Annotated in this window: 49 protein-coding genes and 2 pseudogenes (2 of these 51 running past the window's edge); 29 read left to right on the top strand and 22 right to left on the bottom strand. The window is 60.2% G+C overall.

The annotated features are described in order from the left end of the window. Together FJ986_RS27420 and FJ986_RS27425 are read left to right on the top strand one after the other, a co-directional pair. On the top strand, nucleotides 1-1007 hold the 3' portion of the coding sequence (locus FJ986_RS27420) for a tartrate dehydrogenase (protein ID WP_140523325.1). It extends 37 nt beyond the left edge of the window; only the last 1007 of its 1044 coding nucleotides appear in the window; the start codon falls outside the window, past its left edge; its stop codon occupies nucleotides 1005-1007. Between the two features lie 20 nt (nucleotides 1008-1027). Further along, a complete protein-coding gene (locus tag FJ986_RS27425; RefSeq protein ID WP_140523327.1) occupies nucleotides 1028-2503 on the top strand; it encodes an NAD-dependent succinate-semialdehyde dehydrogenase in 1476 nt (491 codons plus the stop codon). Between the two features lie 147 nt (nucleotides 2504-2650). On the opposite strand, the gene FJ986_RS27430 is transcribed toward FJ986_RS27425, so the two are convergent. Continuing rightward, a complete protein-coding gene (locus tag FJ986_RS27430; RefSeq protein WP_140523330.1) occupies nucleotides 2651-3340 on the bottom strand; it encodes a haloacid dehalogenase type II in 690 nt (229 codons plus the stop codon). A gap of 321 nt (nucleotides 3341-3661) precedes the next feature. Between FJ986_RS27430 and FJ986_RS27435 the strand changes: the two genes are divergently transcribed. Further along, complete coding sequence (locus FJ986_RS27435) at nucleotides 3662-4501, top strand: GNAT family N-acetyltransferase (RefSeq protein ID WP_140523333.1); 840 nt, start codon at nucleotides 3662-3664, stop codon at nucleotides 4499-4501. 13 nt (nucleotides 4502-4514) lie between these two features. Continuing rightward, nucleotides 4515-5891, top strand: coding sequence for an aspartate aminotransferase family protein (locus FJ986_RS27440; RefSeq protein WP_140523335.1), 1377 nt, complete (start codon nucleotides 4515-4517; stop codon nucleotides 5889-5891). 173 nt (nucleotides 5892-6064) lie between these two features. Here FJ986_RS27440 and FJ986_RS27445 read toward each other — a convergent pair whose 3' ends face one another. From FJ986_RS27445 to FJ986_RS27475, 6 genes are all read right to left on the bottom strand, one after another. After that, nucleotides 6065-6541, bottom strand: coding sequence for an Lrp/AsnC family transcriptional regulator (locus FJ986_RS27445; RefSeq protein ID WP_140499549.1), 477 nt, complete (start codon nucleotides 6539-6541; stop codon nucleotides 6065-6067). Nucleotides 6542-6551: 10 nt separating this feature from the next. Then, complete coding sequence (locus FJ986_RS27450; RefSeq protein ID WP_140523338.1) at nucleotides 6552-7625, bottom strand: tartrate dehydrogenase; 1074 nt, start codon at nucleotides 7623-7625, stop codon at nucleotides 6552-6554. An 80-nt stretch (nucleotides 7626-7705) separates the two neighbouring features. Next, the gene (locus FJ986_RS27455; RefSeq protein WP_140555434.1) at nucleotides 7706-9031 is read right to left on the bottom strand and encodes an FAD-binding oxidoreductase; all 1326 of its coding nucleotides are present in this window, start codon (nucleotides 9029-9031) and stop codon (nucleotides 7706-7708) included. Nucleotides 9032-9826: 795 nt separating this feature from the next. Continuing rightward, nucleotides 9827-10891: a cupin domain-containing protein gene (locus FJ986_RS27465; RefSeq protein ID WP_140499543.1), complete on the bottom strand. Its 1065-nt coding sequence runs from the start codon at nucleotides 10889-10891 to the stop codon at nucleotides 9827-9829. 21 nt (nucleotides 10892-10912) lie between these two features. Continuing rightward, nucleotides 10913-11905 (bottom strand): 4-hydroxythreonine-4-phosphate dehydrogenase PdxA, encoded by a 993-nt coding sequence (gene pdxA, locus FJ986_RS27470; RefSeq protein WP_140523343.1) that lies wholly within the window; start codon nucleotides 11903-11905, stop codon nucleotides 10913-10915. Next, complete coding sequence (locus tag FJ986_RS27475) at nucleotides 11902-12948, bottom strand: four-carbon acid sugar kinase family protein (RefSeq protein WP_140499539.1); 1047 nt, start codon at nucleotides 12946-12948, stop codon at nucleotides 11902-11904. Before FJ986_RS27475 ends, pdxA begins: the two co-directional genes overlap by 4 nt. A 73-nt stretch (nucleotides 12949-13021) precedes the next feature. Here FJ986_RS27475 and FJ986_RS27480 point away from each other — a divergent pair, with 73 nt between their 5' ends. The 8 genes and pseudogenes from FJ986_RS27480 to FJ986_RS27515 all read left to right on the top strand — a co-directional run bounded on the left by FJ986_RS27480 (nucleotide 13022) and on the right by FJ986_RS27515 (nucleotide 23634). Further along, entirely contained in the window at nucleotides 13022-13909 is an 888-nt protein-coding gene (locus tag FJ986_RS27480) for a LysR family transcriptional regulator (protein ID WP_140499537.1), read from the top strand. 791 nt (nucleotides 13910-14700) lie between these two features. Beyond that, nucleotides 14701-16365, top strand: a complete 1665-nt coding sequence (locus tag FJ986_RS27485) for an ABC transporter ATP-binding protein (RefSeq protein WP_140499535.1) — start codon at nucleotides 14701-14703, stop codon at nucleotides 16363-16365. Between the two features lie 23 nt (nucleotides 16366-16388). After that, nucleotides 16389-18059, top strand: a complete 1671-nt coding sequence (locus tag FJ986_RS27490; RefSeq protein ID WP_140499533.1) for a peptide ABC transporter substrate-binding protein — start codon at nucleotides 16389-16391, stop codon at nucleotides 18057-18059. Nucleotides 18060-18139: 80 nt separating this feature from the next. Then, complete coding sequence (locus FJ986_RS27495) at nucleotides 18140-19090, top strand: ABC transporter permease (RefSeq protein ID WP_140499531.1); 951 nt, start codon at nucleotides 18140-18142, stop codon at nucleotides 19088-19090. Nucleotides 19091-19122: 32 nt separating this feature from the next. Then, nucleotides 19123-20001, top strand: a complete 879-nt coding sequence (locus FJ986_RS27500) for an ABC transporter permease (RefSeq protein ID WP_140499530.1) — start codon at nucleotides 19123-19125, stop codon at nucleotides 19999-20001. A gap of 55 nt (nucleotides 20002-20056) precedes the next feature. Then, nucleotides 20057-21367, top strand: coding sequence for an FAD-binding oxidoreductase (locus FJ986_RS27505; RefSeq protein WP_140499527.1), 1311 nt, complete (start codon nucleotides 20057-20059; stop codon nucleotides 21365-21367). A 62-nt stretch (nucleotides 21368-21429) separates the two neighbouring features. Further along, nucleotides 21430-22040 (top strand): annotated as a pseudogene (locus FJ986_RS31030) (IS481 family transposase); the annotation flags it as partial. A gap of 271 nt (nucleotides 22041-22311) precedes the next feature. Continuing rightward, nucleotides 22312-23634, top strand: coding sequence for an FAD-binding oxidoreductase (locus FJ986_RS27515; protein ID WP_140499813.1), 1323 nt, complete (start codon nucleotides 22312-22314; stop codon nucleotides 23632-23634). Between the two features lie 438 nt (nucleotides 23635-24072). Here FJ986_RS27515 and FJ986_RS27520 read toward each other — a convergent pair whose 3' ends face one another. Beyond that, the gene (locus FJ986_RS27520) at nucleotides 24073-25011 is read right to left on the bottom strand and encodes an ornithine cyclodeaminase family protein (RefSeq protein ID WP_140499525.1); all 939 of its coding nucleotides are present in this window, start codon (nucleotides 25009-25011) and stop codon (nucleotides 24073-24075) included. A gap of 132 nt (nucleotides 25012-25143) precedes the next feature. On the opposite strand from FJ986_RS27520, the gene FJ986_RS27525 reads away from it, so the two are divergent. From FJ986_RS27525 to FJ986_RS27545, 5 genes are all read left to right on the top strand, one after another. After that, entirely contained in the window at nucleotides 25144-26172 is a 1029-nt protein-coding gene (locus FJ986_RS27525; protein ID WP_224646636.1) for a GNAT family N-acetyltransferase, read from the top strand. A gap of 11 nt (nucleotides 26173-26183) precedes the next feature. Then, complete coding sequence (locus tag FJ986_RS27530; protein WP_140499523.1) at nucleotides 26184-27362, top strand: alanine racemase; 1179 nt, start codon at nucleotides 26184-26186, stop codon at nucleotides 27360-27362. A gap of 57 nt (nucleotides 27363-27419) precedes the next feature. Further along, nucleotides 27420-27611, top strand: coding sequence for a hypothetical protein (locus FJ986_RS27535; protein ID WP_224646634.1), 192 nt, complete (start codon nucleotides 27420-27422; stop codon nucleotides 27609-27611). Continuing rightward, nucleotides 27608-29062, top strand: a complete 1455-nt coding sequence (locus tag FJ986_RS27540; protein WP_140523349.1) for an aldehyde dehydrogenase family protein — start codon at nucleotides 27608-27610, stop codon at nucleotides 29060-29062. The genes FJ986_RS27535 and FJ986_RS27540 overlap by 4 nt, the downstream gene beginning before the upstream one ends. A 143-nt stretch (nucleotides 29063-29205) precedes the next feature. Then, complete coding sequence (locus FJ986_RS27545; RefSeq protein ID WP_140499519.1) at nucleotides 29206-29451, top strand: DUF982 domain-containing protein; 246 nt, start codon at nucleotides 29206-29208, stop codon at nucleotides 29449-29451. A 252-nt stretch (nucleotides 29452-29703) separates the two neighbouring features. Here FJ986_RS27545 and FJ986_RS27555 read toward each other — a convergent pair whose 3' ends face one another. Together FJ986_RS27555 and FJ986_RS27560 are read right to left on the bottom strand one after the other, a co-directional pair. After that, entirely contained in the window at nucleotides 29704-30024 is a 321-nt protein-coding gene (locus tag FJ986_RS27555; RefSeq protein WP_140499517.1) for a hypothetical protein, read from the bottom strand. A gap of 15 nt (nucleotides 30025-30039) precedes the next feature. Next, a complete protein-coding gene (locus tag FJ986_RS27560) occupies nucleotides 30040-30249 on the bottom strand; it encodes a hypothetical protein (RefSeq protein ID WP_140523352.1) in 210 nt (69 codons plus the stop codon). A gap of 957 nt (nucleotides 30250-31206) precedes the next feature. Between FJ986_RS27560 and FJ986_RS27570 the strand changes: the two genes are divergently transcribed. From FJ986_RS27570 to FJ986_RS27585, 4 genes are all read left to right on the top strand, one after another. Beyond that, nucleotides 31207-31416 carry a hypothetical protein gene (locus FJ986_RS27570; protein ID WP_140523478.1) on the top strand — a complete coding sequence of 70 codons (210 nt, stop codon included), beginning with the start codon at nucleotides 31207-31209 and terminating at the stop codon, nucleotides 31414-31416. Nucleotides 31417-32119: 703 nt separating this feature from the next. Beyond that, nucleotides 32120-32653: a sigma-70 family RNA polymerase sigma factor gene (locus tag FJ986_RS27575; RefSeq protein WP_140499513.1), complete on the top strand. Its 534-nt coding sequence runs from the start codon at nucleotides 32120-32122 to the stop codon at nucleotides 32651-32653. A 28-nt stretch (nucleotides 32654-32681) separates the two neighbouring features. Further along, nucleotides 32682-33425: a hypothetical protein gene (locus tag FJ986_RS27580; protein ID WP_224646632.1), complete on the top strand. Its 744-nt coding sequence runs from the start codon at nucleotides 32682-32684 to the stop codon at nucleotides 33423-33425. A gap of 850 nt (nucleotides 33426-34275) precedes the next feature. Beyond that, nucleotides 34276-34497: a hypothetical protein gene (locus FJ986_RS27585; protein ID WP_140499509.1), complete on the top strand. Its 222-nt coding sequence runs from the start codon at nucleotides 34276-34278 to the stop codon at nucleotides 34495-34497. 465 nt (nucleotides 34498-34962) lie between these two features. Here FJ986_RS27585 and FJ986_RS27590 read toward each other — a convergent pair whose 3' ends face one another. The 6 genes from FJ986_RS27590 to FJ986_RS27615 form a co-directional block, all read right to left on the bottom strand. Then, the gene (locus FJ986_RS27590; RefSeq protein WP_140523354.1) at nucleotides 34963-35388 is read right to left on the bottom strand and encodes a hypothetical protein; all 426 of its coding nucleotides are present in this window, start codon (nucleotides 35386-35388) and stop codon (nucleotides 34963-34965) included. A gap of 809 nt (nucleotides 35389-36197) precedes the next feature. Beyond that, nucleotides 36198-36914, bottom strand: a complete 717-nt coding sequence (locus FJ986_RS27595; RefSeq protein ID WP_140523358.1) for an ABC transporter ATP-binding protein — start codon at nucleotides 36912-36914, stop codon at nucleotides 36198-36200. Continuing rightward, nucleotides 36911-37651: an ABC transporter ATP-binding protein gene (locus tag FJ986_RS27600; RefSeq protein WP_224656199.1), complete on the bottom strand. Its 741-nt coding sequence runs from the start codon at nucleotides 37649-37651 to the stop codon at nucleotides 36911-36913. The genes FJ986_RS27595 and FJ986_RS27600 overlap by 4 nt, the downstream gene beginning before the upstream one ends. A 2-nt stretch (nucleotides 37652-37653) precedes the next feature. After that, nucleotides 37654-38640 carry a branched-chain amino acid ABC transporter permease gene (locus FJ986_RS27605; RefSeq protein ID WP_140523360.1) on the bottom strand — a complete coding sequence of 329 codons (987 nt, stop codon included), beginning with the start codon at nucleotides 38638-38640 and terminating at the stop codon, nucleotides 37654-37656. 8 nt (nucleotides 38641-38648) lie between these two features. After that, a complete protein-coding gene (locus tag FJ986_RS27610; RefSeq protein ID WP_140499499.1) occupies nucleotides 38649-39521 on the bottom strand; it encodes a branched-chain amino acid ABC transporter permease in 873 nt (290 codons plus the stop codon). Between the two features lie 160 nt (nucleotides 39522-39681). Then, nucleotides 39682-40950, bottom strand: coding sequence for an ABC transporter substrate-binding protein (locus FJ986_RS27615; RefSeq protein WP_210239474.1), 1269 nt, complete (start codon nucleotides 40948-40950; stop codon nucleotides 39682-39684). 675 nt (nucleotides 40951-41625) lie between these two features. On the opposite strand from FJ986_RS27615, the gene FJ986_RS27620 reads away from it, so the two are divergent. From FJ986_RS27620 to FJ986_RS27635, 4 genes are all read left to right on the top strand, one after another. Next, nucleotides 41626-42435, top strand: a complete 810-nt coding sequence (locus tag FJ986_RS27620; protein ID WP_140523363.1) for an SDR family oxidoreductase — start codon at nucleotides 41626-41628, stop codon at nucleotides 42433-42435. A gap of 111 nt (nucleotides 42436-42546) precedes the next feature. Next, complete coding sequence (locus tag FJ986_RS27625; protein ID WP_140499496.1) at nucleotides 42547-43983, top strand: glycosyl hydrolase; 1437 nt, start codon at nucleotides 42547-42549, stop codon at nucleotides 43981-43983. A 790-nt stretch (nucleotides 43984-44773) separates the two neighbouring features. Then, nucleotides 44774-45166 carry a hypothetical protein gene (locus FJ986_RS27630; RefSeq protein WP_140555438.1) on the top strand — a complete coding sequence of 131 codons (393 nt, stop codon included), beginning with the start codon at nucleotides 44774-44776 and terminating at the stop codon, nucleotides 45164-45166. A 138-nt stretch (nucleotides 45167-45304) separates the two neighbouring features. After that, on the top strand, nucleotides 45305-45727 hold the full coding sequence (locus FJ986_RS27635) for a hypothetical protein (RefSeq protein WP_140499492.1): 423 nt from the start codon (nucleotides 45305-45307) through the stop codon (nucleotides 45725-45727). A 687-nt stretch (nucleotides 45728-46414) separates the two neighbouring features. Here the strand turns inward: FJ986_RS27635 and FJ986_RS27640 are convergent. Continuing rightward, on the bottom strand, nucleotides 46415-46642 hold the full coding sequence (locus FJ986_RS27640; RefSeq protein ID WP_140499490.1) for a hypothetical protein: 228 nt from the start codon (nucleotides 46640-46642) through the stop codon (nucleotides 46415-46417). A gap of 1296 nt (nucleotides 46643-47938) precedes the next feature. Here FJ986_RS27640 and FJ986_RS27645 point away from each other — a divergent pair. Next, complete coding sequence (locus FJ986_RS27645; RefSeq protein ID WP_224656190.1) at nucleotides 47939-48838, top strand: class I SAM-dependent methyltransferase; 900 nt, start codon at nucleotides 47939-47941, stop codon at nucleotides 48836-48838. Nucleotides 48839-49380: 542 nt separating this feature from the next. Further along, nucleotides 49381-52002 carry an EAL domain-containing protein gene (locus FJ986_RS27650; protein ID WP_224656188.1) on the top strand — a complete coding sequence of 874 codons (2622 nt, stop codon included), beginning with the start codon at nucleotides 49381-49383 and terminating at the stop codon, nucleotides 52000-52002. Nucleotides 52003-52710: 708 nt separating this feature from the next. Here the strand turns inward: FJ986_RS27650 and FJ986_RS27655 are convergent. Continuing rightward, nucleotides 52711-52923 carry a hypothetical protein gene (locus tag FJ986_RS27655; RefSeq protein WP_224646616.1) on the bottom strand — a complete coding sequence of 71 codons (213 nt, stop codon included), beginning with the start codon at nucleotides 52921-52923 and terminating at the stop codon, nucleotides 52711-52713. A gap of 145 nt (nucleotides 52924-53068) precedes the next feature. Between FJ986_RS27655 and FJ986_RS30600 the strand changes: the two genes are divergently transcribed. Together FJ986_RS30600 and FJ986_RS27660 are read left to right on the top strand one after the other, a co-directional pair. After that, entirely contained in the window at nucleotides 53069-53239 is a 171-nt protein-coding gene (locus FJ986_RS30600; protein ID WP_181165432.1) for a hypothetical protein, read from the top strand. 383 nt (nucleotides 53240-53622) lie between these two features. After that, a complete protein-coding gene (locus FJ986_RS27660; protein WP_140523490.1) occupies nucleotides 53623-53844 on the top strand; it encodes a DUF768 domain-containing protein in 222 nt (73 codons plus the stop codon). Between the two features lie 242 nt (nucleotides 53845-54086). Here FJ986_RS27660 and FJ986_RS27665 read toward each other — a convergent pair. The 4 genes and pseudogenes from FJ986_RS27665 to FJ986_RS27680 form a co-directional block, all read right to left on the bottom strand. After that, nucleotides 54087-54285, bottom strand: a pseudogene (locus FJ986_RS27665) (transposase); the annotation flags it as partial. A 16-nt stretch (nucleotides 54286-54301) separates the two neighbouring features. Further along, a complete protein-coding gene (locus FJ986_RS27670) occupies nucleotides 54302-54763 on the bottom strand; it encodes an EF-hand domain-containing protein (protein ID WP_140523369.1) in 462 nt (153 codons plus the stop codon). Between the two features lie 933 nt (nucleotides 54764-55696). After that, nucleotides 55697-56194, bottom strand: a complete 498-nt coding sequence (locus FJ986_RS27675) for a response regulator (protein ID WP_224702955.1) — start codon at nucleotides 56192-56194, stop codon at nucleotides 55697-55699. Further along, a protein-coding gene (locus FJ986_RS27680) for a PAS domain S-box protein (RefSeq protein ID WP_140523372.1) crosses the window boundary here: on the bottom strand, nucleotides 56169-57671 show its 3' portion. The gene runs 1179 nt beyond the window's last position; 1503 of the gene's 2682 nt are visible here — the last part of the coding sequence; its start codon lies beyond the right edge, outside the window; it ends in the stop codon at nucleotides 56169-56171. The genes FJ986_RS27675 and FJ986_RS27680 overlap by 26 nt, the downstream gene beginning before the upstream one ends.

The raw sequence follows: 57671 nt of genomic DNA on the forward strand, positions 1-57671 counted from the left end.
GCATCGGCAAGGAGGTGACCGAGGCGGGATGGGACGTGCTGCAGGCTGCGGCAAAGCGAGGCGGTTTCGCCCTTGAGAATACAAGGTTCCCATGGTCGTGCGCCTACTACCTGGAAACCGGTGCGATGATGCCCCCAGACGGCGTCGAGATCCTACAGAAATTCGATGCGATCTACCTCGGCGCCGTGGGGTGGCCAGCGAAGGTGGCCGACTCCGTATCGCTTCACGGACTGCTCCTGCCGATCCGCAAAGGATTCACGCAGTATGCCAACATACGGCCGCACAGGCTGTTGCCAGGCGTTCGGGGACCCCTTCGCCGTGATGGTTTCGATATCCTGTGCATCCGCGAGAACACGGAAGGCGAATATTGCGGCGCCGGTGGGCGCATTCATACCGGCACGGCCAATGAGGTCGCGATCGAGACGGCAATCTTCACGCGTGCGGGTGTCGAACGGATCCTTCGCTTCGGATTCGAACAGGCGCGGACGCGCCGCAAACAGCTTGCATCCGTCACCAAATCCAACGCGCAGAGACATTCCATGGTTTTCTGGGATGAGGTCACGCGCGAGGTGGCGAAGGACTACGCCGATGTGGAGGTCTCGCAATACCACGTCGACGCCATTGCCGCCCGCATGGTGCTGGCGCCTGAAAGCCTCGACGTGATCGTCGCCTCCAACCTTTTTGGCGACATCCTCACGGATATTGGAGCGGCCATTCAGGGCGGGCTGGGTTACGCCGCCTCCGCCAATATCAATCCCGATCGCAGCGCGCCTTCGATGTTCGAGCCGGTCCATGGTTCGGCACCCGATATCGCAAATCTCGGTATCGCCAATCCGATCGCCGCGATCTGGTCCGGCGCCATGATGCTCGGGCATCTGGGCGAGCGGCAGGCGGCAGCCGAAGTGATGTCGGCAATCGAGTCCGCAACCGCACGCGGGATAGGCACGATTGCAGGCAAGGACAGGACTGAAGCAATCACGCAGGCCGTGCTGGCCGGATTAAGCTGAAAGAGCAGAGGAAAAGAACCATGAACGCAATAACGAAGATTGGTTTCCTGAAGGATGCGGACCTGTTTCGCCAGCGGGGACTCATTGGCGATGTCTGGCAGCATGCGCACAGCAACGCGACTGTCGATGTGATCGATCCGGCCAGTTTGGAAGTGCTTGGAACCGTACCCGACATGGGCCGGGATGAGACAAGGGCTGCAATAGATGCAGCGCAGGCAGCGTTCAAGGACTGGAAAGCCAGGACCCATGCCGAACGCGGAGCGCTTCTGGAACGCTGGCACAGCCTGATACGGGAAAATGAAGAGGACCTGGCGTTGCTGCTGACGCTGGAACAGGGCAAGCCTCTGGCGGAGGCACGCGGTGAAATCCGCTATGGCGCCTCCTTCGTGAAATGGTTCGCCGAAGAAGCACGCCGGATCGGTGGCTCGACCATTCCGTCGCCAACGCCCGACCGCCGCATTCTGGTGCTGAAGGAGGCCGTCGGCGTCTGTGCCATCGTCACGCCATGGAATTTCCCCAACGCGATGATCACGCGCAAGGTGGCGCCGGCGCTGGCCGCGGGTTGTACGGTTGTCATTAAGCCGTCGGAATTCACGCCATTCTCGGCGCTGGCGCTCGGCGTTCTGGCGGAACGGGCAGGTATTCCGGCCGGGGTGATCAACATTGTCACCGGCATGCCCACCGAAATCGGCAACGAACTGATGGCCAACGAGACGGTGCGCAAGATCTCGTTCACCGGCTCGACCCGCGTAGGAGCGCTGCTCATGCGTGGCGCGGCCGATAGCATCAAGCGGCTCAGCCTCGAGCTCGGCGGCAACGCGCCCTTTATCGTGTTTGACGACGCCGATCTGGGCAACGCAGTCGAGGGGGTGATCGCATCCAAGTTCCGCAATGGGGGTCAAACCTGCGTTTGCGCGAACCGGATTCTCGTGCAGGCGGGCGTTTACGAGGCTTTCGCAGAAAAGCTGAGCCAGCGCGTATCGCGAATGAAGGTTGGCGCAGGGACCGATGACGGCACTGAGATCGGCCCGATGATCAATTCGGCCGCGATCGACAAGATCGAGCGTCACATCGCGGATGCACAGGCGAAAGGCGCACGGATCATCGCCCAGAGCGAGACGGTGCCGGACGGCAAGCAATATGCACGGCCCGTCGTGCTGGGACAGGCTACGACCGATATGCTGCTGGCATCGGAAGAGACGTTCGGCCCGGTGGCGCCGCTTTTTCGCTTCGAGACGGAGGAAGAGGCTATCGCGATCGCGAACGGTACGCCATTTGGCCTTGCTGCCTATTTCTATACGGAGAACCTCAAGCGCTCGTGGCGTGTGGCCGAGGCGCTGGAGTTCGGCATGGTCGGGCTCAACACCGGCCTCATCTCGACCGAGGTTGCGCCTTTCGGCGGTGTCAAGCAGTCAGGAGTGGGCCGCGAAGGATCGCAGCTTGGCATCGAGGAATATCTCGAGGTCAAGACCCTTCATGTTGGCGGGCTTAACTAGGAAGTAGGTGGAAACACCTGCAGCTTCCAAAGTGTTGGAACAACAAGAAAGGGGCGGTGAAAACCGCCCCTTTCTCCGTATTGCGACCGGTGATCATTAACGAGGTGGGGAGCGCCGCAGCTTGGCGACTGCACTGGCAACAGACGTTCAGGCGAATTCACGAACGGGCTCCAGCCCGACGGCGCCGGCCAGACCGCCGATGTCCTTGATCTCGGTGTATTCGTAGAAGGGGTTCGCGGGCTCGTGGCCGCGATTCACCCAGACCTTGCTCTTGATGCCAAGATCATAGGCGGTCATGAGATCGTAGCGGAACGAGGACGACACATGCGTAATGTCTTCCGGGCCGCAGCCGAGCTTGTCGAACATGTGCTCGAAGCCCTTCATATGCGGCTTGTAGGCGCCGGTCTCCTCGGCCGTGATGACCATGTGGAAAGGTGCGCCGAGTTTCTCCACGTTCGACATGATCAGGCTCTTCATGGAGTTCGACAGGATCACCAGCGGAATCTCCTTGGCGACCTTGGCCAGCCCCGCCGGTACATCCGGGTGCGGACCCCATGTCGGTATTTCCGCATAGATGCGCTGGGCGTCCTCAGGCCGGAACGTCACATTGTTGCGCTTGCAGGCGCGCTCCACGGAATTGTGCACGACCTCGCTATAAGGCTTCCAGGCGCCAAGAACCTCATCGAGACGATAGGCCGAGAAGTCCTTGATGAACTGCGCCGTCACGGTTGCGGATAGTCGCGCGCCATAAACGCGTCGCGCCGCGCCGGCCATGTCGAAGTTGGTCAGCGTGCCATAGCAGTCGAAAGTGATGTATTTCGGTCTGAACTGGGTCATGGGCGTCGATCCTTCCAATCTTTCGGCACTGCGTGCCTTTAACAGCGAGGATCATAATGAGAGCCGAACAAGACGAGTCGCCGCATTCGATGCGCCCCGAAGCAGATTGTTTCGTATCGCGGTAGAGCCTTGGCAGAGAGTTGCGCCCGAGACCGTTTCGGTCTGCGAGGGGAGCGCGATCGGCCCGCTGTCCGTCCGCATAACATGCGGCGCCGGCGGCAAAGGAAAGTCAAAACACCTATCGCTCAGCTCCTGGTCGGAAGGAACTGCTGTCTGCGGCAGCCTACCTTGAGCTCAGAGAATTCAGGCCCGGACTGAACCATGACCACGCAGCAAATTACGCTGGAAACGATGACATTCGCGCATCTGAGGGATGCTCTCGAATTGTCACGTCATGTTGAATGGCCGCACCGTCGTGAAGACTGGGAACTGATGCAATCGCTCAGCCAAGGCGTCGTTGTCCAGGAGGAAGGACGCGTGGTGGGGACGATCTTGATGACGCCCTATGGCGACGATGCCGCCACCGTCAACATGGTCATTGTCGATGCCGCAATGCGTGGTCGCGGGCTCGGTCGCAAGCTGATGGAGGAGGCGCTTGCCAAGGCAGGCGGGCGCACCTGCTATTTGGTGGCGACGCAGGAAGGGCTCGCGCTCTACGAGAAGCTGGGATTCGTCGCGACCGGCAAGATCGTGCAACACCAGGGCCTGGCGCCGTCTGTAGACGCACCGGCACATGTGTCATGGGGCAAGGACGGCGACCACGCGCGCCTTGTTGCTCTGGATCGCGCGGCGTTTGGTCATGACCGGTCGGCGCTCATGCGCTCGTTGCGCGAGCGCGCGAAGTTCGCCGTCGTTCGCGATGAAGGCAATGTTCAGGCGTTTGCCGCAGTTCGTCGGTTTGGCCGAGGGCTGGTGATTGGGCCGGTGGTGGGGAGGAAGCTTCACGAAGCGAGATGCCTGATCGACTTCCTGCTGGCCGACAGTGCGGGCGAGTTTGTCCGTATCGACACCGACGAATCCACGGCTCTCGGCGAGTGGCTCACCCGTCGCGGGCTGGCCCACGTCGGCGGTGGCATCACGATGCGACGAACCGCAGACGAGCCGAAGGTCGAAATCAGGTCACACCAAACTTATGCGCTCGTTAGTCAGGCGCTAGGCTGAATCGGAGGAAGAAATGCTGGCCAACTCATTGATCGAACTCGATCGTGCACATCTGGTTCACCCATTTTCAAGCTATCGGAGCCATGAAGAGACGGGCGTGCGGGTGCTCAAATCCGCCAAGGGCGCAACGGTGACCGAGGCAAGCGGGAAAACCTTGCTGGACGGGTTCGCGGGTCTCTGGTGTGTCAACATCGGATACGGGCAAGAAAGCGTCGTCGAAGCAGCGGCGAAGCAGCTAAGAGAGCTTCCTTATGCGACAGGATATTTCGGGCTAGGATCTGAGCCCGCCATTCGTCTCGCAGCGCGCCTTGCCGAACTGGCGCCTGGCGATCTGAACTATGTCTATTTCACGCTGGGCGGTTCCGACGCGATTGACAGCACGATCCGTTTCGTTCGCTATTACTACCATGCCAAGGGGACGCCGCGAAAAGACCAGTTTATCTCGGTCGAGTATGGCTACCATGGATCCTCTACGGTTGGCGCAGGTCTGACCGCGCTTCCGGCTTTCCATGCTGGCTTCGGCGTGCCTTACGACTGGCAGCACAAGATACCTTCGCACTACGCCTATCGCAATCCGGTCGGTTCCGACCCGCAGGCGATCATCAACGCATCGGTCGCGGCACTGCGGGACAAGATCGCCGAACTGGGTGCTGATCGCGTCGCGGCCTTCTACGCCGAACCCATCCAGGGTTCGGGCGGTGTCCTGGTTCCACCGGCAGGCTGGCTGAAGGCACTGCACGCCGTGTGCAAAGAACACGACGTCTTGTTCGTTGCCGACGAAGTCATCACCGCCTTCGGCCGCACCGGGCCCCTGTTCGCATGTGAGGAAGACGAGGTCGTGCCGGATTTGATGACCACGGCAAAAGGACTGACGTCGGGCTACGTGCCGATGGGCGCCGTCTTCATGACCGACCATGTTTACAATACGATCGCGGACGGGGCCGGCAAAACGGCTGTCGGCCACGGCTATACCTACTCAGCCCATCCGGTGAGCGCGGCGGTCGGGCTGGAATGCCTGCGTCTCTATGAAGATGGCTTGCTCGAGAACGGCCGGAAGGCCGGGAGGCGCCTGATGAAGGGCCTCCGCTCGCTCGCCGATCACCCGCTGGTTGGCGATATTCGCGGTCGCGGCATGCTGGCCGCGGTCGAACTGGTGACCGACAAGGCGCGCAAAACGCCGCTGCCGGCGGCGGCAGATCCGGGACGCCGCATCTTCGACCGCGCTTGGGAGAATGGCCTTGTCATTCGCGCCTTCAACAGCGGCATTCTCGGCTTTGCACCACCGCTCTGCTGCACGGACGACGAAATCGATGGTATCCTGGAACGCACCCGGATGACGCTGGATCAAACCCTCGAAGACAAGGATGTGCGGGCGGCGATGAAGGGCTGATCCTCGCCATCGCCGGAGCTCCCCCGTCCAGGCGGCAGACGCCGAGCGGGGACGAAGCAAACCCTCAGGGTGGTGCCGCATTCCGCCAGGTGCCAAGCAAGTTGCAGCTATGGGACCTCAGCAGAAGAAAACACCGGCGCGCGCTCCAGGTGTTCAGACCGCGGAGCGGCTTTTCATTTGTCGAAAATGACATCGAGAGGCAAATGGGATTTTACGATCGGTGACTTCAGCACGACGAAGCTGAAATATTTGTCGATCCCGATATCCAGTTCGAGCATGCGCTCCATGATCGTCTGATACTCGCTTATGCCCGCTGTGACGAACTTCACAAGATAATCATACCCGCCCGAAATCAGATGGCATTCGATGACGGAATCCACTTTCTGAACGGCTGTGAGAAACCTCGCGAAGTCGTTTTGTTGATGGTGCTTGAGCGTGACCTCGGTGAAGATCGTTAGAGTCTGTCCGAGCTTGGACACATCGATCTGGGCGGAATAGCCGGTAATGAAGCCTTCCGCCTGAAGCTTTTTCACCCGCATCAGGCAAGGGCTCGGCGAGAGGTTGACCAGGTCGGCAAGCTCGACGTTGGTGACCCGCCCGTTCTTTTGCAGTTGGGATAAGATCTTGATGTCGATCTTGTCGAGCTTCATCGCAAACCTGTCACACGTTCGAACTGCGGATCGTCCGGCAGACGGCGTCCGTCACGTCCTGCGTGGTCGCTGTGCCACCCACGTCCGGCGTCAGCACGCCCTCACTGGTCACTGTTTCCACTGCGCTCATCAACCGGACGGAGGCTGCGCTTTCGCCCAGATGTTCGAGCATCTGGGCAGCGGTCCAGAAGGTGGCGACCGGGTTGGCAATACCTTTGCCGGCGATGTCGAAGGCCGATCCGTGAATTGGCTCGAACATCGAGGGGTAGCGCCGCTCGGGATCAATGTTGGCGGTCGGTGCAACGCCGAGACTGCCCGCCAGCGCGCCCGCAAGGTCCGACAAAATGTCGGCGTGAAGATTGGTGGCGACGATCGTATCGAGGCTGCGAGGTTTGAGTGTCATACGCACCGTCATAGCATCAACCAGCATCTTGTCCCACGAGACGTCTGGGAACTCTTGCGCCACCTCGGCTGCGATTTCATCCCACATTACCATGCCGTGACGCTGCGCGTTGGATTTCGTAACCACAGTCAGGAGCTTTCGCGGCCGTGACCGCGCCAGCCGGAATGCATAGCGCATGATGCGCGTGACCCCGACGCGCGTGAAGATCGCGACTTCGGTTCCGACCTCCTCTGGGAGGCCGCGGTGGGCACGGCCGCCATGGCCGGAATACTCACCCTCCGAATTCTCCCGCACGATCACCCAATCCAGATCGCCGGGGCCAACGCCCGCCAGCGGCGAAACGATGCCCGGCAATATCCTGGTCGGCCGCACATTCGCGTATTGATCAAAGCCTTGGCAGATCGGCAGCCGGAGACCCCAAAGCGTGATGTCGTCGGGCACATCGGGAGCGCCGACCGCACCAAAGAAGATGGCATCGAAGCGCTTCAGTTGCGCCACTCCATCTTCGGGCATCATCCGGCCATTGGCCTTGTAGTAGTCCGAGCCCCAGTCGAAGTGCTGGACGCGCAGCTTGAAGTCGCCGCAGCGCTGCTGCAGCGCCTCAAGCGCCTGGAGACCGGCGGCGATCACCTCCGGGCCGATCCCGTCGGCAGGAATGGCGGCAATCTCGTATTCGCGCATCGTCACTTCCCTGTTTTCAGCACGGCTGCTCGCAGCCTTAATCTCGTGTGCGACCGATTGTTACCTGTAAGTTGATCTTCTCAGAATTCAGCGACCTTGCCCCACGCAGCGGTCTTCAGGCGTTCGGGCCTATAAGGACGCGGGTCGACAATAGGCTCGCTGCCTGTAATGATGTCGGCGATCATATGCCCCGCGCCGGGGCCAATGCCGAAGCCGTGACCACTGAATCCCGCCGCCAGGATGAAGCCCGGAATCCCCTCCACTTCACCGATCGCGGGAATGCCGTCGGGTGTACTGTCGATATAGCCCGCCCAGGCATCGGAGATTGCGACGCGCTGGAGTTCGGGGATCAATTCACAGGCTCTTCGATATGTCAGTCGAATCTGTCCCATGTCGGGCTTCGGGTCGAGAATCCGGTTCCGTTCCATTGGCGTAATATCGTCAAGGCCCCATTTGCGCAGGCTTTCATGGCCTTGGCGCCAGCCCTCGAAGGCGCCCGGGGCGAGATTGCGCCAGCGGCGGGCGAACATCGGGATAAACTCGCGGCTGAACCTGAACTGCTGCGGCGTTGGATCGACGCGAGCCCGCCCGCTGATAGCCAGCGTGTATCCACCGTTGCTGCGCCGCGTCAGCGAGACGCTCGCTGTATGCAGGGCATCGGGCAGGCCGCTTGCGCCTGGCGCCACGGCTAGAATGGATTGACGCACGGCAGCTTGCGGGAAGCGCATACCAAGCTGGTTGCAGAAGGAGGAAGCCCACGCGCCTCCGGACATGACCGCGGTCTTCGTACGGATGGTTCCCGCTTCCGTAACGACGCCACTGACCCTGCCAGCGCTCAACTCCAGCCCGCGCGCCGCGCAATGCTGATGGACGGTACCGCCGGCCGCCATGATACCGCGGGCGGCAACCGGCACTGCCTTGGACGGATCCGCCGTTCCGTCAGTCGGTGAGAAAACGCCGCCCTTCCACTTGCGTCCGGTCACCTTGCCCTTCTCGGTGGCTTCCTCCGCGCTCAGCACATGCGTCGTAACGCCCACTGTCCCGGCGAAGTCACGCCACTTCGCCCAGCCCGCCAGCTCATTTTCGTCTTGTGAGAGATAGAGGAGCCCGCACCGGCGAAATCCAGTGTTCTCGCCAGTCTCCTGTGCCACCTTCTCCCAGAGATCGAGGCTCTTGGTCGCCATCGGCAGCTCGCGCGCATCACGGTTCTGCTGGCGGCACCAGCCCCAGTTTCGACTGGACTGCTCGGCGGCCACCCGCCCTTTCTCGACCAGGGCGACGCTGAAGCCGCGGCGTGCGAGATAATACGCCGTGAACACGCCCACGACGCCGCCGCCGATCACGACGACGTCCGCCTCGCGGGGCAGGGAAGGGCTGCACTCGATGTGCATTAGCGGCGCGGGCATCTACGGGACTCCGGTTACTCTGAAGCATTCTAACCCGCGCCGAGAATAGACAGGCTGCGGAGTTGTGTGCCTGGACGGAATATCCTGCGGTTAGTGAGCCTTAGGACATGCAAATTATTGCGTGAAAAGCTCGCTGGCGTCCCACCTCACAGAGGGGAGGTAGGCTGAAGCCTCAAAGCCATCTCGTGTGAAGGGGCGTCGATTGCGTAAGCGGCCTATGGGGTCGAATCCCACGTGCCCGCATGGCAATCCGCGCCGTCGCTGGAGAAGACGTTGTCGCTGCGGCATTGCGGGGCCGGGCCAAGCAAGGCCTCGGCCGGTAGCGAAGCAGACGGCTTGATGTCGGCGTCGGCGAACAGTTGGACAAGGCCGGGCTTCGTCGGTTTGTCGCAAGCGGCTGCGCAGAACGAAAACCGCACGCCTGATCCGCTCTGGATCCGAAGCGCGGTGCCACATCCGATGACAACGCCCGCTTGCGGCCCGAGCACCAGCGGGCCGTCCCGGTCGCCGTGGGGATCAGCTCTCCTTCCACCACGACGATGGTTTCGATGTGGGGGAAGCTTGCGACTTCGAGCTCACCAATAAAGCTGGTTCGGCCCACGATCATCGAGTCCGGTCCTTCCCAGGCGATTTCGCGATGCCCCACCAAGGGGTCGTCCTTGCCGAACGCTGCCCTGCGGAAAGAGCTTGCAACGGGTGCGCCGTCGGCGCGATGCAGCACTATAGCCACGGTCATGATTGCTCTTGCGCCTTGCGTCATGATTTCACTGAAACCTAGCAGTCGGTTCCGTCGTGCTAAGCAGTCAACTGGGATCGCTCAGAGTGTGCGAGATCAGTTCCCGCGGGTGGGTAGCAGGGTAGAGCGGTTGACGTTGCCAGCAACACTTCACATCCTTCCTCGCCCAAGGCCACCGCACTGTGCTCAACGCCATATGGAACGACGATGAACTCTCCGGGTTCGATGATCTCTTCACGGTCACGAAATTTCATGAGCAGGCGTCCCCGGTGAACGAAGAACAGCTGATCGTCGTGCTGCCGAAATGACCAGTTAGAGCTTCCCTTGAACAGGGCGACCTGGATTTGCATGTTGTTGACATGCACCTCGACTTTAGGCTCCCAAGGCGCGTGCAGCCCGGCAAACTCAATTGACAAATTCTTCTTGTGAATTGGCGAAAGGTGCTTGTTCAGGGCAGCGACGTCGCGAATGATCGCGGTGAGTTGGCTTGGTAGGTCATTCCCATTGGCCGGGTACTTGCCATCCAAAGCCGCAGTCCCAATCGTAAAACCAGCTGCGCCTGCGCTTTGGACGACTGCGATTCGTTCAGGGGTGTCGATCGAACCTGCAATGTAGACAGGCTTGGTGACCGCAGCGCAGACAGCCTTCATCAACTCGGGCACGTTCTGCGCCGAACGGTATGCCAGCAGGTCCAGGCCATGCACTCCATCGCGCCCTGCAATCGTCTTGGCACTTTCGACAATTTCGTCGATGGCGCCTTCAAGCACGCTCGGATGACCGGCAATCCGACCCGGAAACGGGAAGTACTGGATGCCGGTGTCCCTGAGGATCGGCAGCACATCGTCGACCCGCGTGCCACCAAGAAGAACGTCAACGCCGATTGCGGCAGCTGCCTTTGCCGAAGCAATTTCGCTTTCGCGGTCCAGTGACACGACTTCCAGATAGGAAGTTGCACCGCCCGTCCTGATGGCTGCATTGAGGCCTTTCAGCTGCTCGATCGGCACGCCGATGTCTTTGAACCCGATGTGCCGCACGCCAAAGCTGAGCGCGGTTTGAAGTTGCTGCGACGCGTCCGGAACCGTGCGGTCATTGCGCGTAAGCATGAAGATAAAGCGTAACCCCATCGGTGGTGGTTCCTTTCGAATCTAGTTCGTTTTGGTTCGCGCCGCTACCAGCCGCTTGGCGTAGGCAAGCGCCGTTTCCAAGCTGGCCTGGTCTGCAATCCCCCGGCCCGCGATGTCGAAGGCCGTGCCATGATCTGGGCTGGTGCGGACGAACGGCAGGCCAAGCGTGATGTTCACGCCCTTTTCCAGCCCGAGATACTTCACAGGGATCAGCCCTTGATCGTGGTATTGTGCCACCACAACATCGAATCGGCCTTGACGTGCTTGCATGAAGACGGTGTCGCCCGGATAAGGGCCAGTGGCGTCGATGCCCTCGGCTCGGGCCGCGTCGATTGCAGGTTGTATGATCCGGATTTCCTCGTCCCCGAAGAGGCCGCCTTCACCTGCGTGCGGATTGAGACCTGCTACGGCGACACGCGGGATCGCGAAGCCGAGAGCTTTTCCACCGTCGTGGGCGAGCCGAATGGCGGATAGCTGAGCGTCGAAATCGCCCTGTTCGATCGCCTTGCTCAGCGACGTGTGGATCGTGACGAGCACCGTGCGGATGTCATCGTTCGCAAGCATCATCGCCACGCGCTTGGCGCAGCCGTAGTCGGCCAGAATTTCGGTATGGCCGGGGTAGCGGATTCCCGCGCTGGCCATCGCCTCTTTATTGATCGGGGCCGTGACGATGCCGCTCACTTGTCCGGACTTCGCTGCTGCGATCGCTGCAACGATGGCGTCGAAGGCCGCCTGCCCGGAGATCGCGCTGATACGCCCGATTGGTGGGGACCCGGTAATGCGGGTGGTTTCGATAACTTCAATTCGCCGCGGCTCGAATTGAGCTGCATCGGCAGCGTTGATGCGTCGCACCTCGATGTTCAACCCGAGCCGGCGTACAATATCCTGCATGACAACATAGCTGCCGAACACGACGACGCGTTCGCCGCCCTTCGCAAGCACCTTCGCCACGATCTCCGGTCCAATGCCGGAGGCGTCGCCCATCGTGAGAGCAAGCGGGGGAATGTTCTTCATTGGGTTGCTCCACGTATCCGCGCGACGGCGCGCGTCAGGGCGTCGTCACTGCCAAAGCCACCGGCCTTCATCGCGAACAGGAGCGAGCGCCCATCGCCAAGCCTGGCGAGACCAAGTGGGAATCCGGGATCGAGTTCTTGCAGGATCTCGAACTCACGGACGTTGAGAAGATCCAGGATCGCGTCCATCGTGTCGCCGCCGGTGGCGATCAAAGCGCCGAAGCGTGGGCTTTGAAGCTCTTGCGCTGCGTCTTGTGCGATACGGCGCAGCACCGCTGCCGAGTCCGCCTCGCGCGCCCTTGGTCCGCGCAGCAGCATCACGCCCCTGACCTCCTGGAGTTGGTCTGCCTGCTGATGACTGCGCAAATTTGCGCTCCCAATGACGACCAAGACATCGCTACTGATGCCATCGAGCAATGGCGGTGGGGTCTTCGCTTGCACAAAACGCCGCGATAGGGCTGCAGCCATTCCGGGAGAACCAACCCAAAGGACCGACTCTGGATCCTCGATGGAAGCAATCTGCGAATCGAGTTCTTCCTGCGTTTCTGCATCAAGCAGCCTGACATTCTTGATGCAGTTGGGGACCAGGTCGACTAGCGCGGAATGCCGCACGGGATGCACGGGGTCATGGCTATACGCACTTTCCGACACCGGGATGCCGTCAACGAACTGAATGCCCCTCACTGTCGTACGTCCGGCCTGGGGGAACGCCGGCGCGAAGAGCAGCGATTTGCGGCCGCTCGCCGCAAAACATGCTTCAAGCTCCTCCGTTATGTGGCCGCGTAGAGTGGAGTCCACCGTTTTATAGAGCACGGCACGGCTGGCAAGTCGTGCGGTCAATCGAGCGACCGCCTCGAACGCTTGCGACGAAGTAGCAGACCGCGAACCGCTATCGACTGCGATTACCGCTGCCGCTTGGTTCGGAAGCTGGCGTCTGCCGATCGATGCAGTCAAGCCGCGGGCGACGAAAGGTGCTGCGCCATCTGCCGCGCTGGTGAGGTCATCGGCGAGGACCGCTATGCTGGGTTGATGATGGGTGCGCATGCATCAATTAACAAAACGTCGCCAAGTATGAATAGCGATAGTTTCTGACGAAATCGGTGATAGATTGTCACTGATGGATCGCTCGGACATACCTTCGCTCGACGACCTGCGAGCGTTCGAAGCAACAGCGCGGCTGGGTTCGGTCCGGCTTGCAGCAGACTCGCTTGCGCTCACGCACGGCGCCGTGAGTCGCCGTATCACCAAACTCGCCCATGACATCGGGGTCAGGTTGTTTGAAAAGAATGGGCGAGGCCTGCGGCTCACCCCGGCTGGCGAGACACTCAACCTGACTCTCGGGAAGTTCTTCGGTGAGTTGGCCACCACAGTGCAAAGCCTGCGTACCGCCAATGCCGGGAAGAATGCCCTTGTGCTCTCCTGCGAGCCTTCAGTTGCCATGCGTTGGCTTATTCCGCGCCTGGCGGCGCTTCAAGTGGCGCATCCGAACATGGCCCTCCACCTCTCCGTGGGTGGTGGGCTTGTGGAATTTCGCAAGAAACAGGTCGATCTCGCTATTCGACGGCTGGACTTCGCTGTGCCCGAGACATGGAACGTCCGGACCCTTTTCCCCGAAACGGTTGGGCCCGTTATGAGGCCGGAAGTGGTGCCAGCGTTCGAACGTGGCGACTATCTCGCTCTCGGGTCGAAGACTCGACCTGACGCGTGGGCGCAATGGCTGAAGACCCATCCGTCGGCGCGTCGACCCACAGAAATGCGATACTACGACAATCACGCGCTGATCGTCGAGGCAGCGTCCGCAGGCTTGGGTGTAGCCCTCAGTCCGCTCGTACTCGCGGTTGACGATGTGGAACGAGGAAGCCTGGCGGCGCCTGCTGGCTTTGACCCCGACGGCAGTCAATATGGGTTGATATGGTTGGGGTCGAGTGAACTGCAAGGTGTGGAGTTTGAACTCGCAGAGTGGCTCCAAGCGCAGTTCAGCGGCCTGAGCCCCCAGCACCTTTGAAAGAGCGCCCTGCGAGCTTCGCCTAGCTGAATGTGGTCGACCGGCATCGAAAAGCAGCAACCGAGCATTGATAGGCCGGGTAGAGTTTCTCGATGAGCGGCACAGTTTGCCGTGCTTGGTTCCGCACTACCATTTTACAGGCATCCTGATGAGGCATCGCATGGGCGCATCACGGGCTTCGTACAGGTGACGCCGGTTACTACCTACCTTCAACGCCTGGATGGGTGCCAATCCATTTCAAATGCGGAAAATCCCGGCGCGGCGGATCGTGCAAATTCCTGTGACAAGGAATGCCGTGCCCGCCTTGGACAGGTCGGCACGGCGGCTGGCCTCATTGCTCATTCATTTTTGGGGCAATCACTCTCAGACTCTCACCTATCCCACGCTATCATCATCAGGCCAAACAGAGTGAAATGCCAATTCGGACGCTCTTTTCAGAAGTTCGTGCTGCTCGCGGGCCAAGTTTCGATGACTCTGCGGAAACAGAACAGTCAAACTGGCTGAAAGAACGGAGCCAACCTCTTTATGGCGGGCAGGCTCCAGAGGACATCCGATAAGGCACAGTTTGCCCCATCGGTGAGTTCTCCAAGAAAAGGGAACACAGTTCGGTACACGGCCGGATTTTCATAAGGGAGTGGCCTGGATGAGCAGAACCCGTCTCTCGCGGCCTCAGCGTGCGAAGCGTCGAGATGCCCAGGCTACGGCTGTTGCGGTGAGGCGCTTCTGCTCAAAGGGCGATGATGCGGTCCGCAACAGCGTGGACCCGCTCGGTTGAAGGGGATCTGATCCAGATGGTCGCAAGCATCCAGGCTGTTGCCCCCCATGACATAGCGCTTTCGGTGCGCGATCTGACCGTAAGCCTGCCGGCCGGGATGGAGCGGGTCCATGCGGTCGAGAATATCTCGTTCGATCTGAAACGCGGCCAGATCCTCTGCATCATAGGCGAGTCCGGATCAGGCAAGTCGGTCACGGCGAACGCGATCATGGGGCTCCTGCCCAAGGTGATCCGCCTCTCATCGGGTTCAATACAGTTGGAGGGGATGAACATCATCGGCATGTCGCCCGACAAGCTGCGCAACCTGCGTGGTCGGGTCGTGTCGATGATCTTTCAGGATCCGCTCTCGGCGCTCAATCCCCTGATGACCGTGGGCGCGCAGATTGACGAGGTCATGGCCGCGCATGGATACGGCACGCCAAAAACCTGCCGCGACCGCGCCATCGAGCTGCTCACTGAAGTGGGCCTGCCTGACCCCGAACTCATGTATCATCAGTACCCTTTCCGGCTTTCGGGCGGGCAGCGACAGCGCGTCATGATCGCCATGGCCTTGGCGCTCGAGCCGACGGTGCTGATCGCCGATGAGCCAACCACTGCGCTCGACGTGACCACCCAGGCACAGATTCTGGAGTTGATCCGCGACATTCAGCGCCGCAAGGGCATGAGCGTGATGTTCATCACCCACGATTTTGGCGTGGTGGCGGAGATCGCCGACAGCGTCGTGGTGATGGAAAAAGGTCACATCGTCGAGCAGGGCAGCGCCGAGCAGGTGCTGAAGTCGCCCAAGCATCCCTATACGCAGCGCCTGATCGCGGCCGTACCGCATCTGACCGGCGAAGATCGCCCTCGTGCGGAAGCCGCCAGCAAGGAGCCGATCCTGAAAGTCGAAGGTCTGGTGAAGACCTATCGTGGCGGCAGCGCGCTATTCGGAGCGCAGCGGATTGTGATGGCGGTGAACGAGGTTTCGTTCGAACTGGCGCAAGGCCGCACCCTGGGCGTCGTAGGCGAGAGCGGTTCAGGAAAATCCTCGCTGGGCCGGCTTCTGATCAAATTGCTGGACAGCGACGGCGGCGAGATTTTGTTCGAGGGATCTGACATCGCCAAGCTTTCCGAAGCGAAGTTCCGCCCACTTCGACCGCGGATCCAGATGATCTTCCAGGATCCCTTCGCGTCTCTGAACCCACGCTCAACGGTCGGCCATATCATCACGGTCGGTCCGGTGGCACACGGAATGCCTTACGCCCAAGCGCGCGAGGAAGCGCGGGCGCTCCTGGCCCATGTCGGTCTCGATGTCGGCGCCTTCGGCCGCTATCCGCACGAGTTCTCGGGTGGGCAACGCCAGCGCATAGGCATCGCGCGCGCGCTGATGTTCAAACCGAAGCTGCTCATTGCCGATGAGGCGGTTTCCGCGCTCGACGTGTCGATCCAGGCGCAGATCCTGCAGCTTCTGGACCAGATCCAGCGCGAGACTGGCGTATCGATGGTCTTCATCACGCACGACCTGCGAGTCGCCAGCCAAATCTGCGATGAAATCGCCGTGATGCAGAAGGGCCGGATCGTCGAGCGCGGACCGCCCTCGCAGATATTCCTGAACCCGCAAGCAGCCTACACGCGCCAACTCGTGGCGGCGATTCCGGGGGAGCGGCCAGGCAATGCCCGTCCCATTGCAGCAAACGCATGAAAAATAACAAGAGAGGAACTACGATGACCAAAAATGCAACGACTACATCCAACTATTCGAGACGCCAGGCACTCCGACTGATGGCGCTAGGGGGGGCTGCAGGCTTGATCGCGCCCAATCTTCTGGGCAAGTCCGCTTTCGCCAAGACCCCTGCCACGGGCCCGGCCGGTCGCGTCGTCGTCGGCCTCTCACAAGAGCCGACGGTGTTCAATCCGCTGATGGCGCATATCGAAGTCGATGACGCGGTCCATTTCTCGGTTTTCGATGCGTTGGTCAGGATGGATGCCGAAGGTGTCCTTCAGCCGAACCTCGCGGCCGAGGTGCCAAGCCAGAAGAACGGCGGCATTTCGGAGGATGGTCTCAACTGGCGCATCCGGTTACGTGACAATGTTCGCTGGCACGACGGCGAGCCCTTCACGGCCGAGGACGTGAAATTCACCCTTGAGCTCATCACCAACCCGAAATTTCGCGCTTGGCGTACAAGCGGCCATTCGCTCGTGCAGGACATTACGGTGGTTTCGCCCACCGAGATCACCTGGCGGATGAAGGAGGCTTTTGCGCCCTATCTGTCGTTCCTGGCCGAAACCTTCATAGTGCCCAAGCACATCCTGGGGAAAGAGGGCGATCCGAATACAGCGGCGTTCAACCAGGCGCCGATCGGCACCGGCGCTTTCAAGTGGAGCCAACGGGTAGCCGGCGACCATATCGAGCTCGTCGCCAACCCCGAGTATGCCGGCGAGGGCCCCTATGTCGAGCAGCTCATCTTCAAATACATCCCCGATATGACGGTGCTCTACACGCAGTTCAAGAGCGGCGACGTCGACCTGGTCGATCAATCCTACATTACCGCCGACCATTATGCTGAAGCCCGCGAATTGCCAGACCGCGTGGTGACACTGGAGACCGGCGCATCCGTGGAGTCGATCTACCTCAATCTGGGGCGCCCGCAGTTCAAGGACCTGGCAGTGCGCCAGGCGCTTTACGCCGCAATGGACAGGAAAGCGATCGTTGACACGATCTATTACGGCGTGGGCACTCTCACCGAGACCTTCATGCCGAAGGAGTCCTACTACTACAATCCGAACCTGCCCGCGCAGGAATTCAATATGGACCGCGCGCGACAAATTCTGGATGAGGCCGGCTGGGCGCCAGGCCCGGATGGAATTCGCGCCAAGGATGGAGTGCGACTGTCCTTTGCCAATTCGACGACGTCAGGCAACAATCTTCGCGAGCAGACGCAGCAGTTCCTGCAGCAGACGTTTGCCGAGATCGGCGTCGAGATGACGATCTCGAACTTGCCGGCTGCGGTCATGTGGGGCGAATTCTGGCTGAAGTCGCAGTTCGACACCGCCATGGTGGGCGTTACCTATCTGATTGCCGCGGACCCCGACGCCACAAACCGCCTCCATACGAAGGCAATCGCTGCTCAAGGCGGGCACGGTTCGAACACCGGGCAGTATTCCAACCCCGAAGTCGATGCCCTGCTTGAAAAGGGTGCTCGCAGCTTCGATCAGGAAGAGCGGCACGGGATCTATAACCGCGTGCAGGAAGTGGTGCGTCACGATCTGCCCTTCCTGCCGCTGTTAGCGATCACCAACGTGCTCGGACGCAAGGCAGGGTTGGACGGTTTCAAGCCCAATGCCAACACGCGCACCGCGTCGTGGCATGCCGCAGACTGGCGCTGGAAGGCCTGATCCATCCTATTGCCGTCGCCGGATTTCACTGCGGCGACGGCAACAGCCTAAAATCGCCAACCCACAACGGAGGACTCAGAATGCGCGGCTTCCTGCTCAATCGCCTCTCGCAGAGCCTGGTGCTGCTTGTGATCGTTTCGATCATCGGCTTCGGCATTCTGAACCTCCTCCCGGGCGGCCCACTGGCGCAATTCGGGCTCGATCCCGGAATGACCCAGCAGGATATCGAGCGGCTGAAGGGATTGCTTGGCCTCGATCGGCCTATATGGATCCAATACCTGGACTGGGCATGGCGGCTGCTGCAGGGCGACTGGGGACACTCCTTCCGCGACGGAGCGCCGGTATTGCAGATCATTGGCAGCCACGTGTTCGCCACGCTGCTGCTGATGGGATCTTCAACCGTGATTGCGATCTCCATTGGCGCCTGGATTGGAATTCGGGGCGCCACACGCCGCTACTCGCTATTCGACTATCTAGCGACTGTCGGTGCCATGATCGCTTTGTCGGTCCCTACCTTCTGGTTCGGACTCGTCGGCATCTACATCTTTTCCCTGAAGCTGGGCTGGCTGCCCGCGGGCAATATGTCCGAGATCGGAGATGCCTCGATCCTGGGATATCTCCACCATTTGATCCTGCCAAGTATCGTGCTGTCGCTGGTCCATGTCGCGATCTGGAGCCGCTACATGCGGACGGCGACCCTCGACGCCATCAGCCAGGACTTCGTCAAGACGGCTCGGGCCAAGGGATTGAGCGAACGGCGGATTCTGATGAGGCATGTCGTCGGCAACGCACTCTTGCCGATGATTACCTTGGCCGGGATGCAGCTTCCCAGTGTTCTCACCGGCGCTCTGGTGACCGAAACCGTCTTTACCTGGCCGGGAATGGGACGGTTGTTCCTGGATAGCCTTGGCTATAGCGACTATCCGGTTGTGATGGGGCTTTTGATGTTCTCGGCCATCCTCGTTCTGCTTGGAAACCTAATCGCCGACATTGTCGTCGCTATTGTCGATCCACGTATTCGCCTGGCTTGAGCGCGCAACTTCCCCGACAGGAGACAGCCGATATGACCGCTCTCACCGCAAATGCAGCTCCAAGCCGATGGACAAACAACCGCGCGGCGCTTCGTTTCATGAGACACCGCCTGGCGCTGCTCGGGTTGGCGATGATCATTTTCCTCGTGCTTGCTTGCGTGCTCGGCCCCCATCTACTGCCTTATGACTCACTGTATATCGATCTGCGGGCCCGCTTTGCCCCACCGCTGACGGGCCACCACTTTCTGGGCACTGATCCGCTTGGCCGCGACCTTGCGGCAAGATTGTTGATGGCGGGACGAATCTCGCTGCTGGTGGGTTTCTTCGCCATGGTGTTGTCGACCCTCGTCGGCACGCTTGTCGGCGTGATCGCCGGCTATCGCGGCGGCTGGATCGGGGCGACGCTGATGCGCACGGTCGATGGCTTCCTGTCGTTCCCTTCGATCTTTCTGCTCCTGGCGCTGGCTGCGGCACTGAAGCCCAGCCCTGTGATGATCACCGTCATCATCGCCCTCACCAGTTGGATGGAGGTTGCCCGTATCGTGGAAGCGGAAGTCCGCTCGTTGCGGGAACGCGAGTTCGTCCTGGCCGGGCGCATGCTGGGATTGAGCGGCACCCACATCATGTTCCGCGAGATACTGCCCAACGCCATGGGACCCATTATCGTTGCTTCCACCCTGACGGTCGCGCGCGCCATTCTGATGGAAGCCTACATCAGCTTCCTGGGCTACGGAATTCAGCCGCCATTGCCCAGCTGGGGCAACATGCTCAACGGCGCCCAGCAATATCTGGGCAGCGCACCTTGGCTGGCCATCATTCCCGGAGCTGCAATCACCATCGCGGTGACCAGTTTCAATTTCATTGGTGACGGACTGCGTGACGCGCTGGACGTCCGGGACGACCATATTTGAAGTGCCGCGAGCGGCCGCTTTCTTAATCCCTGGAACATCAAGAGAAGTCAGTCACGTGCAAGAGCCCAAAGTCGCCGAAAAGAACACGCCCTACTGGTGGGAAGCGGCGCCCGTCATGCCGCTGCCGCGGCAGCCGCTGGCAAAGAAGCTCGATGTGGTGATTGTCGGCGCCGGCTATGCCGGGCTTTCGGCTGGGCTTGTGCTGGCGCGCGAGGGGCGCTCGGTCGCCGCTTTCGATGCGATGCATCCGGGCGAGGGTGCTTCCACGCGCAACGGCGGGATTACGAGCGGCAGCATCCGGCCGGACCATGCCACGATCACCCGGCGCTTCGGTGAAGAGAAGGCCATGGCGATCGAGGCCGAGGGCAAGATCGCGCGCGAATTCCTCTACGACTTCATCAAGACCGAAGGGCTCGACTGCGACTTCCGGCTGGTTGGCCAGTTCAAAGGCGCTTTCGGGTATCAACAGTATGAGATAATGGCGCGTGGCGCCGAGACACTGGCGAAGAAACTGGGGATCCAGTCCTACGCCGTTCCGCATGCCGAGCAGCGAAATTATATCGGCACCGATTTCTACCGCGGTGGAACCGTCCGGATGGACATTGGCGCGCTGCATCCCGCAAAATTCCACGCTGAACTCCTGCGGGTGGCGCTCGGATCCGGGTTGACGGTCCATTCGCATACAGCGGTCAAATCGATCGAGAGGAATGGTTCGGGGTTCCGCGTCACGACACCGGCAGGGACGGTGGATGCACGGCAGGTTCTGGTCTGCACCAATGGCTATACCGACGGCGCCGCTCCGTTCCTGCGTCGCCGCTTGGTTCCGGTCCGCAGCCGGATCATCGTGACCGAGGAACTTGCGCCCGATGTCATGGCGCAACTGATGCCGAAGCTGATGACGATCACCGAAAACCGGCAACTCGGTTTTTATTATCGTCCCTCGCCCGACGGGAAACGCATTCTGCTGGGCGGGCGCGACAGTTCTCGCGTCGGCGATCCGGTGGCGCCGAAACTTCTGCTACGCAAGGGCTTGGTGAACCTTTTCCCGGAATTGGAAAACGTCCGCCTTTCGCATTGCTGGTTCGGCAACGTGGCGATGAACCGCGATATGCTGCCCCGCATCTTCGAGAAGGAAGGTGTGGTCTATGCCACCGGCTTCTGCGGTTCGGGCGTGGTCTGGGCGCCATGGATCGGCATGCGTGCGGCCCACAAGCTGATGAGGCATGGCGAGCAGTCCCGCACGGCGTTCGACTTTCGACCGCCTTCGGCCATCCCGCTCTATCGCGGCGATCCGTGGTTCATGCCTGCGATTATCCAGGGCTACCGGTTGCAGGACCGTATCGCCTTCTGGCGCGCCAGCCGCTGACGGCCAAAGGTGACGGCCTTTTTTGACTATTCGTCGCTGCGGCCCGGCTGGAGGCACCGCGGAGCTTGAGGGCGCTGGCGAAGCGCTATGGAATCAACCAGAAGACCGTCGCGAAGTTGCAGAGTCGAATCTGTGTCCTCGATCTGCCGATTGGGCCGAAGGAGGCGCGGTCGACCCTGCTCACGGTCGATGAAGAGGCCGTCATCGTCGCCTTTTGACGCTATACGCTGCTGCCGCAGGATGACTGCTTCTATGCGTTGCAGCCGACGATCCCGCATCAGGGCAAGCAGCACAAGTTCGTCGCCATCTATCGTACCTCGAAGGGCGCCTTCATGGAATTGCATGAGAAGGCCACCACTGTCGTCTCCCGAGAGTTCCTGCTCCGGCTGATCGCGGCCGTTCCCCATAAGATCCACACAGTGCTCACCGACGATGGAATCAGTTCACCACACCTAATGCCGGAGGCTCGGCCGTGCCGCAGATCAATGAGGCTATCGCCAACGGCGAACGCTTCTGGGCGCACGCCTTCGAATATGCCTGCGCCACGAACGACATCGAGCACCGTACGACTAAGGCCAAGCATTGGACCAATGGACAGGTCGAGAGGATGTACCGCACGATTAAGGACGCCACGGTCAAACGCGTCTACTAGGGAAGTCACGATCAGCTCAGGTAACACCTCGGACTTCTTCGCCGACTACAACTTCGCACGCAGGCTCAAGACCCTCAAGCGCGTTCCAACGGACTCGCGAAGCGGTTACGCCGCCCTGCGCCGAACTGGAACTCGGTCGGGCTTGAGCAGATCGTATCGGTCAAGGGATCAAGAAACCGCACATCTGGCGAAGTCCTAGATGATTTCGGCACATTCTTTCGAGCGCACGATGCGATGAAGGGCTGATCGGAACTTTGCTTCCGCATTCATGGCAGCCGAGGTTGGTTGGAACATGTCGCCCCGAGTCGAGCGCATTCACAGCGATGAGCGTCTCCCGGCCGAAGTCGACGTCGTCATCGTCGGCGGCGGCATCCTCGGCTCTACGGCCGCCTATTTCCTGGCGAAGCGTGGCCTCTCTGTGGCTCTGCTAGAGAAGGGCCACGTCGCCTGTGAACAATCGAGCCGAAACTGGGGTTGGTGCCGTCAGCAGAACCGCGATCGGCGCGAACTGCCGCTCTCGGTGATCTCCATGCGACTGTGGGACGAGCTGACGCGCGATATCAATCGGGACCTTGGATTTCGACGCTGCGGTCTCGTCTATGCGACTCACGACGAGGCTGTGCTCGCCGGCTGGGAAAGGTGGCGCGAGGTCGCCAGGGAGTACGAGGTCGACACCCGCATGCTGAGCCGGGCGGAGGTGGCCGAGCGCGTCCCCGAAGCACGCGACAAATGGGTCGGCGGGACCTATTCAGACCGGGATGGTAAGGCAGAACCTGCGCTCGCCGCGCCGGCTATCGCCGAAGGGGCCAGAGCTCTGGGCGCCACCATCCACCAGGAATGCGCCGCGCGGGCGCTCGACTTGGCCAATGGCAAGATTGCGGGCGTGCACACGGAGAAGGGCTACATCAGAACCGGCGCGGTGCTGTGCGCCGCTGGCGCCTGGTCCTCGCGCTTCCTTAGGCCGCTCGGGATCAGTTTCCCCCAAGCAAGCATCCGGCAGACCGCGCTGCGTTCCACCCCGACAATCAACATAGGCGAGGCGGTCTCCACACCCTACTGCACGATCACGCGCCGACTGGACGGCAGCTATACGCTTGCGATCAGCGGCAAGGCGAACCTCGAAATCACGCCCCAAGCTATCCGGTATAGTCGGGAATTCATGCCGCAATTCTTGCGTCGCCTAAAGAACGTCAGGCTCGGCATCGGCCAATCGTTCCTTTCGGGGCCGGATTCAATGCCGGCGCTGCTGACCAGCGACGATCGGATCTTCGAACAGAATCGGGTGCTGGATCCTCCACCCTTAAAATGGCTGGTAAGCCAAGTGGTGGAGAGTGTCCGGAAGACCTTCCCCCAACTCGGCGACATAGAGATCGATAGTGCCTGGGGCGGCTTCGTCGATTGCACGCCGGACGCAGTGCCTGTGGTGTCGCAGGTGGACGCGGTGAAAGGTCTCGTCCTCGCGGCGGGCTGCTCGGGCCACGGCTTCGGTTTGGGCCCGGGGCTTGGCTATCTGGCCGCAGAGCTGGTCGTAAACGACACGCCTTGCGTCGATCCTACACCGTTCCGCCTGTCGCGTCTGGTCGACGGCTCGAAGCTGGACATCGCCGCTATCTGAAGATCAGTGGGAAGTCAGGCCTGACGCGCACCAACAAGCGCCGCTATGGCCTGCAGGACAAGATCGCCTGGTGGCGGGCCCAACGCTGACGGCTAAAGCTGGCGGCCCATTGACCATGCGGCGCTGCGGCCCGGCTGAATGATCGCGTCTCCAACGAAGACCATCACATGCACTACATCTCCACACGCGGCCATTGGTTGGGACTAGCCTCAAGGGGGCGATCTACGGCACGAACGTCCATGGCAGAATTCTGATGGCGACGATGACGCTGGTTTCTCACTCAGGCTATCGAATCTGGGACTTGGTTGCCATTCGGTCGTTGGCGGTGGACCGGAGTCTTGAGCTCCATGCGGCGCCATGAACCACGGCTCGGCTGTAAAGGTCTTTTCCAGTGCAGCGGAAAAATTCGTCGGCTGGGATCTGCCGGTGTGAAGGCGGTCAGTGGTGGGACGCTTTCGCGCGGATCAGCGCGTTGGCCATGTAGAGATCCTGGAGAGAGATACCGGAACTGTCGAAGACAGTGATTTCATAGTCGAAGCGGCGTCCGGGGGCACGCCTTTCAATGACGTCGCCGATTGGTGTTATCGCATGCACGCCGGCATCGATCTCGTCGAGCACGTGTTGGAACTCGCCGATCTGGACGGACTGGGAAAGCAGATCACAAAAGAGACGTGCTCTGGGAAATAGTTCTCTCGGCAATTCGCACTTGCCCGGAGCATCCGACCCCATGCTGACGATATGGGTTCCGGGTCCCACCCAAGCGGAATCGAACAGGGCTTCGCGTGAGGGTGTCACTGTGACCACGATGTCGGCTGCGCGGACGGCTTCTTCGGGCAAGGCAGCGCGCGCGTCCAGGCCCCTTCTCGCGATCTGATCGAGAAGAGCGTCGCGCCGTGGTGAAGGCCGGGCGACGACCAGCACGGTTTCGATTGGGCGGATGCGTGCCAGCGCCATCACTTCGAAGCCCGCCTGATTGCCGGCGCCGAATATCGCCAGGACCTTGGCTTGCTTGCGCGCAAGGAAATCGGCAGCAACCGCGTCGGCTGCGGCCGTCCTGTAGGCGTTGACCTTCCCAGCCTCGATAACGGCGCGGAGCCGACCTGAATGCTGATCGAGCAGCACGATTGTGGAGTTGTGGCGGGGAAGGCCACGTGCCGGGTTGCCCGACCAGAAGGAGCCAATTTTCACCCCGGTTAGGTCATCCGACGAACCGGATTTGATTGAGAAGGTATTGGTTGCCTCCTGTGTGCGCCCGAGAACAGCGGGAAAGATCCAGCTCCGCCGCGACGCTGCTGCCACGAAAGCCTCCCGCGCCGCCTCGAAAGCAAGCTCATGCGTGACAAGGGCGGCCGATTCCTCCTCGCTGATGTAGATCATCCAAAGTTCCCCATGTGCGTCAGTCGTTTATCGCTGGTTGCAGCTACGGCGTTACCGAGGCTGAAATCGCACCCCACGGCGAACGATGCGGACCTCAGCCGATCGCAGGGCAACCAGGCGGAGCGATTCTAGGTGCCCGATAGTCCTCGCCTGATTTGCGCAATTTGGGATGCCGAGGAACTGCTTAAAACGAACAATCCCGCTGAATTGAAAGCGCAAAACAGCAGCGAAATCTGTCCGCCGGACGCCACTCTAAGGTGCGACTTCAATCCTGGATCGAATGACAGCGTTGCACTTATGGCAATTGAGCATGGCACAGACATCGTCAGCAACCAGATGGAGCTGATGAAATTGGAGCCCCGCCATTTGCCGGGCGCGTTGAAGCTGTCGCAGGAGATGGGCTGGCCCTATCGCCTGGAGGATTGGGAATTTGCCGCAATGGTTGGAAATGGTCTGGTCCTGGAGCGGGGAGGACACGTGATCGGCACGGCCATGTCCTGGAGCTACGGACCGACCTATGCTTCCGCCGGAATGATCATCGTCACCGGCTCCGCGCAAGGCGGCGGCAACGGCTCCCGGCTCTTTGATGGATTGCTTGCGGCTACACAGGGGCGCCACGTGCTGCTCAATTCGACCGAAGAGGGGCTCGCGCTCTATAAACGGCGTGGCTTCACTGCCTGGGGCACTGTACTTCAGCACCAGGGCCCGCTGACTGTTGCCGTGACGCAGACGACCCCTGACATCCGTCAGGCGACGGTCTTAGACCTCGCGGCAATCCAGGCCTTCGACGAACGGGCCACCGGCATGCCCCGGACGGCGATGGTGGCTGCGCTCGCCGATGCGGGCAAGGTCGTCGTTATCGAGCGCGCGGGGCGGGTTGCCGGCTACGCCATCGCCAGGAAGTTCGGGCGCGGCTATGTTGTCGGCCCCTGTGCGGCCGAAAGCGTGGAGGACGCGCGGCTTCTGATCCTGGCCCAGCTTTCGAAGCTTCGCGATCAATTCGTTCGCATCGACGTCTATGCCGAGGATGGATTGGGCGACTGGCTTGAGAGCCTCGGCCTCAAGCGGACCGGCAGTGCCACCGCTATGGTCAAAGGGCAACGACCCGTTTCTGACGGGCTGGCCCACATGTACGCATTGGCAAACCAGTCGTTCATTTAGGAAACAAGGTCATGGACAATAGGGCGGCAAATCTATCAGGGAGCGCGACGGCGAAGAGTATCGACGCCCTTGTGACGCCGACCCTGCTGCTGGACCGCGGACGGCTCGGACGCAACATTCAACGCCTCGCTGAACGCGCCAAGAAGCTCGGCGTGGTGCTGCGTCCGCACATGAAGACGGCCAAGAGCATCGACGTCGCTTGCGACGTGTTTCCACAGGGACCCGGTCCCATCACGGTCTCGACCGTCGCCGAGGCGGCGTATTTCGCGGACCACGGCTTTCGCGACATCACCTATGCCGTCGGCATCTCGCCGGCTTCGGCAAGGCGCGCCATGGAGCTTTGTCGCCGTACCGGCGCCGATGTGAAGCTGCTTCTCGATTGCGTGGACCAGGCCGACGCCCTGGCCCGAGTGCGCGAAGCCACCGGCATGACGCCCTCGGTCCTCATCGAACTGGACTGCGACTACCATCGCGGTGGCTTGAGGCAGGACGACCCAAGATTGCTCGACGTGGCCAACAGGGTTGTCGCTGCCGGTGCCAAGCTCGTCGGCGTTCTCGCTCACGCGGGCGAATCCTACGGCTTGAACACACCCAATGCGCTGGTCAAGGCAGCGGAGAACGAGCGTTCAGCCGCCGTGCGCGCCGCTGAAATCCTGCGCGCTTATGGCCACGCCTGTCCGGTCGTCAGCGTCGGCTCGACGCCGACAGCGCATTTCGCCCAGAACCTGGAGGGTGTCACGGAGCTGCGCGCCGGCGTCTACATGTTCTTCGATCTCGTCCAGCATGGGGTTGGCGTCTGCGACCGCGACGATCTCGCAATTTCCGTTTTAGCCACCGTTATCGGCTCCAAGCCGGAAAATGGATGGGTGCTGGTTGACGCTGGGTGGATGGCGCTATCGCGCGACCGGGGAACCGCAAACCAGCAGATCGACCAGGGTTACGGCGTGGTCTGCGACGAAAAGGGGCGCGTGCTTGAAGATGTGATTGTGGCCCAGGCCAGCCAGGAACACGGTATCCTCTCCATTCGTGCCGGTTCCGGGAAATCCATGCCCGAACTGCCGCTCGGGTCTCGGGTCCGGATCCTGCCCAACCATGCGTGCGCGATGGCTGCCCAGCATGACTTCTACAGCGTCGTCAACGGGGACAGCCCCAAGATTGAAACGCGTTGGGAGCGGATGCGCGGCTGGTAGACGCGCGAACACACGCCTCGGACGAGCCCACTCTAATCAGCACTGGCGGTCAAGAAAATGAAATTTGCCTCTTACTGGTTGGATAAGTCGACGCTGATAGGCAGCACCATGACTGATGTCATGGATGGGCGCCCCGACCTGAACCTCTGGAAGGATTTCGAATGGCCAGCGATACCCGGCTATTTCGGGCGCCCCTGGTTCCTGCCGGTTCTGGGTGCCTATTCCCGTATTAAGGATCTTGTCGCGTGATCCCGCCCCTCGAACATCTGTCGCGCAACGGCCACCTGGACAAGTTCTTCATCGACGGTCGATGGGCCGAGCCACGCGGCACCGCCAAGGGCTTGGTGGTGAACCCCTCCACCGAAGAGGTTGTGGCTCGGTTTCCGCTCGGAAACAGCTTGGACGTGGATGCGGCCGTTGCAACGGCCCGCCGGGCATTCGCCGCCTGGAGCCGGACCACGCCGGAATATCGTGCCGGTCTGCTCGACCGCCTGCAGGCGCTGGTCGAGGCGCGCAGTGAACTGCTTGCGCAATGCCTCACCCTCGAAATGGGCGCGGCGATTGGATATGCGCGCACCGCCCAGGTGCCGCTGGCGATCGCGCATATCAAGGTCGCTCGCGATGTGGTGACAGCCTTTCCCTTCGTCAAGCAGCGGGGCCAAACCGCCGTCACCCACGAACCGATCGGTGTCTGCGCCTTGATCACGCCATGGAATTGGCCCCTTTACCAGATCACCGCCAAGGTTTCGCCCGCGCTCGCGGCAGGCTGCACGGTCGTGTTGAAGCCGAGCGAGCTTTCTCCCCTGGACGCTCTGCTGTTCGCCGAGGCGATCGAGGAAGCCGGCTTCCCTGCCGGCGTTTTCAACCTCGTGCAGGGTGATGGTCCGGGCGTAGGTGCTTGTCTCGCCTCCCATCCCGATGTCGACATGATCTCCATTACCGGGTCCACCCGCGCGGGCATTGCGGTGGCCCAGGCGGCAGCGCCGACGGTCAAGCGTGTCGCGCAGGAGCTCGGCGGCAAGTCGCCCAACGTGATCCTGCCGGACGCCGATCTCGACCGCGCCGTTTCCCTGGGCATAGCCGCCGCCTTCCGCAATCTCGGCCAGTCATGCAGCGCTCCGACACGCATGATCGTGCCACGTCCGCTGCTCACCGAGATTGAGGCAATCGCCAAGAGGGTCGCGGCCCAGATCGTCATTGGCGATCCTCTTTGCGAAGCCACCACTCACGGTGCGATCGCCAATCGTGCCCAATTCGACCGCATCCAAACCATGATCGGCGTCGGCATATCGGAAGGCGCCAAGGTCGTCATCGGCGGACCTGGTCGTGCACACGATCTGAACGTCGGCCTCTATGTGAAGCCGACGATCTTTTCGGCCGTGCGCACTAACATGCGCATTGCACAGGAAGAGGTTTTCGGTCCAGTTCTCTGCATCATCCCCTACGACACAGTTGATGAGGCCGTCAGCATTGCCAATGACACGGTCTATGGTCTGGGAGCCCATGTGCAGGGCAATGATATGGACGCCGTCAGAGACGTCGCATCGCGCATTCGCTCCGGTCAGGTGCATCTCAACTACCCGGCCTGGGATCCGCACGCGCCGTTTGGCGGTTTCAAGCAGTCCGGAAACGGACGCGAATATGGGATCGAGGGCATGCTGGAATATCTGGAGGTCAAATCCATCCTCGGCTATTTCTAGGCGATCTTTGCCCGGCGCAGAGGCGCGCCGTCGGAGCCATTCATGCCAAGAGTACAAGAGACCGACGGTGAATTGGTCGAGATCATCATGAACGAAGCCAAGTTTCGCGGCCAGTTCGTCCTGTTCGACCTCAGAGAGCCTTTATGAGCCTCCATTGGTTCAATCCCCCGGTCTCTATCAGGACTGGCAAGCCTGGCATGACGTATAGCTGCAACAACGTCGAGGGTGCAGCTCGGGAGCTCATGGGGTGGAACGATCGCGGCCCCAAATGGGACCTTGCGGTACGCGCCTGCCTGTCCTGTTTGGCTGGCGACATGACACCTGAGGATGTCCGCCAGGCGTTCATTGCCGCTGCTGAGGAGGGAGGCAAGCTGCTTGCCAGCGGTTGAGACTATAGCTTACTCCATGTCTGGCACGTCGCCACCCACAAACAGCGTCGTCGGCTCCCGTATTCGCGCAGTACCGGGTTGGCTTCACGCGACCTCGCAATGACGCCGGCATGGTTCCCCGCCAAGTCCTTGCGGTCCATATCGCCCGATCTCCAGTCGGCTGGTCCGAAGACAGGCCGGAGGTCGCCAGTCTCATCGCGGCCAAAGGCGGTGACGACGATTAGCTTCGGGGCTTTATGTTGCGGCATCAGGTTATCTGAGATGGGGGTCCTCTTTGGGCTGGAGCAAGAGCCGGTGGACGTTGAGCGGTGGAGGGGGCAGAACCTCGGTCATCTCGAATAGAGGCACCGATAGGCCGCCTTGCTCTGGCGCTGTGTGCTTTGACTTAAGGTCCGCTATTTCCTCGTCGCGTCTGGCAATTCGGCTTTCCAGATTGGCGATACGCTCAGTCAGCAAATACCGTCCAACAGCGAAGCCGCCGCCTCCAAACAGCACGGCAAACGTGGCAAAGGCTGCCGGGTTGGCCGCTACCAGCGCAGAGTTACTCTCAATGAAAGCGATAAGGTCATGCATTGAGGGTTGTCTGTCTCACCCCAGCACAGGCGGCGTAGGATCGAAGCTGATCGCCACGAGCCCCGGATGCCTGTGAGCGAGGGCGAGGATCTGTGTCTCAAGCTCGCAGTTGTAAGCCATGAGCGCCTTTACGGTCTCAAGGGGCGTTTCGTAGCGGGCGATGAGCTTCTCCGCCTCCGCGTGTAGTTCGGCTTTGGTTTCGGCGTCTAGGTGCATCGTGCCCATTGCAGTATTTTCCTAACGGGTTGCTCTGCGGGGTGCCGAGCGCGCGTCAAGGCGGTCCTGAAGGTAACCGTTGAGAACGATCATTTCCTTGAGGGCCTTCATCAACGTCGCCCTTGTGTACGGCAACGAACCTGTCGACGGTGGCTTGAAGGGCAGCCTCTTGCCGGCTGTCGAGTGACACAACGCAATCCACCTGAACGCCTCCTAATGTCGTGGACAGTGAACAAAAATGGAACAAAACTGTCAAGAGTGAAATGACTAGACGAGGAATAAATCCCTTTTTTTGGGCTCTGCCTGACAGGGATGGAAGACGGAAGCGCGGGCCGCACGCCGACACCTGAAGCGTGCGCGTCAGTGCCTTCATGGGCATGATCAAGTGAGCAGAGAAACGGTTGAGAGAATCGATGGGATGATCATAGCCCTGGCCGCGGAGGAGTGCTCTTTCTTTGCTTCCTCTTCCCCTTCGGCCATCGAACGACGCGGAACTCTGAGGCCGCCTCGTCCCTTTAAGGCATAGCTCTACCTGCTGAAGGCAACCAGGATGCCGAGCTCTTCCTGCATGGCGCCATGTGGCCCTCGATGCAGGAACTCGCAGTCCATCGAGGGGCCCCGCTGGCTCCCGCCGGCGGGCTCTTCAGTCACCCAGCGAAACGAAGCCGCTTCCGGCAAGTCCGGAGACTAAAGGAGGTTCCGATGAGAGAGCACGGCGGCGGACCCGAAGATGACGAGGGCATGCAGTTGCTTGCTCGGCGGCTGGCTTGAGAGGTCGGCATCCCGGAACGAGAACCGCGCGGTCAAGCTCATTGGTACCGACTGGAGTTCTTTGGGCGCGAAGCAAGTTTCCTGAAAAACCAGCGCTGGCCATTGTGATCTCGGCCAGGATCGCTGCCCTTGAAGGTCTTGCACGGCCGGAGGTCTTGCTGCATGTTTTCGGTGTTGGATTCCCGGGAGAAAATCATGCCAATTCAACAAAAGGCGGCGGAGGCCGGTATTTTCGACGCATCTGAGTTGGCACTGCTTGGGCGGGTTTTCCACAACCTTAAGCTAGGCAACCCATCGCCGGATGAGCGCGAGTTCATTGCCTCCCGAATTATCGCGAATTACATGGCAGGTGTGGTCGACGAGGCGGAGTTGGTTTTGCTCTCGAAGCAGCCGCTTGGCCGTTAGCCAACTCGCGGAACTTACCGCCTGCCCAGTTTTTGCGCTTCGGGGCCTTGTCGGTCTTTTTCTTTGACGCGAACAACGTACTCTTTCCGAAGTTGGAGCGCCGGAAGCTTCGCAGCGATACTCCCAGCTTCCGCAGCCCGTCTCGCCCACGGCAATGGCTTGCGGCTGTGGTATCCGAGTCGGCAGGCAGAATGATAACCATTCGCGCCTGACGCCTCGGGAAGAGCGGTCTTCCCGCTACCAGAAACACGATGACGAGAGCGCATAGCGCCAAGACTGCGGCGAAGGTGTTTGCTGTGAACTCGCCAAGTTGCATGACCATCCTCGTAAGGGACACGCGGTTAGACGAGTACCCGAAGATACCGACGAACAAGGGATCTTATTCCACGGTGCTTCGCAAAGGGCGGCAAAAAGATCGATTGGAATGGAATAATATCGGGCACAGCTCAGTAGATGGCCCAAGAACGAGCGTGAACGGAAATGCGTGGCGCGTAAACCGATCGTCACGATGATACAGGGAGCGGTAGCGAGTGCTGGAGGGTGGCTTGCCTCTCGCAGCTTGCAGGCGGGAGGAGCACGCTCCCATCGGCCCAGCGGTTGCCTGTCCCTGTCCCTGACCGCTGGGCCGATCCTCGGGTTTTCGGCCGGCAGACGATGAGTCCGAGTTGGAAATGGCGCTCGGGCTAACGCAGTATGAGACGGGATGAAAACGACGATCGACGTCATACCGCATCTGGAGGATCTTTGGCGCTACGGCCGGGTGCTCACAGGCAACGATTCCGACGCCGACGATCTGGTGCAGGAGGCCCTCGCCCGTGCGCTGTCGATGGCGGGCGGCTATGACACCTCCAGACCGCTGCTTCCCTGGCTGATACGGATCGTTCGGAACACTTTTTTGACCGGCGCTAGCCAGGCCAATGCCGACCGACGACGCTTGGCGTCCATCGCGGACATGTCCGACACTGCGTGGCCGCCATCGCAAGAACATTGCGCCGAGCTCTCCAAAGTCGGAAGGGCGCTCGCGCGAATGCCGGCCGATCAGGCCGAAATACTCCATCTGGTTGGAGTGCTGGGCTTTACCTACTCCGAAGCGGCCGAACTGCTTGGAGTGCCGCCAGGAACCGTGATGTCCCGGCTTAGCCGAGCTCGCGCGGCCTTGAAGCACAACATGGAAAATTTGGACGATGGAGCTTCCCCTCATTTGAAGGTCGTGGGAGGGCGTTATGTGGCCCGATAATCGTGTTTCGCAAGAGGATATCGGCCGCTTGCTGGATGGCGAGCTGTCGCCGTCGCAGAGATCCGAGCTGGAAGCCAGGCTTGCCCGCGATCCGGAACAGGCGGCAGAGGTTTTTGCCCACGCGCAGCGCATGGAAGCGTTGCGCAAGTCCCAACCCCGGCGGTTGTTTCCGCCCAGCGTGAGCCTGAAGAAAGCCAGGCAGCTGGAGAGGGCGTTTCGCCGCAGGAAGATGTTCACATTGCTCAGACTTCAAGTCGCGGCCGTCGCGCTGGTTGCGATCGGGTGGTCGGCCAACTCGCTGACCGTGCCGCTTCGCCAGGGAGGCAAGACAGCCGATGAGACCTTCATCCTGGCCGCCCGAGATGCCTTGCGGGTGGCACAACTGAATGCAGGTCCGGAGACGGGCACCGAGCCGAAGCAGGACAAGATCGAGCGACTGGTTGGCGCCGTCAACGTCAGCATGCCGACCCTTCCATCGGTATGGGTTGTGAAGGATGTCCAAGTACAGCCTTGGAACGGACAGCAAAGCCTGGTCGTGACGGCCGACACACCAAGCGTCGGTCGGATCACACTTGTCGCGGCTCCGATGAACGGCGAGGACGCCGTTTCGCCGACCACAGCGACCGACGGTCGCGTCCCGACAGTCTATTGGCAATCGGGAGGCACAGCCTACGCCCTGATGGGCTCGGCCGCGCCGGACCGGCTTGAGGTGGAAGCAAAGCAAATCGAAGTGGCAACGCGAAGAAACGTCTCTGCGAAGATCAGGGGCTAAAAGGTTGGCAATGGCAGAGGGAAACATATGCGCTCAGCAATTGGTCTATGGAACTCCGTACCGTTCGTGATCAGTTGGAAAGGTACAGGTTGGACTTGCTTTGATCGGTCGGCGACGGCCAGCGCGCCGATAGCAAAGACAGAGCAATGAACGTCCTGTCATTCGAAAGGCGGTATTTTCCCGCCACGTGCCCTGTCTGCACCGGCACGGCGCTCGAGGCCGACGTCACTCTTCGCAAGATCGAATTCCAATGTGCGTCTTGCGGAGGTTTCGAGATCACTTCCGCCGCGCGCTCTGCAATGAAAGGGCTGTCGCAGGAAAACCGTTCACTGTGGTTGTCGCAAGCTAGGCAACAGGGTTCCACGATTCCGCTGGTTGCTTGCGCAAACGAGACCCTCCTAACCGACCACTTTGATGACACAGGCTGATGTCCAAGGAAGTGCGACCGCGCGGGCACTTCCTGACGGCCCGGCACCAGGCTGGGGTGGTGTCGGGCCGTTTGCATCTTGGCGCAATGAGTTCCATCCCAGGGTCCTATTCTTGATATCGTGACGATCACCATGCGCAGATTGGAAGAGTACGAGGAAATTGGTCTCATAGGGTATCCCGGTGACGGAGAGTACATCGCCGTTCTGCGAGACAGCGAGCGCCAGAACTGGCTGCTCGGCGGTGAACGGTGTGGGCTGAACGGGACCCTCCTGGCGCATCAAGCAGCGGCTCTGCCCAGGTACTACCCGCACGGATCTCGCCTCGTTCTGGTGACGATAAGAGACAATTGGATTGTTGCGCTCCGGGACTACGGCGGCGCGGAAAACAGCCAAAACGCCAACGGATGATCGCGAGAAGGGCCTTGACTGCTGGGAAGAAGGATACGGCCAGGCGGCACACCGATCTTCAGGCCGCGGCCATGCTACGTGCTTCGACGATAGCCTTTGATGTGCGCACTGAAACGGCAATTTCGGAAGTCGCCGCCGAGATGAGCCTCGATCGGTTGGAGGTCATTCGCCTTGCGCTTCGAGAATGGCTGGCGATGCGCAAAAGCCTGCGCTTTCCCTCGGACATCCCGGAGTAGTTCATCATCCCTGGCTGAGGCAAGCCATGCCGCACAGGCACGTCAAGGCCGGCACAGTCTGGACTTCTACGAGCCGATCAACGTCCTCAAGCCCGTGGCCTCGATCTGGATTGTCGATGGACCTGAAATCAGGTTCGGCGTGGGCTGGCTGAAATTCCCCTTCACGCATAACGATCCTTCGGCCGCGCTGTGGCGAGCTGGTCCTGCATTCGTCTGTGAGATCTTGCGTCTGTGAGATCTTGCCCAAACTGCGATCGGGGATCGGAATGCTGGGATCAATTCGGTTCCTGGTTGCGCCGAACTGGTTTCACCGTTGGTGCCTGCCTGATTGGAAAGCTGCTGTCTCCCCAGATATGCTGGTGGCCACCGGCACCGGCCCTTGAAGCCACGCTTCATACATGGTCGCGCCTCCATTGCGACGGTCGCGCGACATAGCGCTGCCTGGCGAAAGTCCAAGATCGGCAATCAGCTCTTGGTGTTGTCCTGAGCTACGCTGTTCGCCGGGATTGTGTCCATCGCTGCCAATTTGTCCGCACATAGATCTGCGGCGCCTGGCACATCCTTCTTCATGCCGGCCAGTTTGACCCACCCGCCATCGCTGATGAAGCTGTCTCTCTGGTAGGAAGACGTATCCTTCAGCTTGGCCAGGTTGTCGCTCGCGTTGGACGCAGTGATGAATTTTTCCACACAAAGATTGGCCGCCAGTTCAGCCTTGGCCTTGATAGCGGATGTATTCGCCATTTCCGATGCCGTCCCTGCCGTCGTCCAGCCACCGGCGGTGAAGCCGACGATCATCGTCAATACAGCAGCACCCACTAGCGACCAAAACCAAAGTGTCTTGGAAGGTTGGTATTCGTCGAAGCGTTGCGACAGTGTTCGATCGGTTGTCATAGTTTCCTCCTTTTGAGATACGCTCTTCGTTTCGGGGTGATTTCCGCAGCCGTGGGCCGACAGTGGCCGGAATTCGAGCGATCATCGGCAGGACAATGCTCCCCGGCAAGATCGATCCAGTTCAGGAAACAGGGCAGGGGGATGCAGGGTCCGATTGGCAGCACTTTCGGGCGCGAGCACGTGGGCGCCGATCCTCTATCGTCCTCACCCATCTCCCGCACTCTGGCGCCTGAGACGACGTGCTTGAGCATCCGGAAATTTCCCAAAACGGCAAGAGCGGACAAACTTCACCTCGATGCTGCATATACCGAGCCTGCCGCCAAACTATTCCAAGCTAGTCTCGATTATGTGAAGTCGCGGTAGGCTCCGTCGCCAATAGCCGGAGCTGACGACATGGCGCAAACGGCGCCCTCATAGGATTGAGGCCCCGCAAACAGCCCGGTCAACTACGTCGGCAATCAACGGGAGGTGAATGGCTGCTCAGCAACTCCTTGCCTGGAAGCTGACGATCGGATTGCAGTCCCACCGCAGTCGTCCAGTGGCAGATCAGTTGGATATCCGGCAACGTCCATAACCATCATCTTTTTTTGCTGGTCTGCGGGCATCTGATCGATCAGTTCGGCGCGCTACGGCTCCTGCTTCTCCATCTCATTCGATTGGCCGCTTCTTCAGCGGGTGTGGCGCGGATTGAGCAACCGGTTCCGCGAGGGGTAACAGAAAGGGCCAAAGGCTCTAATCGCCACTGGATCACAGTGCAGTGGCAGGTCAGGAAATAGCAATCCCCGACCGCAAGAGCAGAACTGCAAATCTCACGCTCCGCCCATATAGATGTCCATGATCTGCCGGTCGTCGTGCACGTCCTGAGGCCTTCCCTCGAAGCGCCTTTCGCCGGCCGCCAAGATGTAAAGTTTGTCTGCAATGGGCATGGCCTCGCGGATGTTCTGCTCCACCATCACGATGCCGATGCCACGCGAGGTGAGGGTGGTAACGCGTTCGAGCGTCTCAATGACCATGGCCGGCGATAATCCAGCGGAAGGTTCGTCGAGTAGAATGAAGCGAGGTTGCGAGACCAGCGCTCGCGCCAGCGCAAGCATTGCCTGCTCGCCGCCTGAAAGCGAACCGGCCGCGGTGCGCCGCCGCCGCGCCAAAGAGGGATATTGCTCGATCAGCGCCTCGATGCGCTGCTCGACTAACCGGCGGTCCGCGATGGCGTAGCCACCCATACGCAAATTTTCCATCACCGTCAGGCGTGGGAACACGCCGCCGCCCTGGGGCATCAGCACGAGCCCTTCGCGCACTATCTCATGAACGGCAAGGTTGGAGAGCGTTGTATCGCCCAGGCTCGCCCTGCCGCTCCACACCGGCAGCGCGCCGGCAATGGCCTTGAGCAAGGTCGACTTGCCACACCCGTTCGGTCCGAAGATGCAGGTGATCTTGCCAGCCTCCGCATTAAGCGAGACACCGTGGACGATCTCCTGCTTGCCATAGCCGGTGACGATGTTTTCTGCCGTGAGCGTGGCGCTCATTGCGGCCGCCCCAGATAGGTCTGCATGACTTCCGAGTCGCGAACAATGTCGTCGAACGAGCCGCTAGCCACGACACGGCCTGCGTCCATCACGATGATGCGGTCGCACACATTGCGCACAATCTCCATGTCGTGCTCGATGATCAGGAAGGTGACGCCGCGCTTGCGCAGCCGCGCGATGGCCTCGACGATAATGTTCCGGATATTTGGATGCACGCCCGCCGTCACCTCGTCGAGCAGAATGAGCGAGGCCTGGCGCATGATGACGCGCCCGAACTCCAGCAGTTTCTGCTGGCCGCCCGAAACGTCGGAGGCGCGATTGTCGGCGACATGGTCCAGCTTCAGCAGCGCCAGTGTTTCGGCCGCCCGTTCACGCGCGCCCTGCCAATGGCCCTCGGCCGCTGCTGCCAGTAGGTTTTCTATGACGGTCATATTGTCGAACATGGCCGGAATCTGGAAGGTGCGGGCAAGCCCCAGCCGCGCGATAACGTGAGTCTTTCGGCCGCCGATCTCGTGACCGTCGAAGCGGATCTGGCCGCGATCAGGGGTGACCGCGCCCGATACCAGGCTGAACAGTGTCGACTTGCCCGACCCATTAGGCCCGATCAGGCCGGCGATCTCGTGCCGAGCGACGTCCAGGGAGACACCGTTGACGGCTTTGATGCCGCCGAAATGGCGGTAAAGTTCGCGCACGACGAGGATAGGGTCGCCGCCGCCAGCCGTTCGGTCGTCGGCCACGCTCAATTGGGCTCTCCCTGGTCACCGCCGACAAGCTTGTCGACCGCCTTTTCCAGCACGGCGCCGGAGTTGCCGGCGCGCTTCGAAAACAGGCCGGCGATGCCGTTCGGCATGAACAGCACCACCAGCACGATGGCCGCGCCCAATATGGCGATATAGAAGGCGGTGTCGCCCCAATACATCCAGATCAGCCGGTTGACGACGAACAGCCCCACGCCGCCCAGTGCCGGCCCCCACAGGCTGCCCAGCCCGCCCAGCAGCACCATGACCACCATCTGGTCGGTGATGTCGCCGCCGAAGACGCTCTTCGGATTGATAAAGGTGACCCAGTAGGCGAAGATCGCGCCGAACACGGAGGCGGTGACGGCGCTGAGCACAAAGGTCTGCAGCTTGACCAGCGAAGTGTTGATGCCCATTGCCTCGGCCGCCAGTTCGTGGTCGCGCAGCGCCTTGACCTTCAGCCCAAAACGTGAGCGCTCGAACAGCGCCCAGGTGATTAGGTAGGTCAGCGCCGCTGCGGCGAACATGGCGAAGTAGAAGAAGCGCTCATCGAGAAACGGCGGCAGTCCAATTCCGCCGATGCCGCCGGTGAAGTCCATCACCGAGGCGAACTGGATAAGCACCTCGGCGAAGGCCCAGGTGGCTATGGCGAAATAAGCGCCACGCAGGCGCAGCGTCGGCGCTCCGATTATGATGGCAAACAGCGCTGTCACAACCATACCGGCGGGGACGGTGGCGAAGAAGGGCCAGGCGAGCTTGTCGCCCATCAGCAGCGCGGTGACGTAGGCGCCGAGCCCGAAAAAGGCCGAATGGCCGAAATTGATGTAGCCGGCATAGCCGCCAAGTATGTTCCAAGAGCAGGCCAGCCCCGCCCACATCAGTGCGCCGGTGGCGATACGCAGCCAATAGTTGTTGACCAGCATCGGCAGCAGCGCCAACACGCCGATCACCGCGATCAGCAGGAGGACGCCGGCCCAGCGTGGGTTCATGTCCGGTCTCACAAGCCGTGCCGCAGGATCCCGCGCGGGGATACGAGCAGGACGAGGAACAGCGTGGCGAATATCGCCAACAGTGAATAGCTCGACCCGACATAGGTCGCAACGAAGGCTTCGATGACGCCGAGCAGCAGCGCGGCGACAAGGGCACCGCCGACGGAGCCTAAGCCGGCAAGCACAGCCACGAAGAATGCGAACAGCGTATAGCGCAGGCCGACCTCCGGATTGACTGAAAAAATTGCACCCATCAACACACCGGCCATGGCAGTGATGCCTGCATAGAGTCCGTAAACATTGGCGCTTAGGCGGCGGATGTCGACGCCCATCAGCGCCGCGTTCTGCCGGTTTTCGGCCGTCGCTCGGATCGCCAATCCATAGCGGGTGCGGTAGAGGAATATGAACAGTCCGCTGGCGATGGCGACCGCGAACACCGCCGCCGCCACGCGGATCAGCGGCACCGTCAACGGGCCGACGGCGAGGCTCTCGCCGCTCAAGGCCGTCGGAACGCTGTGGGTATTGAAGCCCCACGCGGTCAGCATGCCGCCGCGCAGCAGCGTGAACAATCCGAAGGTCAGCGCCAGCGCCATCAATTCCGGCCGCGCCGTGCGGCTGTTGCGGACATTGTAGAGGATCGGCCCGATCAGATAGCCGATGGCGCCGAACAGCACGAAGGCGACCGGGATCGCAAGGAATCCGTCGACGCCCAGTCCAGCGGCCATGTAGTAGCCGAGATAGCCACCCAGTACGACCCAGCCGCCCACGGCGAAATCGATGACGTGCAGCACGCCGAAAGCGAGCTGGAATCCGATCGTAAAGGTGGCGATGACGCCGCCGATCAGAAGGCCGTTCAGCAAGGTCTGTAGGAAAAGATCCAAGGTGCAAACCGTCCCTCAGTAGGCAAGCGAAAGAGCGGGAATGCCATGGCGAGGCGAGCGCGCTCAACGGCATGGTCCGTCATTTTCCGCGCACGCGCAACCGTGGTTCCGCCTGGCAGAGTGATGGCGACGAGGCCGCCCACACCCTGTCCAAAACCGCCTATTTCCAGGCCGGCAGCGGGTAGGTGAGGTCTGCTGCCGCGGCTTCCTTCGGCCCCACCGCCACGGTCTTGCCACCCTGAATCTGGATCAGCACCGGCACCGGCTGGACGTTGTCGTGGTAGTGGTTGCCTTCCTTCTCGAACTTGATCGGCCCATAGAAGGTCTGGATGTCGGTGGCGGCTATCGCGTCCTTCAGAGCCACCCTGTCTTCGGGCGTGAGCGCCGGCTTCTTGCCAAGCCGCTTGACGGCATCGCCGAAAACGAGTCCGCTGGCCGCGCAGGCCGCTTCGGTATAGTCGGGCTCGTGTCCAGACTTCTTTTGCGCCATCTCGGCAAACTGCCTTGCGGTGCCGAAGACGTCGTCCTTGTACGGCACCGATGGCAGCCACACGGAGACGCCGCAGGTGCCGTCGGCGTCAGCGGCAAGCGCCTGGGCAAAGGCCGGGTCGGTGACGCCATAGTGCATTATCAGCGCCTTGGGCCGGAAGTTGAGCGACTTCGAGGTCTTGACGACGTTGATCAGCGGCTCCTCATGGCCGCCGACGGCGACGATGTCGGGGTTGAGCGCTGCGATCTTGGAGATGACCGGGGTCAGGTCGCCCGAGGCCGGTACCAATTCGTAGGCGACGAGTTCCAGTCCGGCTTCCTTGGCCCCGTCGCGAAAACCTTCGCCGGTTTCCTTCGAGAAGGGCTCGTTGACACCAATCACTGCAATCGTCTTGGCCGCTGGGTTGGACAGTTTCGCCAGTACGGCCAGCGACTTGCCTGCGGTGGTGTCGACGGCCGGGATGATGCCGAAGTTGAATTCCGGCTTGGCCTTCCAGACGTTTGGCGATTCCGCGGAGCCGGAAATCATTGGCACCTGGTACTTCTGGCAGATCGGCTGCACGGCGATGGTCGAGCCGCTGGTGTAGGGGCCGAACAGCACATCAACCTCGTTCTGCACGATCAGGCGCTCGGCGGCATCGGCTCCCGTCGCCGGGTTGCTCTGGTCGTCACCGTAGAACATGTCGACCTTGAAACGCTGGCCGGCGACCTCGACGCCGCCCTTGGCGTTTATGGCCTCTGCCCAGAGATCGTAACCGCGCTTGGTCAGGTTGCCACCGAGTATGTTCTCGCCCGACAGCGAGGTGATGACACCGGCCTTGAAGGTCGCCACCTGCGCGCGTGCCGTTCGCACGAACGGTATCCCCAACGTGCCGGCCGCCAAGGCGACGGCGCTGCCGCCGAGGAACCGGCGGCGAGAAACTTTGCTTTTGATGGACATCATTCAACTCCCTTTGTCCGACTGTCAGATTGGAAACCGATGATGTTCTTGTTCATACCACAAGACGCGGTTGTGCGGCCAGGAAGATTGCCTCACGAGGCGGCTTTGGGTCCGAGCGGTCTTCGCTGGATCGAAAAGACGGAGAGCTTTGCGGGAGCTACAGGAGGGTTGAGGATGAGAAGGACGGTTCACACCGAGCAAACGGGGTGGCGCCCAGGCTGAAGGAACGGGCTGGCACGACAGGCCGAGGTTCTCGTAGAGCGTGACGCTCCCGGCGCTGCTGGAAACGGCGGTCGCCGAATGGTCGATGCCAAGACAAGTTTCGCCGTCTGATCGATCGCCCGCTTGAACTTCAGCACCTTGTCCGGCGCGCTGAAAGACAGAAACAACACGCCCAACAGGCAGCGCACAGGGAACGTGGCGAGGATAGCGGGCGTCGGATGCTTTCTTCGGGCTCCGGCTGAAGTGCGCGCTCGGCGCGCTCCCGACTCAGTCTTACATTGGAGCGTTGGATTGGTTCGCAAGCCGCGATCACATTCATGTTCCTGCGCGTTACCGCATTGTAATGGCGCCAGCCGGACCTTTTGGTCCGCGGTTGCGTTTCATGGGAGCCGGCTGACCTGGCAGTGGCGATAATTTTAGTTCCAGGCGAGCTTCTTTTCGAATGAGTTCTCCATGTCCGATCACAAGCCTCTGGCGCGGCAGAAAGCCATCGTAACGGGGGCTAATTCAGGCATCGGCGAGAGCGTTGCCGTTGCGCTTGGCCGGGCGGGCGCCGACGTGGTGGTGAACTATGTCGAAAACGAGAACGCCGCGAACGCCGTCGTGGACCAGATCCATCGGGCCGGCAGCAAGGCGATCGCCCACATGGCCGATGTCTCGATGGAAGACCAGGTTCGAGACATGTTCGAGCGCACGATGCGCGAGTTCGGCACCATCGACATCCTTGTCGCCAATGCCGGCCTGCAACGCGACTCGGCGTTTGCTGACATGCCTTTGGCGACCTGGACTAACGTTCTCGGCGTCAATCTGACCGGCCAGTTCCTTTGCGCCCAGGCTGCGACACGCGAGTTCCTGCGGCGCGGCGTGGTGCCGTCCGTCTCGTGCGCGGCCGGCAAGATCATCTGCATGAGTTCGGTGCACCAGGAAATCCCGTGGGCAGGCCATGCGAACTACGCCACCTCCAAGGGCGGCATCAAGCTGCTCATGGAAAGCATGGCGCAGGAGCTGGCCCCCAGACGCATCCGCGTCAACGCCATCGCGCCCGGTGCGATACGCACGCCCATCAATACCTCCGCCTGGGATACGCCCGAAGCGCTCAAGGGCCTGCTGACGCTGATTCCGTATGGGCGGATCGGCCTGCCGGAAGACATCGCGCGGGCAGCCGTCTGGCTGGCGTCCGACGATTCCGACTACGTTGTCGGTACCACGCTTTTCGTCGATGGCGGCATGACGCTCTTTCCTGGCTTTTCGACCAACGGCTGATCGGAATGGACGGCGGTCGGCGATGCGAGCTTCTTCCCTCGATCGCGGTGGTCAATCCCACACTGACAATCATCGCCAACGCGCGTCGTGTGGCGGATAGGAGCGGCTTACATGACGGCGACATTTTCATGTGACCTGAACGGACTGGCGACGGAACTGCCGCATTTCTGGGAACACACGATCGGCAGTGGGCACGCCACGCTCGGCCTGCGCGCAGACTGGCAGGCGCAACTGAAGCGGACGCATGATGAGCTCGGCATGCGCTATGTCCGCTTCCACGGCATATTGTGCGACGAGATGGGCACGCTGATCGGCGAGGGCAACACATTGTTCTATTCGTTCTTCAACGCCGATCTCATCTTCGATTATCTGCGCTCGATCGGTATGAGGCCGTTCGTCGAATTGAGCTTCATGCCCGTCGCCCTGGCGTCCGGCGACAAGACCGCCTTTCACTACCGCGCCAATGTCACGCCGCCGAAGGACTACGCGCAATGGGCGGTGCTAATCCGCAAACTGGTGAGCCACTGGGTGGGCCGCTACGGCCTGGACGAGGTGCGCCAATGGTTCTTCGAGGTCTGGAACGAGCCGAACCTGACCGCCTTCGGCAGCGGCAAGCAAAGCGACTATTTCGAGCTTTATCGCTATACCGCCGAAGCCATCAAAGGCGTCGATAAGCTGTTGCGGGTCGGCGGTCCGGCGACGGCCGATAACGCGTGGATCGAGGATTTCCTGAATTTCTGCCGGACCGGCGACCTGCCCGCCGATTTCGTCAGCACGCACCATTACCCGACGGACGATTTCGGCCAACCAGGCGACGACACCGAAGCGCAGCTCGCCGCCAGCAAACGCAGCGCCCTGCGCGACGAGGCGCGAGGCGCGCGCAAGCAAGCGGGCGACGTGCCCCTCTATTATACCGAATGGTGCACCTCCTCGAACCCGCGCGATCCCTTGCATGACGACCCTTATGCCGCCGCGTTCATCGTCAAGACCGTTCTGGAAGCGAACGGACTGGTTGAGGGATACAGCTACTGGACCTTCTCCGATATTTTCGAGGAGAATTATTTTCCCTCGCTGCCCTTCCAGGGCGGGTTCGGACTGTTGAACATCCACGGCATCGCCAAGCCGGCCTATCGTGCCTTTCAATTGCTGCATGGCGCTGGCACCGAGATGCTGCCGGTCGAGGGCGCTCACGAGACGGTCGACGCCTGGTTCGTCCGCGGCGACGGCGCGTCTACGCTGATACTGACGAATTTCGCCCTGCCGCGCCATCCGATCAAGACCGAGGAGGTGTTGTTCACGCTGAAAGCCGCGTCGACTGCGACCACGGCTTGCGTGCAACGCATCGACGCCGAGCACGCCAACGCCAAGCGCCGCTGGGAAGAAATGGGCAAACCCGAATATCTCGACGCGCCGACCGTGGATAGACTCAAACATCTTTCGGAGCTTCGCAGCGAGCCGGTCGCGAGCAAGAGCGAGGCCGGTAGCTTGGTCCTCAAAATTGCGCTGCCGCCGCTATCGGTCGCCGCCATTCGTCTGGCGAACACGTAAAGCCGAGGCCCGCTTTCGGAGACGTACGCTAGGCCGGCCGCTTCACGACGCTGACCACTTCTCTGGCTTGCATGAATTCAGGACGGCGTCTCGCGCACGCTGACCGTCCTCGGTATGGTTTGGCTTGCCATTCAAATCCATTGCCAGGTTGGCGTGGCAGCAAATATGCACGCCCCGTTCGGGTTCGGGCTGAACGGGGATTTTCGTAACGTGATAGCCTTGTCGTCGGAAACTTGTGGGGATTGGCGCCTTTAGGTCGCCAGAATCGCGATAGCTGTGGCATCGCTCGTGACCGCCTGGGGTCGACATCTGGCGCGCCTTGCCAGGTGGTTTGAATCGGACCGCCCAAACCCGACCAAAGTCTGATTCCGAAGCGCAAAGGTCTGAAGCGTGAAACAACGCAGGCGAGGTCACATTAGTAAGGCGACCGCCGATCACCAGTCCCTTCATCGCCGGTCGATTGAGTACCCGCTTCATGTGGCGGGTACTAATATGGTGGCTTGGCCGGCAGCCTGGTACATGATTTGTGTTCGCAGCGGTTTTGGTGAGTGTTCCTTGTTTTCGGCAAGCCGTTGTAGCCCAAACGACAGGCTCGATGGTGATCATGCTGCCCGTCCATACAATCGGCCCCGCTCTGAATGGCTGACTGCCAAGCGACATGGCTGACGAAGAACGGCTGGTCCTTAAGATCCTACAGGCCGGCACCCAAGAATTCCGCCGGCGTCGGCATTGAAGTGACCCATCAAATGTGCCTAGATTGGACAAACATCGCTGGGGAGGAATGGCGATGATGGCCACGCAAACAGATACCACTCGAATGCTGGTCGAGGCTGCGCGGTTGAGTGTTCGGCGTACCGGACTGGAGATTGACGAACTTCACCGGAGCCTGAGCTTTTCCCGGAAGGCCGTCGAAGCCTCGCGCCAACTCTTGAAGCGCCTTCATGAGCAGCAGAAAGATCGCCAGCCGGGATCGTGCTCCGAATTTATCGGGCAGGCGGCAAAGGCACCGAGCGACATCTCCGCATTTGATTGCGACATTCTGCGCGAAGTGTTCAAAAAACTGGTTTTGGAAACCAAAGTGCCGGAAGACAAATGGCGCGATCTGGCTACAAGCCTGATCGTGGAATTTACCGACCGCAAACAGATCGAACCCGCCTTGATAAACTGGATCATCCGCAAGTAGGCACTGCCGCCGTGGAGGGTTGCCAGCCCCCTCTCTCGTCGCGAAAAGTTGTTCGGCGAATCTCGCTGGCTGAACTTCAGGTCCTGCTTCGTCACTGCGTGCCCCTTAACGCCGGCCTTGCCGATCTCAGGCACCCGCATGAAGGAACTGCTTCTCGACCGCCCTAGTATCGCGCTCGCCTTCTGGTGGAACACGCTTCAGGATGAAGGGCTGTTGCGCGAACGCATTATCGATGAGGGAAGGCGCGACGCCTTTTCGCGCATTGGATTTCTGATATATGAAATTTTCGTGCGCATGCGGGCTTTCGGCGACATTGTTGACGAGAATTTTGAATTCCCGATTACCCAAGTGGATCTGGCGGACGCGACAGGCCTCACACCTGTTCACGCCCGATATACCGAGACCTGCGCCCGCAAGGACAAAGACAGGGATAACCGAGAGGCCATCGTCAAAGCTCCCCACAAGACGAACAATTGGGATCATGGTGCGGTCTATGTGACGGCGACGCAATCGGCGTTGAGTCGGAGCAAGGCGTGGAATAGGCAACGCCAGGGCAAATGAACGCGTCGGCCAAGACATGAAGCAGAGATCGACGATCTGCGGCGCAAGGGGCTCGTCATTGGCATAGCAGCCTAGCGGTTATGCTTTCATCCGCTAGGAAAGCGCGCGGAGCGCAGCGGCATTCTTGACTTCCGGCGAACGTCGGCAAGTTCGTCAAGCAACCGCTATATGATCCCTGCCGAAGCATGGAACGATTTCGAGCTGGCGATGTTGGACCCTCGCACTGTTCCCATTCAGTGCTGTGTTCCCGCTGATTGCCCGCCGCCGAAAGGTGGCGGGCTTTTTTAGCATCGTGGAACATACCTCCACCTTCGCAGTTTATAGCGTTCCGATTGCTGCGTGTGGGGAAATCATGAAGCGAGACTTTGCAGACCTGTGCGCTTGGGCGAGCGCACGGGGCGTTACAATCTACCAGCGTTCAAAGACAGTATGGATCGCGGCTGGCGGCTATCGAGGTCGCGATTTGGAAGTTAAGGGGCGGTCGCCAGCTATTGCCCTCGCACTATGGATTGAGGCTACCCGGTACCGAGGCTCGATGTATGGCTGTTCTTAGCAAACAATTTGCTCGCACCCGTGCCGAGCCAAGGTGGCCGGCGCCCTTGTTGCGGGGGCGGGTGGGATAAGCCTGCCAGCCGCGCGGTGCAGCCTGGACCCTACAGCATGCCCACTACACGGGCAGGAGGGCACCTACCCCACCATCCGAAGCGGCATGTCATGACGGGAAATGATGCGTTCGAGTTCGCCTTCGTCCTCGATGCCGGCCTGAAACAGCGCCATCAGCTCACATGCTGCGTCGTTGGCCATGGCGGAATCCAAACTGCACCGTCTCTCTGAACAATACTGGATAAGAACCCGCTGCAGCAGTTCGAGATCGGTTGGATAAATGGCGATGTCTGCTGGATGATGCATGCGCATGCTGTGGTCCTCCGCAAGCCGATGCCTTTGTTCAGCAGCTTAAGGGGAGCCGCTGAGCACCCCCATCGCATCCTGCTCCTGCGCCGTCATTTAACTATGATATGCCCGCCCTGGATCTGCCGCCACCAGCCACGTCGCGGCTCTGTTTCCCGATCTTGTTCGTCGGTGGTCAACTAGTGCTCCCGAGGCATCGATCCCGCGCCGCAGGGAACACTTCCGCCAAGTCGAAGTTCGGCTTCCACAACGGAGAACCAATATGGCGGCCACTCGAAATTCAAACGACAATCGCATGCCAGAAAAGATGCTGCTCGGTACGGTGGAGATATCGCGCAAGCAAGCGGAGGATGAAGTCAGGGCACGACGCAGGTACAAAATGGCGAGGCGGGCTCGGGAATCAAGGCGAGGCCCGGCCATGCCTCGCATGGTTCTTGACGGACGCCACTAGCAGACCGCGGTTGCAGCCGCCTGGATCGACCTCTCTATCTAAGAGATGTGGCACCCTCGGCACCCGCGACCCGGCAGATCGGCACGACCTTTCACTTGGCAATATTCAATTCCCCAACTGCGATGCCGAACCTCCGAGCACCATAGGTTTCAGGGGATGCGCATGCCGCCGTGGGGCGTGCCAGGGTAGAGGTTGGTAGCCGCGGGGACGAACTGGGCTCGCGTTGCGGAACCGGGGTTCGTGTTCCCGAGACGACATGCTGAGTGCAAGTTCCGGGGATGCTGCCGACTTTCTCGGCCCCCCAGAAGGCGAAGACCGCAGCCTTCGCGTGGTTCCTGCTGTCGGATGCTGCTGCAGATGTGACCGGCAGGCAATACGTGGTCGATGGCGAGTTAACGATGCTGTAAACCGCGATCGCCGTTGGAGCTCTGGTAGCGTGGGCTGATCGACGGGCGGCGAGAACCGTGCCTACGCTGCCCGTTCAGATCCGAGCACTTCCGTTGCCGACTTGCCGAAATCGATCATGTGATGCTCGTTGGCATGAGGGGCACTCAGATGGGCTGTTGATGAGGCAAACCGACCCGATCCGATCAGGTCCGCGCGGGTCGTCGCAGACGAGCGGAAACTGTTCCCTCGTTAAGCATGCAGCTGGCGCTCTCTTCCGAGCTTGCAGAACTACTGCCAGGCGAGCGGTCGGCAACTGCCTGCATCATCATCAACTCAGTTCGAGCAACCTACACCTTCCCTCAGACCCCGCCGCTGTCTCCGCGATTATAGGCTTCGCGAACTGGCACATCGTCCGCCGACCTCAGATTGACGCACGGCCCTTTCGCTGCAAAGATATTAAGCATTTGTTTACCAAGCATCAGCAAGCGCTGACGATCGGAGGGGGTGTGGAATCGTTTCTGGGTACGAACCGCCTTAATTGGGATGATCGGGCCGAACTGCATTCGACTGACACAACGGGCAGCTACCAGATCGAAAACGTGCTGGCAGGGGGATCCAATCTCTATGAGCTTGAGACGAGCGAGCTCGGTAATATTGTCGGCAAGGATATCATCCATCTACAATGTCACATTGGGCTCGACACGATCAGCTTGAAAAATCTCGGCGCGCGCAGCGTGACCGGCCTCGACTTTTCACCGACTGCCATCGCCGCTGCGCGGGATTTCGCTTCCAAGGCAGGCACTGATGTGCGCTTCGTGGAAGCGCCGCTATTCGAGGCAGTCGAAGCGCTTGGCCGGACCTTTGACGTCGCTTACGTGACTTGGGGTTCGGTAAACTGGCTCGACGACGTGGGCCGGTGGGCGCGAGTGGTTGCCGATCTCCTGCGACCCGGCGGTCGGCTCTATATGGCTGAGGGCCATCCGTTAATGTTCCAGTGTGATCGCAAGGCCGCGGCACTCGAGTTGAAGCACGACTGGCGAACACCCATAGCTCAGCCGCTCGCCTGGAACGAGGAACTTACCTATACCGGCGACGACCGGCGCTTGAAGCATCCTCGCTACTATGAGTGGATTCATCCCATCAGCGATGTCGTGAACGCCCTGATTTCAGCTGGGCTCACGCTCGATTTTCTGAATGAGCATGACACGGTTTCGTGGCAGCACTTTTCATTTGCGGTGAGGGCCGGCAAGAATATGTACGGCTTGCCAAAGAACTCTCCCAGGATTCCGATGGCCTATTCCATCGGCGCGACGAAGCGGAGCGTCGGTATGATCCCATATCTCGCTGCTCCTAAATCCATGTGACGGTATGATCCCGCTTAAACGACTGTCGCCTGCGATCAGGATTCTTTCCGAGCACAGGGCTCTTGCTACGACGCGCAGTCGAAGGCACCCGCCTGCCGAGCACCGGCTGGTCGGGCTTTCGACGGCGATCTGGTTTGCTAGGCGAACGCCCTCAGCTTGAGCGTAGCCGTTTCTAAATCTTGCGTATAGGCCAGCCGCGCCGTGTAGCGCGGCTTGTAAGGGGTTGGCAGCAGCCCAGGTTCGTGCCGTTTGTAGCCGTTTCGCCTGTCTTCTCTGATTGCGGTCAGGGCAGGTGACGAAGTCGCTTGTCGACGATTCCCATCAATATCAGTGTTGTCATCGGTGTCGTCGGCAGCGTGAAAACGTCGAGGGGACCGGCGTCGACCCGAGATGACATCACCGTCGGAAGTGCAAAGTTTTCAGAAGTGTGAAGTCTAAAATTAAGCAATCAACGCTAGTATTGTAGCACGAGTCCATCCGAACACCGGAACCACACAGGGAGTTCGACCCCATTGCCCCTTTTCGGCGCTAGGTTCGGCGGGATGAAGGATGCCGTTTTTTCTTCGGTGAATATTCCGGCCGCCATGGCGGTCTTGGTTATTGCCATCAGCGCAGCGTATGCGGACCATCAAAACAAAATCGTTTCGGACCAAGCCGCCCGCGCGGATGTCCTGGTCAAGGTAAATCTAATTCGCGCCAAGCTAGAAGGTAACATCAGCGGAAACCTCCAACTTGTGCATGGACTGGTCGCGACGGTCGTGACGGAACCCTATATGGGACAGCAACGCTTTGCTTCTCTCGCGAGAAACCTGTTCAGCGAAAACTCACAATTGAACAACATTGCCGGCGCGCCCGATCTGGTCGTTTCCTTGTTGTATCCGCTGAAGGGCAACGAGAAGGCGATGGGCCTCGACTACCGCAAGGATGATTGGCAACGCAAGGCCGCGCTAAGGGCGCGAGACGAGCGCAAGTTGATTCTTGCCGGCCCCGTCGACCTGAAGCAAGGAGGCCAGGGCTTCATCGGCCGTTTTCCGGTTTTCGTGTCGAGTGCGGGCAACAGTGAAAGATTTTGGGGCATCATATCCGCGGTCGTCGATGTGCAGCGCCTTTACAAGGCGAGCGGCCTGTTTGACGATGATCTCGGGATTGATATCGCGCTCATAGGGAAAGATGCCCTTGGCCCAAGCGGAGTTCAATTTTTTGGCTCTGCAGACATCCGCAAAAGCAATCCGGTGACGGCCGAAGTTCTGCTTCCGTCCGGTTCGTGGCAGATCGCAGCCGTCCCCAAAAACGGCTGGCCTTCGACCCCCAGCAACGCTTGGCTCTTGCGTACCATCATGGCCGCGGCCGGGGCGCTGATCCTGATCCCATTCCTGGTAGCAGGTCGGCTGCTTAGTGAAAGGCAGCGCAATTATACGGAACTGCGTCGATTGTCCCGACGCCTAGAACTTGCTCTGGAGGCGTCAGCCATTGGCGTTTGGGAACATGATCTCGCGACCAATGACCTGTCGTGGGATGATCGCGTGAACGAAATATATGGCAAGCCCAGCGATGGAGGTCCTCGCGGCTATTCGGATTGGGCGGGCGCAATTCACCCCCTGGATCTGGCCCGCGCCAACGCAGATTTCAACAGTGCTGTGGCCAGCGGCGGAACATATTCGTCGGAGTACCGGATTGTCCGTCCAGGTGGTGAAATTCGTTACGTCCGATCCAAGGCCACCATATACCAAGCCCCAAACGAGACGCCCAAGATGATTGGCGCGGAATGGGATGTAACGGCCGACGTCCTGCTCAACAGCGACCTGGTTCGCGCAAAACAGCTGTCGGAGACGAAAAATGCAGAACTCGAGTCTGCCAAGGCGCGCATAGAGCATATCGCACTTCACGACTCTCTGACGGGTTTGCCCAACCGTCGTTACCTCGACCAGGTACTGAAAGACTTCGTAGCAAAAGCTAGGCGAGACTGCGGTCATGTGGGCCTGCTTCACATCGACCTCGATCGGTTCAAGCACATCAATGATACACTTGGCCACGCCGCGGGTGACGCGATGCTGGTTCACGCATCTACCGTGCTGCGATCCAAGGTAGGGGAGGGCGGCTTCGTCGCTCGTATTGGCGGCGACGAATTCGTGGTCCTGTGCACTGTGCAGCATACTAAGCAACTGGGGCTGCTGGCTGACGACATCATCAGCAAGATGAGCGAACCTGTTTACTACCACGGCCACCGCTGCCGCTTTGGTGCTAGCGTGGGGATTGCAGTCGAGAACGACAATGACATCGAAGGCAAGCATCTGCTGGTGAATGCCGACATCGCGCTTTACCAGGCAAAGACGCGTGGGCGCAACCGATATGATTTCTTCACCGAGGTGATGCAAAGCGAGATCGTCGACACGAAGCGGATTGCCGACGAAGTTCTCGGCGGCCTGGAGCGCAATGAGTTCATAGCCTTCTACCAGCCTCAATTTAATGCAAAAACCCTCGAAATCGTCGGCGTCGAGGCGCTTGCGCGATGGAGACACCCAAAGCGGGGAATTTTAGCGCCGGATGCCTTCCTAAGGATTGCCGACGAGTTAAATGTCGTCTCGATGATCGATCGATCCATACTGAATCAATCACTTTCAGATTTTGCAAAGTGGTCCAATGCAAATCTCCATATACCACGGGTATCGGTCAACGTTTCCGCGCGACGTCTTCATGACGAAGAACTCATAAAGAGCTTAAGGAAATTAGATATCAAAAAGGGAACGGTTTCGTTCGAGCTTGTTGAGTCTATTTTCCTGGATGGCAGCGATGATTTGATTGCATGGAACGTCAATCAAATAAAGGAACTCGGCATCGATATAGAGATAGATGATTTCGGCACGGGCTATGCCTCTATAGTCAGCCTGCTCAAGCTACAGCCCCGCCGGTTGAAAATAGATCGGCAGCTGATCATTCCAATCGTCAAATCTCCGCAACGAAGGCAGGTTGTGTCGTCGATCATTGAGATCGGCAAGTCCCTGGGTATCGAGATTATAGCAGAAGGTGTCGAGACGATGCAGCACGCACGGATGCTTGGAGATTTGGGCTGCGACATACTGCAAGGCTATGCCTTCGGCCATGCGTTGGATTCCGAGGGACTACAACTCTTTGTTCGGTCTCGGCGCCTGCGCGCAGTCAGCTAAGTGTCAGACGCGGCCCGGGTTAAATCGGCGGGCGATATCCAACAATGCTGCGCCATAGCTTTAACCCTATCGACCAGTTTGCCGGCAATTGGGATCACCGGATCCAGCGCGGGTGGCGGTTTTCCTCAGTGGACCCACGACAGGCTGAACAGGGCCGGGCTGTGGCAATGCGGGCGTCCACCCGCGTCTATAAAAGAGCTTCTGGCATCTCCAGACGGGGACGCTGGGCCCTTTTCAATGCCTTTCCCGATATCCGCCAGCAAATTGCCGAAAACCCGGAACTCTAGCCGCATCCGAGTGTGCGGGTTCGCGCCACCCCGCTTGCGCCGTGATGTAATCGGCGTCGACCAGATTGCAGGGCTCCTCAGTTTGCGTAGGCGGCAGCCTTTCGCCTCTTTTGCAACGAGCAGGTTCTGGCGGTCATTGCTTCTGATCCGACAATAATCCGCGTAGTTCGATAGTTAATCCGCGGGCATCGATGGCACGCCGTCCATGTTCTGGCGTCAGGTCGGGTGATGCGCGGCGATAGAGCTTCGTGTTGGCCGCGCTACTTCTCATCGGGGGATGCCTTCGCTGCCAGCGAGCGCGGCTCCTTCGGCCATTCCCAATCAGTTCCAGGAGTATGTCCTTGCCGTTCTCCAAACGGATTCCAGACGGCCAGGACGCGCGGTCAAACGGCCTCCTACCTCGCCCTTTATTCACGCCGCTTCATTGAGCTTTGGGCTTAATCAGGTCGCGAAAAACATCAAACCAGAAAAGAAAATCGGCCGTCCGCCCAGCGAAATGTGCTTCCATGGCGCAGTAGACCACTGCCGTTGCCGCGTCTGGGCCATAGAGTTCCCGGGCCGCACTTGCAGCAGCAACTAGGTCGGCGGTATCCGAAAGCATTAGGTCGCGAGTTGCGTCGATCCTTGAAGTCATTTGGTAGTTCTGTGGCGGTGATGCGTCTCGTCAAGAAGGGCGGCCCAAATTCGTCAATACAATCCGCCCGCTTGCTCCGGCCGGCGGTTTTTTTTGCCTGGCGAAACCAAACCAGCGCTGCCACGTTCGGCCGTAGGAGGTTTCGATGGAAGATGACGGCAGCGAACGCGAAGACGAGGGCATGCGGCTTCTTGCTCGGCGGCTGGCTAAAGAAGTCGGCATCTCGGAACGCCAGGCGCGTGACCTGATCAAGCTCATCGGCCCCGATTGGAATTCATTGCTGCGGGAGGCGAGGTTTTTGAGAGACCGCAACTAGGGACGTCAGGTGTTCAAGCAATACGCGGTTCGCGGCCAGAAATCGCCGGTATGCCGACGCGAGCAAATCGCCAGGCGTGCTGTTCTCACTGACCCGGCCTTAGCACCTCCTGCAGGTCGGAGCCGAAGGCTGAAAAAGGCGGTTCTTTCGCTGGAGTGAAAAATTGAATGTGTGGCAGCCATGGCAAGTTATTTTCCGCGAAACGGGATTAGCGGAACCTAAGATCTCCCCGCAGCTTGTTGCGGAATGGACGATCGAACCAAGCCTGAAAAGGTGGTGCCTCCGCCGCCGCCCGGATGGCAGAACGGCAGGGGCATTTTGATAGCGGTCTCAGCGGTTGTGGTTGGGGCTTGCGCGCTGTTCATCTGGTGGTTGTTTTCTCGATGAGCACGCGTGGAACCAACTTCCTTCACAAATGGATATCAAGCAACGTCCCGGAAACAGTCGGGGCGGATGTCACCTCGGTTGCCCAACTCACCCAGAAGCTTTTTTCGGATGCGAAAGCGGCTGGCATCAGCAGCACAGAAATCGAGGAAGATACCGTCAGTTTGTACAACGCAATCCTCGACGCAATAGTACCCCATGAGGCCGGCATGGCGGATTGAGGGGAACGTCCGAATCTCTCCGCCTCATCGCCTGATCAGCCGTCCTTGCCGCTCGCGGTTCAAGCACCTGTGACCGGGCTTCTCATGCCAAAAGAGAGCTGCCGCAGGCCGCGCATGGCCACCTCCCGCCGCAGGTCAGGTGAACAAATGGTCCTCTTCGCGGCCATGTTCCCGGGACTTGGCGGGCCGAGACCGGACAGCTTTGGCGCCCGCGCAATTTTTCTGCCTCAAGCGTGTCGCGATTAATCGGCCTCATATCCGGCCGCTTTGAAGAAGTTTCTGCATTCGGCTGGCTCGAACAGGTGGCAGATATCGCCGAGAGCCTCGCAAAGCGTGTCGAAGGTTCTGGCCGCCTTCTTTCGCAGGTGCGCCTTGAGTTTTGAGTAGGCCATCTCGATCGGGTTGAGGTCGGGCGAGTATGGCGGCCAGGAACAGGAGCCAGGCGCCCCTTTGGGCGCTACTGCATGTCTCCACCTCCACGACCCTGTGAGAAGGATTGAATCTCCTCGAGGTCAATCCTGCCATCGCCGTTCTCGTCGACGGCGTCAAATATCCGCCCGATCACATCCTGGATCTCGCTGTGCGAAAGGGCTCCATCGCCGTCGGCGTCCATTATCGCAAACATTATTTGCATACGGGCAAAGTACATCATGCGGGGCCCCATGCGATCAGCCTTTCGAGATATCCTGCCCGCCTCGCGAGGCCCTTGTGCGATGTCCCGGTGCCAACCTTTGCGGTGCGGAGGTCCTCCTTCGGGACCGCCATCTCCCTGCAGCTTTTCCTGCAACATCTCGTCTATCATCTGGCGCATCATTTCACGCGTCTGGTCGTCGATATGTCCGGTGGGGCCGGGGGGCGGCGTGGATCCAGACTGCTGCGTTGGCAGCTTAAGGTCCGGTGTCCCGCTCGTCTGGGCCATCGCCGGCAAGCTCAACAAAACCAAAGCAGCGGCAAACTGCCGCCGGCCCGCATTGCGCTTTCATCGGCTTCTCCTTCCTTGGATGGTTGTGCCAAACTTCGGCGTTCACGGCCAAACTTGCTCCTCAAACTTTGGTTCCGATTCGCACGCTCGGCTAGCAGCCGAGCCGGATGCGTCGGTCCTTTCCGACTGACGGTCCGCGACGTTCAGGTCGGGCAGCGGGAGCACCTTCGCTTGCGTCTGGAAAGCGGTCGTCGATGGCATCCGTTCAAGAAGAGCGGCTCCGTGCCGAACGGCCCCGAGCTCTAACTGCCGACCGAAAAAGCGCCGGTCAGGAAGAGGGCGAGCAGTCCTGGAGCAGACATCGCCGAGAGACGGGCAGGACATCGAACGCGCATAGCCGGTGTGCAGCCTCTCCAGCGATCTATGGTAGTCGCGCCACCACGGGCCGATATTGACGGTCGGGAGATTGGCTAACCCACTCTGCGACGTCCATCGTAAGGTGTCCTTCCATGCGGGCGTGTTTGCGTGCACGATGTCGAGACAGCGTTTGGCGGCTTCGCCGAAGAAGCTCACATCGGAAATCCCTGCGACATACTCCGAGTAGCCAATCGCGCTGCCGTGGTGTGCCGATGCCCTTCGGCAGTTCCATGGCCACGGCCCGAAGCCGGACTTCGGTCGAAGTGACGGAGAGATTTGTCGGCACTATGGTATCTAACCAAACCCGGTATGATTGCAGGCCCATGCTATTGGCCTGATACCAGGCCTCCTGGGTTGTCAGGCCAGGCAAAATGGATCCGGTGGTCTGTATGCGTACAGTCGCAATCGATCAGCCGGCCAGCTTGGAGCGTACCAATTCGCGATAGCAACGAAGATTACGTCCGTTAATTTCAAAGCCAGGGCTTCGCCAGCACTGGCTGCCGGCTGTGACGCTCAGCCTTTGTTGTCGAGCTCCTGCAAACCGTTTTGGATGGCTTCGATGAGCATCGCCGTAGAGTAGGGTTTCTGAACCCAGCCGAGTGGTCTTGCCGCTTCGGCTCGAAGCTTTACGTCGCGGTCAGCGTGCGCGGTTGCGAAGATGCACCGTATGCCGAAGTCCCGGTAGAGTTCCAACGCTGCGTCAATTCCGTCCCGCTTGCCAAGCAAGCGGATATCCATCAGGGCAATCGCAGGCTGAGCCGAGCGCGCAATTATGATCGCCTCCTCGGCTGTGCTGGCTATCCCAGCCAACACAAAACCGGCATCGCTAAGACTAGCCTCGACATCGAGGGCTATGAGGTAGTCGTCTTCGACGATCATGATGCATGGTTTGCCGGAAATTCTCGCTTCTGCTCCAATCCCATCATCTCTGGAGAAAACCAACTGAGGTCTGAATGGCTGGTTCGACTCCCCCGTTCGGCCTGTCTCAAACATTGCCGTTTTTAAGGTCAAAGCCGTTCTCCCCGGGAGCCTGAGAAAAAATCACGATGCAACGAGACGGATCTCGCTCAACTTCGAAAATCCCACCAATCTGTCGCGCCAACCCCTCAACCAACCGCAAACCTGACGAGGAAGGACGCACCGCCCTCAGATCGAAACCTGAACCTTCATCCTCTACCGTCAACACCTGCTTTTGACCGTGCTGCTTGATCCCAACCCGAATGATGCTTGCCTTGCCCGCAGATCCATGTTTGACGGCATTGACCAAAAGCTCATTGAGTATGAGCGCAAGCGGCATCGCGATATCGTTGGGCAACTGGATGGGATCGGCGTCGCAAATGAGTTGGACGTTCGCTGGAAACACCTGCTTTGTCGTTTCGCAAATGGCCCCGAGAAAAAGTGGCGCGCTGAAATTGGATGCGTCTGGGGTGTCGTAGAGAACACGTTGAGCCGCAGCCATGGTTGCCACTCGCTTGCTCGCCTCGTCGAGCGTCTTGCGAGCCTCCGAATTTTGACTGGTCCTGGCCGCTACCGAAAGCAAGGACTTCAACATCATCATGTTGTTCTTAACGCGATGGTTGAGTTCGTTAAGCAGGATCCGCTGTTGTGTCTCAGCTTGCTTGCGCTCGCTGACGTCGACCAGCATGTTGATGCCGCCGACAATTGCTCCAGCTGCATCCCGCATCGGCGTCGGATAGGGAATGAATGGAATCCGCGTGCCGTCCGGCCGCTCGGCAATCGCCTCAACTCCCCGGACCGGCCGCCCTTCACGAAGGGAAACAGCCATTGGACACTGGTCGTGAGGAAGTGGCGTTCCATCTGGCCAATAGAGCTTCCAGGTGACGCACCATTCATCACTGCCGATCACCGGCGTGCGGCCGGCGAGTTCGACCGCTGCCTCATTGAAATAGGTGATCTTGCCTTGCTCATCGGTCGTGTAGATTGCAGCAGGGATGGCCGCGAGAAGATCCTGAAGGTGACGTTCACTGTCGCGCACCTTTGCTTCCGCAATTTTCTGCGCAGTTATATCCCGGGCAATTTTGGAGGCGCCAACGATACGGCCCGCTGCGTCTCGGACAGGCGATATAGTCAGAGAAATGTCCACTAGCGACCCATCCTTGTGGCGCCGGACTGTTTCGAAATGATCGACAATTTCGCCCTTGCGTATTCGACCCAGGATGAGCGGCTCCTCTTGCAGCCGATCCGGAGGGATGATGATCGTGATCGGCTTGCCGAGCACTTCCGAGGCCGAATAGCCGAACAGGCGCTCAGCCCCGCGATTCCATGTCAAAATGATCCCATTCAAATCCTTGCTGACGATCGCGTCATGGGAAGACTCCACGATTGCTGCCAGCCTTTGAGCAGCAATTTCGCCCTTTATGCGTTCGATACCGAAACCGAGCTGACGAGCGATGGTCCGACCCGTTTCAATCTGCTGTTCCGAGTGCTCTTGAGGCTGGTCGAAGTAGGCCATGAATTTGCCCAGAAG

The organism is Mesorhizobium sp. B1-1-1 (assembly GCF_006442955.1).
Classification (GTDB): Bacteria; Pseudomonadota; Alphaproteobacteria; order Rhizobiales; family Rhizobiaceae; genus Mesorhizobium.

Coding starts and splice junctions, on each gene's coding strand:
- FJ986_RS27560 (WP_140523352.1), bottom strand. CDS start 30,249: ATGGGCACGATGCACCTAGACGCCGAAACCAAAGCCGAACTACACGCG.
- FJ986_RS27500 (WP_140499530.1), top strand. CDS start 19,123: ATGACCGCTCTCACCGCAAATGCAGCTCCAAGCCGATGGACAAACAAC.
- FJ986_RS27590 (WP_140523354.1), bottom strand. CDS start 35,388: ATGACAACCGATCGAACACTGTCGCAACGCTTCGACGAATACCAACCT.
- FJ986_RS27435 (WP_140523333.1), top strand. CDS start 3,662: ATGACCACGCAGCAAATTACGCTGGAAACGATGACATTCGCGCATCTG.
- FJ986_RS27480 (WP_140499537.1), top strand. CDS start 13,022: ATGGATCGCTCGGACATACCTTCGCTCGACGACCTGCGAGCGTTCGAA.
- FJ986_RS27520 (WP_140499525.1), bottom strand. CDS start 25,011: ATGATCTACATCAGCGAGGAGGAATCGGCCGCCCTTGTCACGCATGAG.
- FJ986_RS27455 (WP_140555434.1), bottom strand. CDS start 9,031: ATGCCCGCGCCGCTAATGCACATCGAGTGCAGCCCTTCCCTGCCCCGC.
- FJ986_RS27670 (WP_140523369.1), bottom strand. CDS start 54,763: ATGGCCCAGACGAGCGGGACACCGGACCTTAAGCTGCCAACGCAGCAG.
- pdxA (WP_140523343.1), bottom strand. CDS start 11,905: ATGAAGAACATTCCCCCGCTTGCTCTCACGATGGGCGACGCCTCCGGC.
- FJ986_RS27530 (WP_140499523.1), top strand. CDS start 26,184: ATGGACAATAGGGCGGCAAATCTATCAGGGAGCGCGACGGCGAAGAGT.
- FJ986_RS27490 (WP_140499533.1), top strand. CDS start 16,389: ATGACCAAAAATGCAACGACTACATCCAACTATTCGAGACGCCAGGCA.
- FJ986_RS27475 (WP_140499539.1), bottom strand. CDS start 12,948: ATGCGCACCCATCATCAACCCAGCATAGCGGTCCTCGCCGATGACCTC.
- FJ986_RS27495 (WP_140499531.1), top strand. CDS start 18,140: ATGCGCGGCTTCCTGCTCAATCGCCTCTCGCAGAGCCTGGTGCTGCTT.
- FJ986_RS27515 (WP_140499813.1), top strand. CDS start 22,312: ATGTCGCCCCGAGTCGAGCGCATTCACAGCGATGAGCGTCTCCCGGCC.
- FJ986_RS27595 (WP_140523358.1), bottom strand. CDS start 36,914: ATGAGCGCCACGCTCACGGCAGAAAACATCGTCACCGGCTATGGCAAG.
- FJ986_RS27430 (WP_140523330.1), bottom strand. CDS start 3,340: ATGACCCAGTTCAGACCGAAATACATCACTTTCGACTGCTATGGCACG.
- FJ986_RS27635 (WP_140499492.1), top strand. CDS start 45,305: ATGAAGGAACTGCTTCTCGACCGCCCTAGTATCGCGCTCGCCTTCTGG.
- FJ986_RS27485 (WP_140499535.1), top strand. CDS start 14,701: ATGGTCGCAAGCATCCAGGCTGTTGCCCCCCATGACATAGCGCTTTCG.
- FJ986_RS27625 (WP_140499496.1), top strand. CDS start 42,547: ATGACGGCGACATTTTCATGTGACCTGAACGGACTGGCGACGGAACTG.
- FJ986_RS27650 (WP_224656188.1), top strand. CDS start 49,381: ATGAAGGATGCCGTTTTTTCTTCGGTGAATATTCCGGCCGCCATGGCG.
- FJ986_RS27630 (WP_140555438.1), top strand. CDS start 44,774: ATGGCCACGCAAACAGATACCACTCGAATGCTGGTCGAGGCTGCGCGG.
- FJ986_RS27465 (WP_140499543.1), bottom strand. CDS start 10,891: ATGGGGTTACGCTTTATCTTCATGCTTACGCGCAATGACCGCACGGTT.
- FJ986_RS27605 (WP_140523360.1), bottom strand. CDS start 38,640: ATGAACCCACGCTGGGCCGGCGTCCTCCTGCTGATCGCGGTGATCGGC.
- FJ986_RS27445 (WP_140499549.1), bottom strand. CDS start 6,541: ATGAAGCTCGACAAGATCGACATCAAGATCTTATCCCAACTGCAAAAG.
- FJ986_RS27535 (WP_224646634.1), top strand. CDS start 27,420: ATGAAATTTGCCTCTTACTGGTTGGATAAGTCGACGCTGATAGGCAGC.
- FJ986_RS27655 (WP_224646616.1), bottom strand. CDS start 52,923: ATGACTTCAAGGATCGACGCAACTCGCGACCTAATGCTTTCGGATACC.
- FJ986_RS30600 (WP_181165432.1), top strand. CDS start 53,069: ATGGAAGATGACGGCAGCGAACGCGAAGACGAGGGCATGCGGCTTCTT.
- FJ986_RS27570 (WP_140523478.1), top strand. CDS start 31,207: ATGCCAATTCAACAAAAGGCGGCGGAGGCCGGTATTTTCGACGCATCT.
- FJ986_RS27545 (WP_140499519.1), top strand. CDS start 29,206: ATGAGCCTCCATTGGTTCAATCCCCCGGTCTCTATCAGGACTGGCAAG.
- FJ986_RS27440 (WP_140523335.1), top strand. CDS start 4,515: ATGCTGGCCAACTCATTGATCGAACTCGATCGTGCACATCTGGTTCAC.
- FJ986_RS27640 (WP_140499490.1), bottom strand. CDS start 46,642: ATGCGCATGCATCATCCAGCAGACATCGCCATTTATCCAACCGATCTC.
- FJ986_RS27575 (WP_140499513.1), top strand. CDS start 32,120: ATGAAAACGACGATCGACGTCATACCGCATCTGGAGGATCTTTGGCGC.
- FJ986_RS27615 (WP_210239474.1), bottom strand. CDS start 40,950: ATGTCCATCAAAAGCAAAGTTTCTCGCCGCCGGTTCCTCGGCGGCAGC.
- FJ986_RS27660 (WP_140523490.1), top strand. CDS start 53,623: ATGAGCACGCGTGGAACCAACTTCCTTCACAAATGGATATCAAGCAAC.
- FJ986_RS27450 (WP_140523338.1), bottom strand. CDS start 7,625: ATGCGCGAATACGAGATTGCCGCCATTCCTGCCGACGGGATCGGCCCG.
- FJ986_RS27425 (WP_140523327.1), top strand. CDS start 1,028: ATGAACGCAATAACGAAGATTGGTTTCCTGAAGGATGCGGACCTGTTT.
- FJ986_RS27555 (WP_140499517.1), bottom strand. CDS start 30,024: ATGCATGACCTTATCGCTTTCATTGAGAGTAACTCTGCGCTGGTAGCG.
- FJ986_RS27620 (WP_140523363.1), top strand. CDS start 41,626: ATGTCCGATCACAAGCCTCTGGCGCGGCAGAAAGCCATCGTAACGGGG.